Source organism: [Scytonema hofmanni] UTEX 2349 (assembly GCF_000582685.1).
Taxonomy (GTDB): Bacteria; Cyanobacteriota; Cyanobacteriia; order Cyanobacteriales; family Nostocaceae; genus Hassallia; species Hassallia hofmanni.
In genome coordinates this window covers 2648473-2690190 of record NZ_KK073768.1, presented here as the reverse complement: position 1 = coordinate 2690190, position 41718 = coordinate 2648473, and the positions used below count along the sequence as shown (strand labels likewise).

Below are 41718 nucleotides of genomic sequence, written 5' to 3'. Positions count from 1 at the left end.
GGGGGCAGGGGGGGCAGGGGGGGCAGGGGAAGCAGAGGAAGATAGAAAAGCAAATTCCCCCTTGTCCTCCTTGTCCCCTTGTCCCCTTGTCCCCTTGTCCCCTTGTCCCCTTGTCCCCTTGTCCCCTTCTCTCCACTGTTGCCAAAAAAGAAAAATCAAAACAAAGGCTTCAGTACAAAGGGTGAGGCTAAAGAAGTAATGAGTAGCAATACCTAAAGCATTAATTACCACCCAGGAAAGTGCTGTTAAAATTGGTAGTTGCGTGCGGGTTTGGATGTGACGTGTAGCGATTACCAAACAGGCTAAGGAAGCAATTACCCACAAGATAGCTAAAGTGTAGTGACGCGCTTCTTGTGCCAGAAAAATGCCGAAGGGTGATACTGCCATTATCGCCGCTGCTATATGAGCAACCAAGCGGGAGCGAAAAGTCAACCAACTTAAGGCATAGATAGCTGGAATGGATAATGCACCAAAAATAGCCGAAAGCGATCGCGCTCCCCACAACGACACTAAACCATTTTCTGTGGGAAATAACCGCATCCACCAGTGAGCCAACATAAAATAAAGTGGCGGATGGTTACTTTCAGTGCTTAGGTGTGTCCAGACGTCATTGATGCTAGCATTGGCTTGGGGTTGTAGTGGCTGCAACAAAACATCAGGAGCGATCGCTTGATCTAAAGGTACTGGCAAAAAACTATTCCCCAGGCTAAATACCAGGGTAGAAAACTCATCAGTCCAAGGAGGTTTTGCAGTTAAGTTGATTAACCGCAAACCGATACCGATGAATAACCACATCAAAAGCAGTAAGGGGTGAAACCATTGTTTATAAAGGGAAAATTTCATTTTGGTGGCAGCAACCAGTCAATTTGTAAATATAGACTTGGGATTTGATATTTGTGTTCAATCTAAAGTCCCAAGTCTATATCTAATAACAAATTACTTCAAATGTATAATCCACTAAGAGAGGATTCCCCGTCTCCTTCCTATTTTTCCCAGTTCCACACAGTTGTTAAAGCGATCGCAATCAAGTTAGCGATGTAGCGGTTACGCACTCTTCATTTGCACGTAGCATTTGTTACTTTGTATAAACTTTTAATTTACAAGTTAATCTGATTTTTAGTGCGTTTATCAATTTAGGGACTTCCAAGAAATAAATTCAGGACTTACGCACGGACTACGTATTTCCGTCCCTATCGACGCAAGGAAGCACCTATCTAAGTCTTGTTTTCTCGCGACTGAGTGCGTAAGTCCTAAAATTATCCAAAGAAACGAACCACTCCAGACGCAGAGAACACAGAAATAGAGAGGATTTTTGCGTCAGTTTTGGGATATTTTTTTATTTGGAAGTCCCTTATTGCAGAATAAATATGCAATAAGTTAATAGCTTTTTTGGATAAATTAAAATATTTTAGCGTTAAGACCAATGTCCTAACGCTAAAAATAAGCTCTTTAACTGAAATACATTACATAACCTTTCTCTAGGCTAGGCTAATTTAAAGGTAATTTGCGAGTGCGCTCAAGTTAAAATGATTTCTACTCAGCAAATTTGCTTTGTGATTAAATAACTCAGCCATGAAAAAGGTATAACAAATAAATTGAAATCATTTATGGGCTACTTGTGTATTTGAGAAACCCATCAATGTTTTCAATTCCGTTCAAAACTATCGAAGTACGCTTCAATGAACCATCTCTTCTTTTGCAAGTAGCATTGATTCGACGCCCATTGATACCGATTTCAGGGCAAGAGTTTTGATAACTACTCACTTTGTTAGGGTTAGTTACTTTTAGATTACCATCAATATTTTCGATTCCTCTAAGAGTTAATGAAGTTTGGTTTAATGAACCATTCCTGGTTTTGCAAATAGCTGATAGCTGATTTCCCGCAATAGAAATTTGAGAACAAGTCTTTTGGTAACTACTAGGTGCAGCATCAGCACGAGGAATAATTCCCAGGCTTGTGCATGTGAATAAAAGACCGATTATCCCTACAAAGTTGGTTTTCATGAGTTTTATTTCGTTGTTTATGAAATGAATTTGCCAGTGAAAAAATTACCCCAAATGTATAATTTTGATTTTGGGAGTCAAATACCTGATTGAGTTTATGAAAGTTGATTTAAAAGAACCTACATTCTATATTGAAATAGGTAGAAGCAAATTTACTTATGCAGTTCGAGGATAAACAATATATTTATTGTCAAAATAAGAAATGTATTGTGCTTGTGAGAAATTGTGACTAGTGTAACTTTTGATGCTATTTTAGACCGCGCCGGCAGCGGGTATGATTTATCTCCTGAAGAAGGAGTAGTTTTGTTAAAACAAACAGATGCAAGTGCGATCGCCTCTATTCGCTCGACAGCTGATAAACTGCGCTATACTCAAGCTGGCGATACTGTCACCTACGTAATTAATCGCAATATTAACTTTACTAACATCTGTGAACAACACTGTAGTTTTTGCGCTTTCCGGCGCGATGATGGTGACGCGGGTGCTTATTGGTTAGATTGGGGGCAAATTTTGCCAAAATTGACAGATGCGGTGCAGCGTGGTGCAACGGAAATTTGTATGCAGGGAGGATTAAATCTACAAGCAAAGGTGAATGGCAAGTCTTTACCCTATTACCTCAAACTAGTAGAAAGCATTAAGCAAGAATTTCCCCATTTGCATTTACACGCATTCTCTCCCCAGGAAGTCCAATTTATTGCCAGGGAAGACAACCTGAAATATGTTGATGTAATTACTGCTTTCCGAGATGCTGGTGTTGGTTCAATGCCAGGAACAGCAGCGGAAGTTTTAAATGATGATGTGCGACGGATATTGTGTCCAGAAAAGATTGACACAGCTACTTGGTTAGAAATTGTCAGTACAGCGCACAAATTAGGTTTGCCTACCACTTGCACTATGCTGTCAGGACATATTGAAACCCCAGAACAGCAAATAGAGCATTTAGAAAAATTGCGTGAGCTTCAAAAAAGCGCCATTAATCAAGACTACCCAGCTCGCATTACTGAATTTATTTTACTACCCTTTGTCGGACAAGAAGCGCCCAAATCTTTACGCCGCCGTGTCGGACGCGATCAACCAGTTTTGGCTGATGCATTACTACTTACCGCTGTAGCGCGAATTTACTTAGGAAATTGGATTTCTAACCATCAGCCAAGCTGGGTAAAACTGGGACTAGCGGGTGCCACAGAAGCTTTAGTTTCCGGTTGCAACGATATCGGCGGCACATTAATGGAGGAACATATTACCACAATGGCAGGTGCTTTGGGTGGCACTTGTATGGAAGTTGATACCTTGCAAGCTGCCGTTACTTCTTTAGGAAGACCTTATCAACAAAGGGATACTCTTTATCAAAAAGTTGGTGGATAGTGGTTAGTGGTTGGTGGTTAGTTGCTAGTTGCTAGTTGACGGATAACCACTAACCACTATCCACTATCAGTAGATCGCAATATATTTTTTTGAATCAATGAGAGTGACCTTTACGCAATCCTCCAATGAAGGTGTTTTCAGAGGATGGATTTTGCTTCGCATAGAAGCCAATGATATTTGCACCCAAATTTGGACATCATCTGTATTCGATCCTTATAAAGAACTGTATATCTGGCTGGGGCAAATTCGAGACTCCCAACTACCCGCAAAAATGATAATAGATGAGGAAGGTCATCAAGTAGAGCTTATAGCTGAGTATTTGAGCGATCTACTTGTGCAATTCCGTATTGAGCCGTGGCTGTGCGGTAATGATACTACAACACGTCTCAAGATTACTACTGAGCGTTGTGAATTGATCGAGGCTTTTCATGATGGAGTCATCAAATTTCTTAAGGATGAGTATCAACCATCACAATGGTCGTATATTGATGATCTGAGCAATACAAATTGGGGATCTCTACTCAAGCCATCTAATATATCTGGTGAAAATTGGCGAACACGTTTAGCAATGTACTGGGGAGGACGTGGCAGGGTTCCCGAAACGGGACGTGAAACCGTATGGAAGCAACTGACCCTAGAACAACAATGGCTAGTAATCCTACATGATGTATTGCTATGGACTACACAATTAACAGCTAACGGTCAAATGACAGAAGCCTACGCACTGGTCAGCTTATACAAAAATCTACCAATCGATCTTGCTTTAGGTGAATTTGATCCAAGTTGGTATGAGAAGCGAAGAATTGAGTTAAACAAAAAATATGGACTGCGTGAGAACTTGATAGTAAGACGAACATCTAATAATCGGAGTGCTTCAGCAAAAGCGAGGTTGAAAACGCTTAAGCTTGGTCAACTTGTAGATGGCACTATTTGTCGAATTAGATCGTATGGTGTCTTCGTTGATATTGGGGGATATTATGTGCTATTACATATCAATGCAATTTCTCAACAACCTGTTGAGCATCTAGAGAAGGTCTTTCAAGTCGGTGACTGGGTTAGAGCAATGATTGTCTGGATTGATGTTGAAAAAGGGCGAGTGTCACTTTCAACTAGCGATCTAGAAACTGAGCCGGGTGATATGTTAACACACCCGTTACTTGTCTATGAAAAAGCAGAAGAAATGGCAGCTAGGTACTATCAGAACGTCTTGTCACGGATGGAGAATGAATAAGTGGTTAGGCAAAATTATTTATGTCATTGCGAGCGAAATGAAATGTAGCGAAGCAATCGCAACGGTTTGGGATTGCTTCATTCCGCTTCGCTCCACTCGCAATGACAAATATATATTTAATTTTGCACAACTACTTAGCATAGCCTAATCAGATAATTTTTTGTAAAACTTAGGTGTATTTGATTTTACCTGCTAATACGTAGCTATTGAATGGTGTTCTCATAAGTTGAAAAAGTTGGCGATCTACTGACTAACCACTATCAACGAACCACTAACACTATCGGATGATCCCCAGGATACCAATACAGGATAGGATAGACGTTGATTTATGCGTTATTTCACTCTTTGACTTATGAAGCGCTATTGGTCACGTCTGCTTGCCCTGGTTTTTGTTTTAGCGATCGCCTTGATGGGCTGTGGTAGTCCGGATAGTTTGACCGGCAATTATAGCCAAGACACTTTGGCTGTAGTCGATATCATGAAAAATGTGTTGGAACTTCCCAACGATGCACCAGATAAAGCAGCAATTCAAGCAGAAGCGCGTCAAAAAATTAATGACTTTTCAGCTCGCTATCAGCGGGTTAGCTCTGTTTCTACTCTAAACTCGTTTACAACCATGCGGACGGCTTTAAATTCTCTAGCTGGACACTACAGTTCTTACCCAAATCGTCCCCTGCCAGAAAAGTTGAAAAAACGCCTACAAATTGAACTTAAACAGGTAGAATTGGCTTTAAAGCGTGGCGGTTAACTATCTGCTGCTGCTTACAGCAATTGAGAGTCAAAAGTTGAAAGTTCAAATTTTTAACTTTTGAACAAACACTTGATTGTGGTCAAAACCATTTTTATTAGTGTTATACTTTTGACTCTTGACTAGGTTATTAGTTTGTGATATAAAATTGAAGTTTTAAATAGACTTGGTGCTATAAATGCCTGTGGATATCACGGTATTTTTCTTGGCAAAAGAATAAACTATGAACGCATATAAACGCGGCAAAAATTATAGTAAATTAACTCAATAACAAAATGCGGCAACAGAAATATGGTTTAGAGAGTCTTTGAAAAGTAAGGTTTAAAACCCCCTATAAATTAACCAGAAAATTTAGCTATATACTGCCCCAAGCTATCTTGTGTTGGGGCTGATAATTCTTGTCTTTCGATGATTAGCACTCCACGAACTGCCTACACCAGCACTCATAAAAATCTCTCTTACCCAGTCCCCAATCAGGTATGTCTAACCGTTCCTTGAATCTTGCAAAACCAATATTATCTTGGCGTCGCTTGTTCGCTGTTATGTTCAGCACTAGTTTGCTGATTCCCTTGGATGTTTTCAGTCAACCAGCACAAGCGCAAGTAAACGACCATTGCCAGTTATCAGCAACGGCAACCCAAGAAAAAGACAATTTACGCGCTTTGGCACAAAAAGGCAATGAAGATGCCCAGAACAACTATCGACAGTTGTTGCAACAACATGCACAAGCTTTGCGAGAATGCCGCAGTCGTACTTGGCCCCAAGTTCAAGCAATTTGGTTGCGCTTGTATCCTTGTGACATTCAACCGGGAGCGATCGATCAAATTATGGATCGAATTGTTAGCCGGGGCTATAACCAAGTTTATTTGGAAGCGTTTTACGATGGGCAAGTGTTGTTGCCAGCAGGATCTAACCCGACAGTTTGGCCCTCTGTGATTCGCACACCAGGGTCAGAAAAAGTTGATTTGTTAGCCCAAGCAATTCAAAAAGGACGAGAACGCGGTTTGAAGGTTTACGCCTGGATGTTTACAACCAATTTTGGTTATACTTACGCCCAGCGTCAAGATCGGCAAGGTGCGATCGCTCGCAATGGCAAAGGTCAAACTAGCTTATATGTTGTAGACAACGGCAGTCAAGTGTTTGTTGACCCCTACAACTTACAGGCAAAACGCGACTACTATCAACTACAGCAAGAAATAATCCGTCGTCGTCCAGATGGAGTACTGTTTGACTATATACGCTATCCGCGACAGGCAGGAAGTGATTCTATCGCCACTAAAGTTACAGATTTATGGCTATTTACCGAAGCCACTCAACAAGCTTTATTTCAACGCGCACAGAATTATAAAGGGTTGGACTTGATTCGGCGCTTTTTGACTAAGGGATACGTCACAGCCGGAGATGTCGCTGATGTCGATAAAGTGTATCCTACTGAAGGTGAACCACTTTGGCAAGGTCGCACTCCCCAAGCAGTAACAGCAGAAAAATCCCTGATGACTGCAAACGAAAGGCAACCCCTTTTGCAAGTCGAATTATGGCAGCTTGCAGTTGCCCACGCCATGCAAGGTATCCTAGATTTTGTCACTTTAGCTAGTTACCCCGCACAGCAACTAGGTATTCCCGCAGGGGTGGTGTTTTTCCCGGAAGGAAATCAATCGTTAGGACAAGGTTATGATTCTCGCTTGCAACCTTGGGATAGATTTCCCAGTAATCTTGAGTGGCATCCGATGTTGTATGCTAATTGCGCTGACACCGGTTGTATTGTTTCTCAAGCACAGCGGGTTTTAAGTGTGGCAAAACCAGGGACGCAGGTGATTCCCGCTTTAGCCGGCAAATGGGGTGAATCTATTAGTAATCGTCCGCCATTAGAAGTGCAAATGCAAGCACTGCGCCAATTAGCCCCGCAACTTAAAGGTATAAGCCATTTTGCCTATTCTTGGCAATATCCTCAAGATGATAACGATCGCAAGTTCTGTCGTGTTAAGTAATGGGACAAGGGGGATAAGGGAGATAAGGAAGATAAGGGAGATAAGGGAGATAAGGGGGACAAGGGAGACAAGGGAGATAAGGGGGACAAGGGAGACAAGGGAGCAATATCTTCCTCATCTTCCTCATCCCCCTCATCTTCCTCATCCTCCTCATCCCCCCCTCCCCCCTCCCCTCCTCTCCCAACCTACACTTTTGGTTGCAACTTGAGGTAATCAATAAAATCTAGAAGTTCTGCATCTGTTAATTGAGTACGCGATCGCTTACCATACCTTTGGTGCAAAAACTGTCGTCCTACTTCTTGCGTCCAATTCAATTGTGCTAAATATGTGTCTGTTTGAGCTATCAAAGTTTCATGTAATTCTGCCGTTGTCACACTTGCCGGGATTTTTACGCGATCGTGAATACAATGATTACTTTGGTTAACCTTTTCACTTACTTTTTGTCCTAAAGCTTGCCAGTTAAGTTCTCTATGTCCATCCCAACTAACACCTATAGACTTATAAGTTACTGGGTCGTAAATTGTACAAAATACAATTGTTCTATCTCCTGGGCTAACTGTAATAGTTACTGGTTGATGTAGTTGCTCACAAGTCAAAATATCTAAAGATAGCAGCAACCCTTTAGAAAAATAAGATTCATTTCCTGAACGTATAATATAAGGTTTGTCTGCCAAAATATACAAATCAGTTTTGAATGTCAATCCAAAAGAAGTTTCTACCTTTTTCTCGACTTCTATGCCTGTTATCACCCCGGTCAAAGCTTTATCATAAATTGGAATTTGTCTTCTGTCTTCGGAAAGCATATACCAACAGTAATCCGATTCTCTGCTGACAAAGATATATTGTGGTCTTGGGATTGCTCCAAATCCTAATTTTACTTCCATATTGTATATTGCGGGTTTGGTAAACTAATTGATTGGCATTCATTGCCTTATACATATATTTCCCAAGAAAGAGTGCGATCAGACTTTTATCATGATAAATAATTTAAAACTTTAATGAACTTATATGAAACTTTGATGAAAAAAATGTTGTCCAAACATTGAGAACGTGTAATTTTTTAGCAAAATAAATTCTAAGCTATGAGTATGCTATTCAATCAAAAAGTTCGTCTTACAGTCGGTTTTGCCACTTTATTAATTACCAGCTTCGCTAGTAGCTATCTATATACTCAGTCAAAAACTAAACAGCTAGCTCAAGAAAATCCGGTTACAGAAAACTTAGCCTTTAATCAGCAGCAGATTTTCCTAACATCAAATATTCAAAATCCTTTTAAGGAGAATATAAGCAAACAAAATACCTCTTCATCAAAGCAAGAATTAGCACAAGCTTCAAAAGCGTATTCTGTCATTGATGAAGCACAAAAACCTAAGTTTAAGGTTAATAGCAACAAAGTTTTTAATTCCGGAAAGCTACCAAAAAATAAAGTTAATTTCAATCAAGCTGACTTATTAGTAACTCTCTCCAATACCAGAAAGTATTTTCAAGACTATGGTTCGTTAGATCCAGATGTTCAACGTACAGGATTGCTTGGTGCTGAAGGAGTTACTGTAAAAGATATCCTCAAGACTTTGGATTTTATGATTGCTGTCTTACAAGAGGATATTGGCAATCGTCGCACTACGCGTTTACAAGATCCTAATTTTATCAATTCTAATTTTCGCGTTATCAAATGGTCTGCTTATAACCCCGAAAAATCTCAGCAAGAAAGACTGCGAATTACAAAATATGCTGTCTTTACTCATGCAGGGTCACGCAAGAAAACCTCTACATTTAATATACCAATTTACAGTTTAAAAGATGATTTAGCGGCTAGTAAGTTCTATACCAGATATACAAAACAGGATGTTTTATCAGGTATTTACGAACCAGGTGGGAGAGAGTATGGCAAAGTTGAACCTTTGGCTTATCTAACGCGAAAAGGTTTAGAAGAAGCTTTAATGCAAGGAACAATTCTGGTTAATTTTCCTGATGGTTCTAAGACATACTTTAATGTTGATAGAAACAACGAAATTGCTTATGTCCGAGGATTAGCCGCAACTGCACAAAAGCGTTATTGGTATTTTCGGGAGGTTGATGCTATCAAAGGTTATGGATATAAGATAGATGCAAAAATTTCTATCAAACCAGGGGTGACTTTTGCTGGCGATGTGCTGAATATTGGTTTAGGGAAAATTATTGTACTTGAGTATAATAAGAGCGGGCGAAAAAATCTGCAAATGGGAATTATAGCCGATACAGGTGGCGCGTTTTTACCGAATCTGCATCAACTTGATTTTTTAGCAGGTATTTTTAAGAATAATAAAGATTTTGGGCAACATATTCAAGAATTGCCTGATTATGCTCAGGCGTATATCTTGGTGAAGAAGTAAGTTGGTGTTAAGAATTGGTATGTATCTAGAGACGTAGCACTGCTACGTCTTTACCCGGATTTGGGTAATATCGCGGTTCTCGGATAAAATCTCACTCCGTCCGTTCCGGACACCCCTCTCCTTATAAAGGAGAGGGGAAGGGGAGCCGCTTTCTCCGTGCGGGGGTTCCCCCCCGTTAAGGGGACTGGCGTGGTGAGGTTTTGTTACCTAAAATACTTGAAATTCGTCGAACCTGTGTAACCAGAATTTGTTGCTAGTTCCTGCAAGTTTTGGACTCCGCTATAGCTTTTACCATTGATAATCCAAGTAGGGAAGCCTTCAATTTTAGCGGCTTTACACAATTCGGGTTTACCTTTTGGGCTATCATCGGCACACTCAACTTTGACATTATCGTCGATTATCTGTTCGGCTTCTTTACCGAAAAGTAGCTTCTGTTCGTGGCAGTGAGGACACCAATAAGCACTGTATTCTTTCGCGCCGATTTTCACAAGATGGCGTGCTAGCGCTAATTCTGATTCACCAGATTTGGTGGTAATTTCCCAACCGAATTGGGAATTTGGCGCTACTGATGGTGTAAAGCTAATTTGTACAGGTTTGCCAGAAGTTGATTCAGCGATCGCACCTGATGAATTGACACCAGCATAAACGCCTAAAGTGCCAATTAGCGTCACCATGCCGACAATAATTGCCGTAAAAAATATTTGTCCCAAATCTTCCCAAACATGACCGATAAGTGTCAGCACCAAAAGACTCAGAGAAAATAAAGCTGAACCAATACAGTAAAGACAAACGGCTTTGAGTTGGAAGAAAAGCACGTACATCAAGTAGCTGCTGAAAACTGTCATAGCGATCGCTCCTGCCAACAGCAGCAACCATGTAACATTTTCTAGCTTTTGACGCTGGTCTTTATTTTCGGCTCCTTTAATTGCCAAAGGAGCCAAAGCAAATATCAACATGCTAGTGTATGCCAAAAATCCAAACAAGGCTAATGGCTGACCAAAAACTGTTCCCCAAGGACTAGAAAGAACATCGTTACAGCCTTTGACACCAGCCTGTGCTACACAAGCGGCTTTGCCTCCTGTTAACTTTTCAAACGTGAGATAAGCTGTGGTTAAGGCACCACATGCTGCGATCGCGGCAATTAAAATACGCGACCATCTTTGAATCCAAGGCGTAGAACGACGGCGAATCATAACCTAAAAAACGGTGAATGGGCAATGGGCAATGGGCAATGGGCAATGGGCAATTTCAGGAGGGGGAAAGGGGAAAGGGGAAAGGGGGAAAAAAATATTCCCGGAGTAATTTAAATAACTTTTTATTTCCATACCTTTACCCCTCCTCAAATTGCCCCAGTCCCCAGTCCCCAGTCCCCAGTCCCTATTACCCAATTAAAATTGATTTTTTTTCAGCCTTAGAGTTCCAACTCCGATGTGCGGCTTCGACAAATTGACTCACGCGAATCGGGTCAATTGGTTGCTCGATACGACCGTGGCGTTTTAGAGAACTGGAAACAATCACACCATCTGCTGCCTGCAACAGTGTAGCAATATTTTCCCAACTCGCCCCACTACCGACAAATACAGGTGTACCATTTGCTGCACCCGAAGCTAATTCTAAATCTTCTTCGTTCGGTGGACTACCAGTAGCCCAACCAGACAAAATCACGGCATCTGCTAAACCCCTCTCAATTGTATCTTTCACGGCGACGGTGAGATTTGGCGAACTTAAAGGACGGGCATGTTTGACCAACACATCAGCAAAAATTTTTACATCGCTGCCTAACTCTCGTCGATAGCGCAATAATTCATGTGCTTCACCTTCAATTAATCCTTGATCGGTTGCCATGACGCCTGTGAGGACGTTGACACGGATAAATTGCGCTCGGACACAGGTGGCGATCGCCATCGCACTTAATCCATCATTCCGCAAAACATTTAAGCCGATAGGCAGTGTCACCAAATTCTGTATCCGCTGCACCACTATAGTCATGGCACTCACAACCGCAGGATCTACTTTATTTTTGGTAAACGGCGCATCGAAAAAGTTTTCCACAATAATCCCGTCAACACCTCCACTCGCTAGGGCTGTTGCTTCTTGTTCGGCGCGGTCGATTACCGCCTTTAAGCTACCTCCCCAACGGGGGGAAGTCAGCAGGGGTAGTAAATGAACTACGCCAATAATCGGTGTTTTGGTTTTAAATAGCTGATATAAGTCCACGTCTTTAACCCGCTTTGCGGAGTCCAAAGTCTAAAGTAAATCAAAAATAGGGTATGGGGAATGGGGCATAGGGCATGGAAAAAATCTCCCATTGCCCAATTCCCATTGCCCATTGCCCATTGCCCATTGCCCATTAACTCATTACCAATGACTGATGACAAATTTGTTTAAAACAGTTTGTTTTACTGCCTCCCCCTTCAGATGGAAATTGCCGCAAAACATTCCATAAGATATGTTAAGATAAAAACTGGCTACAAGAGGAGTTTGCCACTCACAAAACGCGAGGCACTTTCTTTGTAGTTTAGGTGTTTTGCTGACCCATCCGAGTAGGAACGCAATACCTGAGTGCAAGGTCAGCTTACCGTTTTACAGGCGTAGTCGCGAGTTCGATTTACCAAAGGGCGAGCGACTTCTCACAAACAGCCCTTAGGGCGGCTTCCCGATGGGTAAATTAACAACCCACACCCTGCGGTAGTGTAAAATACAACAGGCTATTTGTTAAAATATATTACAAAGTGTTTTATTTATCCGAAAACACTTTAGTTTGACCCTGGGAAACAGATCAATAAGAATATCATAGCATGAGCTCTATTTAGTAATTAGAGTCATAAGATTGTGGGCAATTGAGTGCCTCAATCGCCTTTACAAATGTTGCTAAGAGAGGGTGTATATGACTAAAAACTCACAAAACAGGATCTAGTAGTTTAGTCTTGAACAAACAAAGAAGATTTTTTATAATATGGGTGATAAGCCAACAATTGCAATTTCTCACCTGGGCTGCGAGAAAAATCGAATTGATACAGAGCACATGTTAGGACTGCTAGTAGAAGCAGGCTATGGTGTAGATAGTAATGAAGATTTAGCAGATTATGTTATTGTCAATACTTGTAGTTTTATTGAAGCAGCAAGAGAAGAATCGGTAAAAACGTTAGTAGAACTAGCGGAAGCGAATAAAAAAATCGTGATCGCAGGTTGTATGGCGCAGCATTTCCAATCGCAGTTATTGGAAGAGTTGCCAGAAGCAGTAGCGGTGGTAGGTACTGGCGATTATCACAAAATAGTTGATGTAATTAAGCGGGTAGAAGAAGGAGAACGAGTTAAACTTGTTAGTGCCGAACCGACCTATATTGCTGATGAAAACACACCACGTTATCGGACGACAAGCGAGGGTGTAGCCTATTTGCGGGTAGCCGAAGGATGTGATTATCGTTGTGCTTTTTGTATCATTCCTTATCTACGCGGAAATCAGCGATCGCGTACTATTGAATCGATTGTCAAAGAAGCGCAACAGCTAGCGAGTGAAGGTGTAAAAGAAATAATTTTAATTTCCCAAATCACCACCAATTATGGATTAGACATTTACGGCGAGCCAAAATTAGCAGAATTACTTCGCGCTTTGGCAAAAGTAGATGTACCGTGGATAAGGATGCACTACGCTTATCCAACGGGATTGACTCCATCTGCTCTTAAGGCAATAAAAGAAACACCTAACGTATTACCTTATTTAGATTTGCCCTTGCAACATTCCCATCCAGAAGTTCTGCGTGCCATGAACCGTCCTTGGCAAGGACGGGTAAATGATGGGATCATTGAGCGCATTAAAACCGCGCTACCAGAAGCAGTACTGCGGACAACATTTATAGTTGGCTATCCTGGGGAAACACAAGAGCATTTCGAGCATCTGCTACAGTTCGTCCAGCGACATGAATTCGATCACGTTGGTGTTTTTACGTTTTCCCCAGAGGAAGGAACTCCTGCTCATAACTTACCAAATCAGTTGCCCCAAGAATTGATGGAAGAACGCCGTTCAGCATTGATGGAACTTCAACAACCGATTTCTTGGAAGAAAAATCAACAGGAAGTGGGGAAAGTTGTTGATGTGCTGATTGAGCAACAAAATCCGGAAACTGGAGAATTAATCGGTCGTTCTGGGAGATTTTCTCCAGAAGTCGATGGACAGGTATATGTAAAAGGCGAAGCGAAGCTAGGAGAGATTTTCCCAGTCGCGATCCACAGCGCTGATACATATGACCTTTATGGTCAAGTTGTCAATAGTAACAAGTGAAGTGTCGGTTAAAGAGTCTAAATCAAAATAAGTCTTAGGAGAATTAATGAATCTTTTTGTAGAATTAGGTATTTCTGTTGAACGCTCGGAACAACTAGAAAAACTAGGTTTCACTACACCAACCAATATTCAAGAGCAAGCAATTCCTCAACTATTAGCCGGTCGTGATGTCGTTGGTCAATCTCAAACAGGAACAGGCAAAACCGCAGCATTTTCACTGCCGATTTTAGAACAGCTAGATGTTAATCACAGAGCTGTGCAAGCCATAGTTTTGACTCCAACTCGTGAATTGGCAATGCAAGTTCACGACGCCATTGAGCAATTTATTGGTAATGATGGATTGCGCGTGTTGGCAATTTATGGAGGTCAATCAATTGAGCGCCAAATGTCCCAACTCAAGCGCGGCGTTCACATGGTCGTGGGTACACCAGGACGTGTCATAGACTTGCTCGATCGCGGCTGTTTAAAGCTCGATAATGTCAAGTGGTTTGTGTTAGATGAAGCCGATGAAATGTTGAGCATGGGCTTTATTGATGATGTAGAGAAAATTCTCGCACAAGCACCCAAAGAACGGCAAACAGCTTTATTTTCGGCAACAATGCCGCCTTCGATTCGCTCGTTGGTCAACAGATTTTTGCGATCGCCTGCCACAGTCACAGTCGAACAGCCAAAAGCCGCACCAAATAAAATCAATCAAGTAGCATACTTGATTCCCCGTCACTGGACAAAAGCTAAAGCTTTACAACCAATTCTGGAAATGGAAGATCCAGAAACAGCTTTAATCTTTGTTCGCACCCGACGCACAGCTGCCGAACTTACCAGTCAATTGCAGTCTGCCGGTCATAGTGTCGATGAATACCACGGTGACTTGTCGCAACAAGCGCGTGAACGGTTATTAAGCAGGTTCCGTAATCGTCAAGTGCGCTGGGTGGTAGCAACTGATATAGCAGCTCGCGGTTTGGATGTCGATCAACTATCCCACGTCATCAACTTCGACTTACCCGATAGCCCAGAAACCTACGTTCACCGAATTGGTCGGACAGGTCGTGCTGGTAAAGAAGGAACCGCAATATCTTTAGTGCAGCCGTTTGAAAGACGCAAGCAGCAAGGTTTTGAGCGTCATGTACGCCAAAGCTGGCATGTATTAACCATTCCCACACGCGCTCAAATTGAAGCGCGACACATCGACAAATTGCAAGATCAAGTGCGGGAAGCCTTAACTGGCGAACGTCTGGCTTCATTTTTGCCGATTATCAGCGAACTAATTGAAAAATACGATCCCCAAGCGATCGCAGCTGCTGCATTGCAAATCGCTTACGATGAAACTCGTCCTGCTTGGCTGCAACAATCAGATGCTGACATTCCAAGTGAGGATATGTCGGGTCCCAAGCCGAAGTTGGTTAAGCGTCGTGAAGGTTCAAGCGATCGCCCACGTACTTCTTGGAATAAATCTGATGGTAATTCTGAAGAAGAAAGACGTGGTACTCCCAAACCCAAACCTCGCACAACCCGTCGCGATGTTTCCATGACACCGAAAAAGCTTGGTTCACCTGCTAGAGAATCTGCTTCTTAATTAGTCGTAGAGACGTAAAGATGTCCCAGCGGAACGTCTCTACAATAATATGTATCCCGAAACCCTTGTAGAGACGTTCCAGCGTAACGTCTCTACAAGGGTTTCGGGCAACGCATAGAACAAGCTGATAAATTAAAGAGAAACTTACGCGCTCCGGATGTATCTTTTGTTCGTGCCGATCGCCTGAAAAGAACTAAGCGCGATTTTGTGGAATTAGTACCAGATTTAATAGTTGAAGTCAAATCCAAAAGCGAGAGTCCTTCTCCTTACGGAGACGCTGCGCGAACGGACACGCTTTGCGAACGCATCAAAACGCTACAAGAAAAGATTCAACTATTTCTGCAACTTGGATCGAGTGTGGGTATCTTAATTGACCCTGACGAATTGACGTTAACAGTTTACCGACTCAACCAAGAACCGATAGTTTTCCAAGATAACGACAAGCTAACATTACCAGATTTATTACCGGGTTGGGAGCTAACAGTATCAGAACTGTGGCCCCCTGTGTTTGAATAATTAAGAATTTAAACGCAGAGGGACGCTGAGGTAAACGCGGAGGTTCGCGGAGTTTTATCTGTAATTAATGCAGCCAAGGACGGCTAACTTCATCTAACTCGGCAACTTCATCATCAGTCAATTGCCAACCTAAAGCGCCGGCGTTTTGTCGTACTTGTTGAGCGGTTTTTACTCCAGCAATGGGGATTGTGTTTCCCTGAGCAATTAACCAATTGAGAGCAACTTGAGCGGGAGTAAGATTGTATTTATCGCCAATATTGCGTAGCAAGGAAATCACGGGTGCAATTTTTTGCAAGCCCTCTTTACTAAATCGCGAGTCCATTTTCCTAGCACCGTTGGGAGTTTCTGTGCTATCAGGTGTGTATTTACCTGTAAGTAATCCCTGGGCTAAAGGACTGTATGCCAAGATTGTTACACCCAACTCACGGGCAGCGGCAAAAATGCCATTACTTTCGATTTGCCGCGTCAGTAAAGAGTAGCGTACCTGATTCACTGCTAAAGGTACACCCCGTTTAGCCAAGATATCATGCGCCTCTCGCATTTGTTCTGCCGAGTAATTACTGACACCAACTGTAGCGATTCTGCCCCGTTTTACTTCATCTGCAAGGGCATTCATGAGAGTTTGTTGACTCATAAAAAAGGCGAAAGACCAATGTACTTGATACAAAGCAACTTGCTCGACTCGTAAGCGTTTGAGGCTGGCTGTTAAGGCATCGGCAACTGATTGAGATGTAAATCGCCAAGGTGCGGGACCATATTTGGTAGCAATTTGCACTTGTTGGGAAGTCTGTTGCATGAATTGCCCCAAGAATTCTTCACTCATTCCCAAGCCGTAAACTTCGGCAGTATCAAAGAAAGTGATACCAGCATCTATTGCTGCAATAAAAGCTTCTTTGAGTTGTTCGGAATTGTAGCCATTGCCATAATTCCAAAAAAGTTTATCACCCCAAGCCCAAGTGCCGATACAAAGAGGTGTTACAGCCGGTCCGTTTTGTCCTAATGTGATAGTTGTCACTTTTTTTAGAAGGTAGAGTTTAGTAAGAATAAAGATCAGTTTTAAGAGTTGCTAGTCTCGCGATTTCAAAAGAGTGAAGATCCCCCCTTCCCCCTTAAAAAGGCTACCTGTGTACACGCATCTCTGTACAAAACCATAGTCCTCGGAGATCCCCCTAAATCCCCCTTAAAAAAGCAGGGCTGTTTCATTCCCTAAAAGCCTTTAAAGATCAAGGGTTCAGGAGATGAAAAATAAGCAAGGCATTCAATATTAGGCTTCAATTTGGTCAACAATTCATGACTAAAGCCCAAATATTTATCGCCAATGGTCTTGACAAAATACATACCTTGTCGAATGAAACAGCCCTGCTTTTGAAGGGGGGTTGAGGGGATTATATACTCAATCTTCTGACACACTCCCTCAAAATTATTGAACACGGCATCATTTGTAAATCTTAAAACACTCAATCCATATCCCTCAAGAATTTCCGTTCTCTGTTGGTCATATACTTGCCCGTCTTGGGTAAAATGACTTTCCCCATCAATTTCAATTACCAGTTTGAGTGCAGCACAGTAAAAGTCAACGATGAAGTGATTGATCGGTCTTTGACGCAAAACACGAAATCGAAATGTTCTTAGATAGTCTTGCCAAAGCTTTTTCTCAGCAGGAGTGGGGTTTTGACCAAGTTGTTTTGCTCTGGATAATAATTGAGGATTATAAGGCAGATGAAAATCTGAATTGTTAAGGTTTCCTTTATTGAAAATTGGCATAAGTTATTTCTAGATTATAATCCCTCCGCCAGCGGCGACCTCCTTAAAAAAAGGGTGAAAAAGAAAATTTATATAGCTTCAGCGCTTACTACCTCACCTATAAAGTTTATCCTGGAAAATAGATAAAAAAATCCGATTAATCTCGAAAAAAATATGGCAAGCGGTGATTTATCTGATTCTCGGTCAGCTTTTGTGAGTACCCCCCGAATCAAAGTTTTGACGATGTTTCGGCTGGGATTATTTCAGATGGGGTTGGGTATTATGTCGATTCTCACTTTGGGAGTGCTGAATCGAGTTATGATTGAAGAGTTGAAAGTACCGGCGTTAATTGCAGCTGGTACGATCGCTATGCATCAATTTGTTTCACCGACACGAGTCTGGTTTGGACAAATGTCAGATTCTAAATTGCTGTTTGGCTATCACCGCACTGGTTATATCTGGTTGGGTGCGGTTTTGTTTGCGATCGCTTCGTTTTTAGCGGTACAAGTGGTTTGGCAACTCGGTTTGAGTTTGCAAGGGGGAATTTGGACAACTCAAACTACAATTTGGGCAATATTTCTCGCTTTGATCTTCGCACTCTACGGCTTGGCGATCGGCTTGAGTGCCACACCTTTCGCAGCGTTGTTAGTTGATGTTTCTGATGAAGACAACCGCTCAAAATTAGTCGGGGTTGTTTGGTCAATGCTGATGGTGGGGATCATTGTCGGGGCAATTATTAGCAGCGGCTTACTCAAGCAAATTGCTTTAAATGCACCGTTAGATGTACTGCGATCGCAAATTAATCGTTTGTTTTTAATCGTACCGGCAATTGTCGTCGGTTTATGCTTTCTCGCGACAGTTGGCGTAGAAAAAAAATATTCTCTATATACTACTCGTTCGACGGCGGTTGAGCGCGAAGATAAAATTACTTTGGGTAGAGCGCTGCGAGTGCTAACAGCGAGTCGGCAAACGGGGATATTTTTCAGCTTTTTGCTACTAATGACCATCAGCTTGTTTTTGCAAGATGCAGTTTTGGAACCTTACGGTGGTCAAGTGTTTAATATGACGATCGCTGAAACAACTAAGCTGAATGCTTTCTTTGGTACGGGGACGCTAGTTGGTTTGAGTGTCACCGGCTTTTTGATTGCCCCACGCATCGGAAAGAAAAACACCACCAAGCTAGGATGTGTGGGGGTAGCGATATGTTCGCTCTTGATTATTTTGGCGGGAACAACTCAAGAACCAAAGCTGTTGCAATTAAGTTTAATTTTGTTTGGTTTTGCTTCTGGTGTAACGACAACCGGAGCCTTAAGTTTGATGTTGGATCTTACTGCCGTGGAAACTGCGGGGACATTTATCGGTGCTTGGGGATTAGCACAAGCAATGGCAAGAGCATTATCTACAGTATTTGGTGGTGCGCTGTTGAATTTGGGGAAAGCTTTTTTGACAACGCCACTTCAAGCCTACGGTTTAGTGTTTGCCATGCAAGCTGTAGGTATTTTGGTGGCGCTGTGGTTTTTAAGTCAAGTCAATGTTACAGAATTTCAGAATAACGCCAAGCTTGCGATCGCCTCTATTTTAGAAAGCGATTTAGATTAGGGAATGGGGCATGGGGCATAGGGCATGGAAAGAGTGCTATTAGATATAAAACGCGCATAAAAAATCGAGCGTCTTTAATTCGAGTGTGCCCATTACCCATTCCCATTCCCATTCCCCAATGCCCAATGCCCCAATTCCCATTTTTTCTATGAGTGATTTTTGGACAACTATTCTCGAATTTGCCCAAACCACTACCACCAGGGTAGGTCAGCAGCTAATGCTAGATTTTGGGCAAGTGCAAGCTTCGCAAAAAGCTGATGGATCTTTGGTTACACAAGCTGATAAATGGGCAGATCAGACAATTTGTGATGCGATCGCTTCCACTTTTGCCGGTTATGGCATCCTCAGCGAAGAAGCTGATAAGGTGTTTCCCGGTACAGAGTGGTGCTGGGTAATTGACCCTCTTGATGGCACAACTAACTTTACACGGGGTATTCCTATTTGGACAATTTCCCTCGGTTTACTGTATCGAGGTGTACCCGTTTTTGGCTATGTATATGTGCCACCAACAAACCAAGCTTTTCACGGCTTTTGGCAAGGAACATCTGAGTTAGCAACACCTACAGGGGCATTTCTCAATCTTCATCCCATCCACAGCAGTGCTGATGATCCGAGCAACAACCACTTTTTTAACCTTTGTTCTCGCAGTACAACAGCCATCCAAAAAGGTTTTCCCTGCAAAATTCGCATGTTAGGCGTTGCTAGCTATAATTTTCTCACAGTGGCGACAGGGGCTGTATTGGGTGGTATGGAAGCAACACCAAAAGTTTGGGATCTTGCTGCCGCTTGGGTAATTGTTCAGGCAGCAGGGGGAAGTTGGGTATCTTTGAAGACAGAGCCATTTCCTTTATTATCGGGAGAAGATTATAGCGATCGCTCTTTCCCCACTCTTGTTGTCAGTCGTGCAGAGTTACAACCTGTATTTCAGCCCTTTGTAAATCAGGTGACAATTTAAACTCTTAAGTAGTAAGCGCTTTAGCGCTTTAAATTGAGCGATAAATCGCTCACTACGAATAAGAGCAAGAAAAAAGTTCACGGCTGAGGATATAATTTTTTCGGAGTTTCCTGTTTTAAACAGAAAGTTTCTTGTTCTAAACAGGAAGCTTCTTGTTTGAAGTAGGAAGATTCTTGTTTGAAGTAGGAAGCTTCTTGTTTGAAGTAGGAAAATTCTTGTTTGAAGTAGGAAGATTCTTGTTTGAAGTAGGAAGATTCTTGTTTGAAGTAGGAAAATTCCTGTTTGAAGTAGGAAAATTCCTGTTTGAAGTAGGAAGATTCTTGTTTGAAGTAGGAAAATTCCTGTTTGAAGTAGGAAAATTCCTGTTCAGAAGCTCAAATAAGGAAAACTGCGTCTTTCGCACGAGGTTGCCGTCAGAGTGCTACAGATTATTTTTCGCTTCGGATGAATCAAAATGTATTACACTCACTGATCATTAGTAGATAGTGGGATATTGCAGGCTAATAATTTTCAGCACAAGTCTATACGTCTTATCGTAAAGACAGAGGTAAAAGATATGAAAATCGAACAGACAGAGGTGATGATTTCCACCCCCGATGGAGAGATGCCGGCTTTCTTGTGTACACCTACTGAACCTGACCGCAAACCAGCCGTCCTACTTTTGATGGAAGCTTTTGGCTTAACGCAGCACATTCGAGACGTAGCAGCGCGGATTGCCAAGGTCGGGTACGTAGTTATCGCGCCGGATTTATACTATCGCGAGTTGCCAAATAACAAATTTGGATATGATGAGGTTGAGCAAGCGAGAGCGATGATGTGGCGTCTCGATTTTGGCAAACCCATAGAAGAGGATATTCGGGCAGCACTGGTTTATGTGAAGTCACGAAGCGATGTGAACCCAGATAAAATAGGCGTTACAGGGTTTTGCTTGGGTGGTGGATTGACCTTTCTCACTGCTTGCAAAATGTCGGACGCGATCGCTGCGGCAGCTCCCTTTTATGGTGTTGTTTTAGATGAGTGGATCGAGGCAGTAACAAATATTACTGTACCCGTATACTTTTTCTTCGGTGGTGTCGATCCATTTATTCCTCAAGAACGTGTTACAGAAATTGAATCCCGATTCAAAGAACTCGGTAAAGAATACACCTTGAAGGTTTACAGTGATGCCGACCACGGGTTTTTCTGCAACGAGCGTTCTAACTATAACCCCTTGGCAGCGGAAGATTCTTGGCGAGAACTTAGAATGTTCTTCGATAAACATTTGAAGTAATATGAATACTGTAATTACAGCAGAAAAAATTGAATTGCCTCCTGGTGCTGTGTTGAAACTTCTGGGAAACTGGCAAGAATACCAAAGGATGCTTTTGCAATTAGGCGATCGCTCCCTCCCCCGGATCAAATACCGACCAGGAGAAATTTGGTTGATGGCGCCTTTACCTGAACATGGAAGAGATGTAAGCTTGCTGGCAGATATTGCGAAAGTTTTTCTAGATCGTTTAGAGCAAAGATACGACTCGTTTACTCCCATAACCATGAGTTTGCCAGAAATAAGTGGTATAGAACCAGACTATTGCTTTTACATTGAAAATTGGAGAGCAGTAGTAGGTAAGAAGCGTATCGACTGGGAAAATGACCCCCCACCAGATTTAGTAATTGAAATAGACGTTACTAGTTATAGCGATATTAATGATTATCTGGTTTACAAAGTGCCAGAGGTTTGGCTGTTAAAGAATAAGCAATTGTTGGTTTATAAATTGCAGGGTGAAAGTTATGTGCTTGGAGAAAGCAGTTATTTTCCTAATGTGAGAGAAATTGTCCAGCAGTGTTTGCAAATTGCGAGTCAGCAAACAACAAGTGAGGCGATTAGGTGGTTAAGGAACTTTTTGCGGTAAACACGCCTGTTGAGCATCTGTTGCCCTACTCAGCATCACCTGCATTGAATTATTCCCTCCGTGCGACAGTATGATTAATTAATAGTTATAGTTAATGCGATCGCTCTTTCCTCCAAGGATAGAGAAAAAATCGCTAAAATTAAAAGCTTCACACCTTAAACTTGGTGTATATCAACTTTTATATATAACAAATAACAATGAAAGGACTCTGGCTAGAGAACAAGCAACTACAACTCCGCACAGATATCCCCATTCCTCAACCACCACCAGGAGAAGCACTAGTGCGCGTTTTGCGTGCGGGTATCTGTAACACTGACTTAGAATTGCTTAGAGGCTACTATCCCTACAGTGGCATTTTAGGACACGAATTTGTCGGTGTCGTCGCCCAAGGAGCTGAAAACTTACTTAATAAGCGGGTAGTCGGAGAAATCAACGCAGTCTGCGGAAAATGTCGCTTTTGTCGCAGCGGACAACCAACGCACTGTGAAAACCGCACCGTCTTGGGTATTGTTAACCGCAACGGTGCTTTTGCTGATTATCTCTGTTTGCCGATAGAAAATCTACATCCTGTACCCGATAATGTGCCTACAGAAGTAGCAACATTTACCGAACCTATAGCCGCAGCCTTGGAAATTCAGCAGCAGATATCGTTAAGTGTAAACGATCGCGTGCTAGTGGTGGGAGATGGTAAATTGGGACAACTTGTAGCCCAAACACTCGCTTTAACAGGCTGCGATTTGTTAGCTGTGGGGCGTCATCGTGATAAACTCGCTAATTTAGAAGCACGAGGTATCAAAACTGGATTCGCAGAAGCTGTTACAGAGAGAGCTTTTGATGTTTCAGTAGAGTGTACTGGTAATCCCGAAGGATTTGCGATCGCTCGTCATGCTTTACGTCCCCGTGGTACATTAATCCTTAAAAGCACCTACGCAGGCAACCTCAGCCTTGATGCTTCCTCTTTAGTAGTAGACGAAATTACCCTCATCGGTTCCCGTTGTGGTCCCTTTCCTGCGGCACTCGACTTGCTAGCAGCCGAAAAAGTAGACGTACAACCCTTAATTCACGCTACCTATCCCCTCTCTGACGCGCTTGCCGCTTTTGAACAAGCTCAACGTAAAGGTGTTATGAAAGTCTTGTTAGAAATTGGATAGTGGGAATTGGACATGGGGCATGGGGCATGGGGCATGAAAAGAATCGTATTTATTCACGCACCCGCTTTCTTGAACTTCAGGACTTACGCAACTGGCACATTTATTTGAGAACTGTCACATTGAATTAATTTGGCTCTAGCGTTTATAAATCAATACTTACAAGCATTAACCTCAAATTTCAATATCTGTGCCAGTTGACATTATTTTGTGACGCTTGCGTAAGTCCTGAACTTCTTTAATTCCCGTTGCCCATTGCCCAATGCCCATTGCCCAATGCCCAACACCCCCTAATAAAGCATCGGATTGGTTTTCGGTTGATAATCAAGACAATTTATTGCATCTTCTGTATTCGCAACAGTGGGATGTACAGTACATTTGAGACGATAATCGTCGGTAAAAAATTGGCAGCCAGTACAAGGGATTTGATGCATTTGCTTGGCTACACTGACGCTATCTCGCGCTGTCGTCCAAAGACTCCAAACTACAAGAATAATTAATGTCCAAGCAGTAACAAAACACACTGGCACAAGAAACGGTTGAATAGTATGAATTAGGAAATAAGCTACTTTTAACACAAGCAATTCCAATTAAATCTATAAATTAAGAGTGAAAAGTTTTAAAGTTATGTTAACTACTTACTCTTCACTCTTATCTCCTACTTAGTACAGCGATCGCATTAATTCATGACGAAAATCTATCACAAAAACTCTGCGTTAAAAAACGCGCTCGTTCTTACGCAAAACTGTACTAAGTAAGTATAAATCAAATCGCCCCATGATGACCGAGTGCGATACCGGTTACAAGCATTCCCAAAACGAGAAACGGTTGAGCGCTTGCTTGGTATTTGACGTCATTGTTCACCGGGTCGCGGAGGAAATACATATCCTGGAGGGTGATTTGGGGGATGATTAGCAGTACGAGAATTGCTGCGTATAAATTTTCATGAATGCTGACAAGATAAGCTGCAATCAATCCTTGAAATAAATCAATCATCACCACACAAATCAAAGCAGCATTGGTGACACCAAACATTACAGGTAGTGATTGTAATCCCAATTGGCGATCGCCTTCGACACTCTTAAAATCATTGACAATGGCAATGCCTAATCCAGCTAAACTATAGAACATTGTCAAAATGACAATAGTTAAATTTAGGTCTCCAAACAAAGCATGACCAGTACACCAAGGAAAAGTGATATAACTTGCACCCAAAGCATAACTACCTAACCAGCCGTTTTGTTTTAACTTTAAAGGTGGGGCAGAGTAGATATAGCCGATGAAAGAACCGATAATAGCGATTGATGTAATTGTGGGAAATTCATTACCAGCCCATTTATCTAGAGCAAAAGCGATCGCTAACCCGGCAATAAGTAATACCCATATCTGCGTAATTACCTGGGGTAGAGGAATTGCACCAGAAGGAATTGGACGATAGGGTTCGTTAATGGCATCGATTTCGCGATCGTAATAATCGTTGGTAATTTGTACGTAACCTGCCATCAAAGGTCCTGATAGCAACATACAAAGTCCAGCCTTCAAGACATTTTCCAGCGTCCAGGTATAGTTTCCACTTGAAGCGGCACCACAAACTACACCCCAAATTAAGGGAATCCAGGTAATCGGCTTCATCAGTTGTAAGCGGATTTTCCATACCGAGGTTTCCCCTGCTGCGGCGCCTTTCATCCCCAGGAGTTGCCTAGTTTTAGAACTGCGATCGGTAGATGCGTTCGCTTGCTCGTTGGGATTATTTACCACTGAGTCTAGCGCATCAGATGGGTTAGGCTCTGGGGTAATGGGAGTTGACTCTGACATAAGATTTACTGATTAATAGGGTATTGGGCATTGGTGATTAGTGATTAAATTTCCCGCATCCCGTGTATTCCTATAAAATATTGTCAACCTTAATGTCATTGTGTGACATGGTATTGGAGCCAGTTCATTGTCCCAATTGTGATGTGACAGCATCGCAGTGATTAAACCTGGCACAATTGCCAAAGACAAACAGGGCGATCGCTGCTATTTGAGGCATTCGTCAAAAGTAATAATTATTACAAATATTTTAAGTTATAATACTTATAATTTTACTAAAAATAAGTTCAATTCATAATTTCATGCTGCGTAAAGTTAAATGTAATTATTTGTAAAAATCAGAATTTCTCAGAGTTTTTACTGACAATGCCTGTTTATAATGTACTTATTCTTTGTCTGTATACTTTCTTTTTGGAGAGAAACACGATGTCTTCTGAGTTTGATCCGTTAGCTACGTCTTCTCGTGATGTGCTGTCTACAACCAGCCTTGTGCCTGTCTTTGTACAAGACAGTTTGACGACTTCTTCAACGGGACTGGGACAATCTAGCCAATCTCTCTTGTTTGTCGATAGATCGGTAGCAGACTATGAGCAGTTGGTGGCGGGGGTGACACCAGGCACGGAGATTCATGTGCTTGACCCGCTGCAAGATGCTGTTACCCAGATTACCAACACCCTGCTGGGACGGCAAAACATCGCTAGTTTGCACATCGTTTCCCACGGGGAAGCCGGCGGACTGGACTTTAGCAGTAGTCAGCTGAACTTGGGCAACCTGTCAGAGTATGCGTCACAGTTGCAGAGTTGGCGCAACGCACTGAGCAACGATGCCGATATTTTACTCTATGGATGTAACGTTGCCCAAGGCGAACTCGGTCAGGCGTTTATCCAAAGCATCAGCCAGTTAACTGGAGCCGATGTTGCTGCCTCCAATAACCTGACTGGTTACGATGGCGACTGGAATTTGGAAGTAACCATTGGCAACATTGAGTCACCCCTCGTCTTTGACTCTAAAGTTACCTCTGCCTATGCTTACAATCTGAATAATATTCTGACAGAAACCTTCACGGGCAATGATATTACGAACCCCTCCTGGATCTACAATACAACAGGCACAGGCACAGCACCGCTACTGACCGCCCGTTCTACAATAGGAGCATCCACCGGCGGCATACCCGGTGGTGGCTTCGATGCGGTTGGGTCAGGCGCATTGCGGTTAACCTCTGCTGCCGAAAATCAGGCATCCTTTGTCATCTACAACCGCCCCATTAACGAGAACAGTGGTCTCTCCATTACGTTTGACATTCACTCTTATGGTGGCGATGGTGCCGATGGCATCAGCTTCTTCCTCATTGATGGCAATGCGAACCCGACTCAGGCAGGTGCATTTGGAGGATCGCTCGGCTATTCCAGTGACGGCATCAACCCTGGTCTTGTAGGCGGCTACCTCGGCATTGGCTTTGACGAGTTTGGCAACTTCTCTAACCCCGTATATGGTGCAGATGGTCCAGGTCAAACACCTGATTCTATTGCGGTTCATGGCAGTGAAGCAAATGCCTATAACTATCTGGTAGGAACGGGAACGCTCACACCTGGTATTGACGATGACAATACACCTGGCACCCGAACGAGTGCCCAGAAGAAGGTGCAGATTGATTTGACACCAGCTGGACTGTTATCCGTCCAAATTGATTTAAACAATGACGGCGTTTTCTCCGGTGCTGACGAAATTCCATCCGCACTGCAAAATTACAATGTTGTTGCTAATAATGGCGCACTGCCATCCACATTCAAATTCGGTTTCTCCGCGTCCACTGGCGATTCTACCAACATCCATGAAATTACTGGGCTGAATGTTGATACATTTGGTGGTATAGCGTATACCCCGTTGGTTAACTTTACCAGCAGCAGTGCCTCAGTCAGTGAAGGAGCAGCTAGTGTAAACCTCACTGCCCAGATTGATGTGGCAACTTCAAATACCGTTACAGTGCCAGTAACGCTGTCGGGAACAGCGACGAATGGGACGGACTACACACTCTCTAACAGTACCATCACGATTCTGCCAGGACAACTGACTGGTAGCATCACCCTGAATCCGATTAATAACTCAATAGTCGGGTCTAATACTGTTGTGGTGACACTGGGAACACCAACAAATGCTGAACTGAGTCCTCAGAATAATGTCCTCACAGCAACGATCGTAGACAACGATGGTGTGACACAGAGCTTGCCCAATCTGCTGTGGCGCAACAGTGGCACCGGGCAGAATGCTGTTTGGCAATTGAATAACTTCACCCTGCAAAGCGACTACTTTTTACCCACGGTGACTGATCCGAACTGGCAGATTGTTAGCACAGCCGACTTCAACGGTGATAGCATTGCTGATATCCTTTGGCGCAACCAGGGAAGCGGGCAGAACGTCATTTGGCAGATGAATAGCACTGGACTTGAAACCGACTACTTCATTACCCAGGTGCCTGATGCGAACTGGCAGATTGTGGGTACTGATAACTTCAACAGTGACGGTACACCTGATATCCTGTGGCGCAATAGGGCAACCGGCGAGAACGTGATTTGGCAGATGAATAGCAACTTCACCGTGCAATCCGACTACTTTATTCCCCAGGTGCCTGATGCGAACTGGCAGATTGCGGGTACTGATGACTTCAACCGCGACGGTACACCTGATATCCTCTGGCGCAATAAGCAGACAGCGAAGGAGGATATCTGGCAAATGAGTGGTTTCAGTTTTGTACAAAGCTATCAACTCGTTGATGTGATCGATCCCAATTGGAGCGTGAGACCTTTTGTGGCAGCTTAGATACTTCTGACAGATCCAACTAAGTACAGCGATCGCATTAATTCATGACGAAAATTTATCACAAAAACTCTGCGTTACTTTGCGCTTACCTCCTTTGCTGCCTTCTTTTCTCCTGTCGGAGACGCTGCGCGAACGGGTTCATCAGTACGAATAGACGGCATAGGCTTCCGCCGACTGATTCACCTCTGCGTTAAAAAACGCGCTCGTTCTTACGCGATCGCTGTACTAAGTCTAGTTACTAAGTAAAGCGGGAGCTGCGATCGCGGCTCCCGCTTTGCCTCATAAGTTCAATACAAGGGTTAACTTCATACCTTCATTCTGCCTAAACTTAAATGTAATTACTTTGAAAAAAAATAATCTTATCTGGGTTTTCACTGATGGGAACAGTGTATTTAGGCGCTTATTATTTCATAGTATACTTTCTTGTTTTAGAGAAATACGATGTCCTTTGAGCTTCCTGGGTTGGGTACGTCTTCTGGTGATCTGCTGTCTACAGCCATCCTACCGCCTGTCTTTGCCCAAAACACTTTGACGACTCCTTTAACGGGACTGGGAGGAGCCAGCCAATCTCTTTTGTTTGTTGATAGATCGGTGACGGACTATCAGCAGTTGGTAGCGGGAGTGACACAAGGCACGGAAATACATGTGCTTGACCCGGTGCTGGATGCTGTTACCCAGATTACTAACACCCTACTGGGGCGGCAAAACATCGGCAGCTTGCACATCGTTTCCCACGGGGAAGCCGGAGGACTGGATTTTGGCAACAGTAAGCTGAACTTGGGTGACTTGCCAGGATATGCGTCACAGTTACAGAGTTGGGGCAACGCACTGACCAACGATGCGGATATTTTGCTATATGGCTGTAATGTGGCGCAGGGGGAATTGGGTCAGACATTTGTTCAAAACATCAGTCAGTTGACTAGGGCAGATGTTGCAGCATCCAGTAATCTGACGGGCAATAGTGCTCTTGGCGGCGACTGGAATTTGGAAGTTAGCACAGGGCAGATCGAGACCGCATACGCATTTCTAGCTGCTTCTCTGCAGAGTTATCAAGGCGTGCTGCAGATTGTCAATGGTAGCTTTGAGACAGGCGATTTTACTGGATGGACAAAGGTCTTAGAAAGCGGTTCTAGTGGAGATGTATTCGTCACAAACTCCACAACCTCCCCTAGAAGTGGTTCAACACTTCCCACAGCTCCCAACGGCTCATTCTTTGCTGTGACTGATCAGAGTGGTGCGGGGGCATATGTCTTGTATCAGGATATAGCCTTAGAGGCTAATGCTTCTCATACCCTCACCTTTCAAGAGTTTATCGGTAATCGGGCAGGAAGCTTTTCTACTCCTAATAGTATGTCTTTCAGTACCAACCCGAACCAGCAGGTTCGGGTTGATATATTAAGTACTAGTACGACGAATTTCTTTACAGGACCTGCCACGAGTGGAGTCTTAGCAAATATTTTTCAGACAGCCGTAGGTTCTACCGCTGTTTTCCCGAACTATCAAACCGTTTCTTTTAACTTAGATAGTTTTGCTGGTCAAACAATTCGTCTCGCTTTTAGGCAAACCGATAATCAGAATATTTTTCAGTTCGGGATTGATGATGTGAAGCTAACTTCAACTCCACTGAATGCTCCTCCCACAATCACCTTGACTGGAACGGTCTCTACCTATGCAGAAAATGCCCAACCTCTTTTGCTTGATGGTAGTGCTACCGTCACTGATTCCGACTCCGCTAACTTCAACACAGGTACGCTGACAGTTAACTTCAGCGTCAATGGCACTGTAGACGATCGCCTTTTAATCAACAACCAGGGCACGGCTGCTGGTCAGATTGGCGTTTCGGGTAGCAATGTCACGTTCGGTGGCACCCAAATTGGCACCTTTACGGGTGGTGTGGGTACGACACCGTTAGTCATCACATTTAACAGTAGCTCTAGCCCCACCGCTGCTCAGGCATTACTCCGCAACCTTGGCTACAGCAACGTGTCTGATGCACCTACAACTTCAGCCCGCACTATTAGTGTGGTGCTCACGGATGGTGATGGTGGTACTAGCACGGCTGCGACCAAGACGATCAACGTCACTGCTGTGGATGATCCCTCGGTGCTCACTGTTTCTGACACCAGCAGCTATACAGCGAATGCTGCCGCTGGCTTGGTTGCCCCTAACTTGACTCTGACTGACCCTGACGGTCTCGACGGAGCCAGAGTCTCGATCGGCAATAACTTCGATGTCAATGATCGACTTGGCATTGCAGGAGAAAGCGGCATCAGTGGTACGATCAACGGCTTGACCTGGAGTTACGACACCACTAAGGGCATTCTGTCCTTGACAGGTGTGGCATCGGCTACGGCTTATCAGGACACACTGCGGCAAGTAACCTACAGCAATATCAGTGAAAATCCCATAGCGGGCGATCGTGCCATCCAGTTTGCCTTGGGCGCAAACCTGGCAAACCCCGATAATGGTCACTTCTACGAATTCGTCGATGCAGGTGATGCCATTTCCTGGACAGATGCTCGCGATGCAGCAACGGCTCGCAACTACTTTGGACTCCAGGGCTATTTAGTGACTGTCACATCTGCGGCTGAAAGCAGCTTTGTCTCCAGCAAGCTTCAAGGACAGGGCTGGTTGGGAGCCAGCGACGAGGTGGTAGAAAATGAATGGCGCTGGGTTACGGGTCCTGAAGCGGGTCAGCAATTTTGGCAGGGACTCGGCAACACTGGTTCTCCAGTGGGTGGACTGTATAACAACTGGAATTCTGGAGAGCCAAACAATCAAGGGGATGAAGATTATGGTCAATTTCTGGTGGATGGAAAGTGGAATGACCTACCGAACAGCATTGCTTCCATTTCCGGTTATGTCGTGGAATATGGTGGGCTTGCAGGTGATCCAACCCTGCAACTGACTGGCAATGCCACTGTCACCGTTACCCCCGTCAACCATGCTTATACAGGTGGCGTTGCCGTTGTCGGTACAGTCTCCGAAAACCAGGTATTGACTGCTGTTAGCACCATCAGTGACCCAGATGGTAATGGCACGCTAACGTACCAGTGGGAGCAATCTGTAAACGGTACGACCTGGGTTGATGTCAATGGGGCAACTAATGCTACCTTCGCTCCAAATGACGCTCAGGTGGGACAGTTCTTGCGCGTTCGGGGTTCCTTTGTGGATGGGGGCGGTAGCACCGAAACCTTCACCAGCACAGCAACAGCCTCTCGCATTACCAATGTGAACGATGCTCCCACAGGCAGTGTCTCAATCTCCGGTATAGTACAGGAGAATGCCATCCTCACCGCCAGCAACACCTTAGTTGATGCCGATGGTCTCGGACCAGTGACTTATCAGTGGCAGGAATCCACCGATGGCAGCAACTGGAACAACATTACCGGAGCCATCAACGCGACGTTGACCCTTGATGATGCTCAGAATGGCAAGTTTGTTCGCACACAAGCATCCTACACTGACCTTCAAGGAACGGTTGAAACCGTTGATAGTGCGGCAACAGCCTCTCGCATTACGAATGTGAATGATGCACCCACAGGCAGTGTGTCAATCTCCGGTACGGTACAGGAGAATGCCATCCTCACCGCCAGCAACACCCTAGTCGATGCCGATGGTCTCGGACTAGTGACTTATCAATGGCAGGAATCCACCGATGGCACCAATTGGAACAACATTACCGGAGCCATCAACGCGACGTTGACCCTTGATGATGCTCAGAGTGGCAAGTTTGTTCGCACACAAGCGTCCTACACTGACCTTCAAGGAACGGCTGAAACCGTTGATAGTGCGGCAACAGTAACAACCGTTACGAATGTGAATGATGCTCCCACAGGCAGTGTGTCAATCTCCGGTACGGTACAGGAGAATGACATCCTCACCGCCAGCAACACCCTAGTCGATGCCGATGGTCTCGGACTAGTGACTTATCAGTGGCAGGAATCCACCGATGGCACCAACTGGAGCAACATCACTGGCGCCATCAACGCGACGTTGACCCTTGGTGATGCTCAGAGTGGCAAGTTTGTTCGCACACAAGCGTCCTACACTGACCTTCAAGGAACGGTTGAAACCGTTGCCAGCCCAGCAACAGCCTCTCGCATTACCAATGTGAATGATGCACCCACAGGCAGTGTCTCGATTGCTGGCATGGTAGAGGAGAATGCCATCCTCACCGCCAGCAACACCTTAGTTGATGCCGATGGTCTCGGACCAGTGACTTATCAGTGGCAGGAATCCACCGATGGCACCAATTGGAACAACATCACCGGCGCCATCAACTCGACGTTGACCCTTAATAATGCTCAGAGTGGCAAGTTTGTTCGCACGCAAGCGTCCTACACTGACCTTCAAGGAACGGTTGAAACCGTTGATAGTGCGTCAACAGTCTCTCGCATCACCAATGTGAATGATGCGCCAACCTTGACGGGCAATGCCACGCTAACAGCCGTGACACAAAATACCACCAATCCCAGCGGTAGTACCCTCACTAGCTTATTTGCTAGTTTGTTTAGTGACATTGATACGGGTGCAAGTCTGAGTGGGTTGGCGATCGTTAGCAACACTGCCACTACCCAAGGTCGATGGGAATACTCGACTGACGGCACTAACTGGGCAAGCGTCGGTGCAGTTGCCGATGATGCCACCGCCCTAGCGCTCTCTGCTACCACATTGGTGCGCTTTGTACCGGTGACTGGCTATAACGGCACACCCCCTGGCTTAACAGTACGCGCCCTTGATAACTCCTATAGCAATGGGTTTACGAATGGCACCACACGAGTTACGGTCAACACTACGAGCAACGGTGGCACAACGGCAATTTCAAGTGGCACACCTGCTGCCCTCGACACCAGCGTGACGCAGAGCTTGCCCAATCTGGTGTGGCGCAACAGTGGCACCGGGGAAAATGCTGTTTGGCAACTGAATAACTTCACCCTGCAAAGCGCCTACTTTTTACCCACAGTGGCTGATCCGAACTGGCAGATTGCCAGCACAGCCGACTTCAACAGTGATGGCATTGCTGATCTCTTGTGGCGCAACAAGGCAAGCGGCGAGAACGTGATTTGGCAGATGAATAGCACTGGCGTTCAAACCGACCACTTCATTACCAAAGTGCCTGATGCAAGCTGGGAGATTGCCAGCACAGCCGACTTCAACAGTGATGGCATTGCTGATATCCTTTGGCGCAGTAAGGCAAGCGGTCAGAACGTGATTTGGCGGATGAATAGCAACTTCACCCTGCAATCTGACCACTTCATTACCCAGGTGCCTGATACGAACTGGCAGATTGTCGGTACTGATGACTTCAACGGCGATGGCATTGTTGATATCCTCTGGCGCAGTAAGGCAAGCGGTCAGAACGTGATTTGGCAGATGAATAGCAACTTCACCCTGCAATCCGATCACTTTATTACCCAGGTGTCTGATATAAACTGGCAGATTGCGGGTACTGATGACTTCAACGGCGATGGCATTGCTGATATCCTCTGGCGCAATAAGCTGACGGGGAAGGAAGATATCTGGGAAATGAATGGCTTCAGTCTTGTAAAAAGCTATCAACTCGCTGACGTAATCGATCCCAATTGGAGCGTGAGACCTTTTGTGGTAGGTTAGATACTTCTGACAGATCCAACTAAGTCTGGTTACTAAGTAAAGCGGGAACTGCACGATCGCAGTTCCCGCTTTCCCTATGTCCTCATTCCCTTAACTTAAAACGAAATTATCAAATAATTATTCGCAAACTTCGCTCCAGCAACAGATTTGCCACTTAAAGCCGGAGGTAGTACAAGATTCCGTCGTTGATCTCCGGCTTCTATGGTGACTTCCGGACCGAATTGAGTCAGCTTGACCTGTTTTTTATCGAATCCAGGCAAAAATAAGCGTACCTGACGACTTGGGACATCAATTTCAATTGGTTTGGGAGCCTGTACTGCTTGTGCTGCAAAGTCGGGTAGGGCGTTTATTACTGGTTGCCAATCCCCTGCTTTGAAGTCAGGAACAACACTAATTGGCAGGGGGGCAAATTCCGGCGACAAATTGGCGGCTGTGTCGGAATTAACCAACAGGACACCACCAACAGTTAACCCAACTTGTTGAGCGCTACCCCACAAATAGCGGGCAGTGGCAACTTCTATGGGATCTTGTGTTGTCACCAAAAAAGCCGCCATCCGCTTGGGGTCTGCAAGAGCGGCTTTACCCTTTTCCAGTAAATTATTCGCGGTGTTGGTGGGTTGGGCGAAATTATCTGCTGTCCAGTTGATGTTAAAAAAGGTACTAACTAGGGGTTGAATAAAAGGTGATTCGGAGATTGCTTTTCCTAAATCGGAGTTGACAAATAATTGCCGAAATCGCCGTAAATACCAACTTAGAGACTCTGGCAAACCGAGCGATCGCAAAGTAGAAGAATCGCCAGTGCCGTTGTATACTATGGTGTCATATTTGCCGCTTTCGTCATACTGACGAATAGCATTCAAAGCAAGGGCGCTGTCCATACCTGGTAAAACTGCCAGTTCTTGACCAAAAACCTCTTTGAGGATGGGCGTGCGGAGGTATTGAGCCTCAAGTTTTTTCACTTCTTCCCAACTGCGTTCTAACAGTACAGATGTTTGAAACTGCACGACTTGTAAATTGGGAGCGATTTCTTGGGGGTCTGCGGCTAAAGTCGTACCGAGGAGAATTGCTAATTCTGGTTCTGCTAGTCCTGCTAGGAGTACCCGCTTTCCTTGGCTTGCTAATAACTTGGCGGTGGCGATCGCGCATTTAGTACGAGCAGTACCGCCTTTGCCCAAAAATGTCAATATCTGGGTCATTACTTGATTCTCTTTTCGGTGCCGGTTGTGTCAACTCCAACTTAGCATTCTTGGCATTTCATCCAACTTCTGCTTTGGACTTCAAAGCAGAAGCTTCCGGACGAACTTTCTAGCAGAAGAATTCTACCTTTAGACTTTGGAGTGCTGGAAGTTCCTTTTATTGTTCAACTCTAAGTTCATCTTCAAAAAACCAAGTCGAAAAATTATCTTCAAACTTAACCACCACACCGACACCGCTAGCATCAGTCATTCTGAAGCCTTGGATGACACCAATTTGTCCGAGTCTTTTGACTACGGGGGGAGAGACGCGATCGCGCAAACGACAGACTTTAACCTTTTGTCCGATTTCCATGCCTATTTACAATGCAATAAACCACTGATCAGTGTAGCTGAATCCGTGACTCCAAAGGGAGTAGTTAGCAAGCGCTTCTGTAAACCTATGAATTTGAAGGTTTTCGCTTGGTAGGTAGCGAATACCAAGCGATCGCACCTGAAGAAAAAGGTTGGCGTTGGAGTCAAGAATTAAGTTTATATTTAGGAATTTGGGAGGGAAGATTACGTTATTTTAATCAGGATGCTGAGTTGATACCAACTCCTGAAGAAGCTGCTTTGCAAGAACATCAACGAGCGGAAACTGAACATCAACGAGCGGAAGAAGCTGAAGCAAAAGCTGCTATACTCACCGAGAGGTTAAGGGAGTTAGGAATTGATCCGGATAATTTGCCTTGACATAACATATGTTAGTAAAATTCAAGTTGTATTGAGCCAGATAGTTTGACTTAAACAAATACGAGCGGTTAAATATTAAAAATCCCTATGGCAATAAAAGTGGGATTTTTGTCAAAATCCACTTGATCGAATCGATTCATTGTATAATTGCCAAGATAATTCTGGTGTAATTTTTTGCTAACTCATTAATGTATTGCAAAAAAAATAAAACGGGAACTTTAATAGCAAGCTTGGCTTCATTGAGAAAAATTGGGTGTGTACGTAGTGACAAAGGGAACAGAAATTGTTGCAAACTATGCGAGGGGTTGTCCGTAAAGCTCTTAAACCGAGGCGCTGGCTGCCAGTTAATCAGCGGTGGTGGGCAAAGTTTGATTTACTCAGAACTTTAGTTAGGCGTGACTTAGAAGCGCGTTACAAAGGTTCTGTTTTAGGAAATTTATGGCCTTTGCTAAATCAACTGTCGCAGTTGCTGATATATACTTATGTTTTCTCGGTAGTGCTGAAAGTTAAGCTGAGTCTGAAAACTTTACCAGACAATAATTTTACATTTGGTTTGTGGCTCTTTGCTGGGTTACTGCCCTGGATTGCCTTTAGTAGCGGTTTAACTCAAGCGGCAAATTCGGTGGTAGGACAGCCCAATTTAGTCAAGAAAGTGGTCTTTCCTTTGGGATTGTTACCATTAGTGCCAATTTTATCAACGTTAATTGAAAGTTCTTTTGGTTTAATGGCGTTGATTTTTTTTGTAGCTGTGACTTCCCATACTTTACATACCACCTTAGCCCTGTTACCCTTAGTCTGGCTACCCCAGTTATTGTTAACAGCAGGTTTAGGCTATTTTACCGCAGCAATTACCGTATTTTTACGAGATATACCGCAGACATTAGGAGTAATTTTAAACATTTGGATGTATTTAACACCAATTATCTATCCAGCAAGTGCAATTCCAGAGCAATGGCGGGGTTGGGTATTTTGGTTAAATCCCATGACAGCGATCGCAGAAGTCTATCGTGATTTAATATTAGTTGGAGAGGTTAAACACTGGGGCGAGTTGGGAGTTTCCTCACTAATTGCTTTAGTAATTTTTTGTGGTGGATTGTGGTGTTATCGGCGTCTGCGTCCTGCATTTGCAGATGTGTTGTAAGCATTACAAGTATTTAGCTGGGAGTGCAATCAAATTTTAGCTTTAGTGTGTGAGTTTTGAAAATTGACAGCAAAAGTATGGGTGAAGAAATTGCTATTTCCCTTAAAAATGTCTCGAAGTGTTTCAAACGCTACAGCCGCCCTGTAGATAAGCTCAAAGAAGTTTTGCTACCTGGTAAGAGTAGAGCAGATGAATTTTGGGCACTTCGGGATATCAACATTGAGATTCCCAAAGGGCAGACAGTTGGAATCGTTGGACGCAACGGTTGTGGAAAAAGTACATTGCTACAAATTATAGCAGGAACCCTCACACCATCCAGTGGTGATGTGCGAGTCGAGGGTCGAATTTCTGCTTTATTAGAATTAGGAAGTGGTTTTAACCCAGAGTTTACTGGAAGACAAAATGTCTTTTTTAACGGACGATTGTTAGGATTGAGTCAAAAACAAATTGAAGACAGATTTGATGATATTGCTGCTTTTGCCGATATCGGCGATTTCATTGAGCAACCTGTTAAAACTTATTCTAGTGGTATGTATGTCCGCTTGGCATTTGCTGTTGCAGTCAATGTCGATCCTGAGATTTTAATTGTTGACGAAGCACTCGCTGTTGGAGATATTGTATTTCAACATCGCTGTATGCGACGGATGCGTGCAATGATGGATTCTGGAGTGACAACATTATTTGTTTCCCATGATGCCGGCGCAATCAAAACATTGTGCAATTCAGCGATTATGATTCATGACGGAAAAATACATACGACAGGATTGCCAAATGCCGTTGTAATTGAATATTTAAAATTAGTTACAGAACTTGAATTAGGTTTAGCACAAGAGATTGAGGTTAACTCCCAACAGCAAGTAAATACAGTTGTAGATAACGGAATACAGGCTTCAAATTCTGCAAATCATGATACTATTGAATCTCTAAGTTCAAATTTAAGCAAGGCAACACGCAGAGGAAGCGGAAAAGCTAGAATCGAAAGCGTAAAGCTCCTGAATCAATTAGGTGATTATGCTGGCGAAACTCCTATATTTGCATTTAATGAAGAAGTAACATTAGTTGTGAATGTAAAAGTTTATTCTGTTATAAAAAGTTGCATATTAGGCTTTTATGTGTGCGATAAAAATGGGACTGAAGTAATTGGTAGCAATACTTTAGAAGAAAATATCAAAATAGATAAATTATATCCAGGAGAAGAAATAGAAATTCAGTTTGAATTTAATTTACCTCTTCGACCTAGTTCTTATAGCTTAACAGTTGCTGGTTCTGAAAGCTATGAAGCTCTTAGCTTTGACTGGATTGATAATATAATGGTTTTTCAAATTTTGCCACCAGACAATGGAAAGCGCATTCATGCTTTAGTCGATCAACCGATGGTCGTTAAAGTAAATAAGCAAGTTTTACCAACAGCAGTAACACAAGTTTAGTTAATATATACTAAAGGTACTATAATTATGGCTAAAGATTGGTCAAAAGATTATCCATCGGCTGAACACCTGACACAAGAAGGTTTGGATGAAAACACCAGTTTAAGGAAAATGTTCTACCTTATTGGAGATAATCAGCGAGTAGTAGACTTTGGGTGCGCGACTGGTTACTTTGCTCAGTTACTTAAGAAGAAAGGGTGTATTGTCACAGGAGTAGATATAAACTCAGATGCTCTCAAAGTTGCCGAACAGTACTGTACAGAGGTAATAGTTGCCGATTTGGATTTTGTTTCTGTTACAGAAATATTACCTCGTCAGGAGTTCGATGTAGCAGTGTTTGGAGATGTTTTGGAACATCTGCGAAACCCTTGGAAAATTTTGGAAGAAACCAAGCAGATATTAAAAAAAGATGGATATATAGTTGCTTCTATTCCAAATATTGCTCACGGTGCAATTCGCTTGTCTTTGCTAGAAGGTAGATTTGAATATACAGAATTAGGTATTTTAGATAATACTCACCTGAGGTTTTTTACCAGAAAAACGGTTGAGGAGTTATTTGAGAGACCAGGATATTTAGTAAATATTGCTGATCGGACAAAAATAGAAATTTTTTCAGAAAATTCTTTGATACCTCAAAATAAGAGGGAACAATTCAACAGTGATACTATTAAACAAATTGAAGAAGATGAAGATGCCGACACTTTACAGTTTATTATTCGGGCAGATCCTTGGACTATAGAAGGAGAATATGCTGCAATCAGCGATCGCGACTCTAAGCTATTAGAAGAATCGCAGCACTCGCAATCTCAATTGCAAGATACTCAAGCTCAATTTTGGGAGCGCTCGCAATCTCAACTGCAAGTTACTCAGATTGAATTAGAGCGCTCGCAATCTCAACTGCAAGAGACTCAGATTGAATTAGAGCGATCGCAATCGCAACTGCAAGTTACTCAGATTGAATTAGAGCGATCGCAATCGCAACTGCAAGTTACTCAGATTGAATTAGAGCGATCGCAATCTCAACTGCAAGAGACTCAGACAGAATTAGAGCGCTCGCAATCGCAACTGCAAGAGACTCAGATTGAATTAGAGCGCTCGCAATCGCAACTGCAAGAGACTCAGATTGAATTAGAGCGCTCGCAATCGCAACTGCAAGAGACTCAGATTGAATTAGAGCGATCGCAATCGCAACAGCAAGAGACTCAGATTGAATTAGAGCGATCGCAATCGCAACTGCAACAAACTCAGTTAGAATTGGAGCGATCGCAGTCTCAATTTCAACAAACTCAGATAAAATTAGAATCACCCTATCGGGAATGGCAGGAAACTCAAAGACTTCTCCAACAAGCTCAAAGTGAATGGCAACAAGCTCAAAATATTATTCAAGCAATGGAAACTAGCAAATTTTGGAAAATGCGTAAATTCTGGTTTCAACTCAAACAAATTTTTAGATTGCGCTCTTGATAAATATTGGTTAATTTTAACTTTCTTTAATTAAAGGAGCTTATTAAAGTAATGAATCAAGAGTATTTGTATAAATTATTAGGCAAACAAAAAGAATTGGAAGAAATTCAAGCTTTACTATTACAAGTTCAGCTTGAATTAAAGGAAAAGATTATGATTCCTGACAACAACAAAAAAATTAATTTTCAGAGAGAATGGATTGTTTTTAAAAAAGAGGGGTTGAGAGGTTATTTACAAAAAGTAATTACTAAAATTAAACCAAATCTGAATAAATCACAATATGGGGTTATTAATAATTTAGAAAATATCCAAAAATATACAGTAATTGATACTCCCAAAAAAATAAAATTTAATTTTCCTAATTGTCCAAATCCGCAAGTATCAGTTATTATACCTGTTTACAATAAATTTACTTATACTTTTAATTGTTTAATTTCTTTACAAAGTCAATTATCAAACTCAATTAACTTTGAAATTATTGTCGTTGATGATAATTCTAGCGATGAAACTCAAGAGTATCTAAGTTATTCTTCAACTATTCAACTTTTAGTTAATGAGCAAAATCTTGGTTTTATTCGTTCTTGTAATCGAGGTGCAGCAAGAGCAAAAGGTGAATTTTTGTGTTTTTTAAATAATGATACTCAAGTGTTGCCTGGATGGTTAGAAAATTTAGTTGAAGTAATTACACAAGATAATGAAGTTGGTGCAGTTGGTTCAAAGTTAATTTATCCAGATGGCAGACTTCAAGAAGCGGGAGGAATTATTTGGCAAGATGCTTCTGGCTGGAATTATGGGAGATTAGAACATCCCGATCAGCCTGAGTATAATTATGTAAGACAGGTTGATTATTGTTCAGCAGCAAGTTTACTAGTTAGAACCGAAATCTTCAACAATTTGGGTGGTTTTTCCGAGGAGTTTATACCTGCATATTATGAAGATACTGATTTATGTTTTGCTATTCGACAATTGGGATACAAGGTTATATACCAACCTAAATCCCAATTGATTCATTATGAAGGAATTAGTTCTGGTACTAGCTTAGAAACTGGTGTTAAGAGCTATCAAAAAGTTAATCGTTATAAATTTTTGCTTAAATGGCAAGAGCAATTAAAGCGTCACCTTACTCCTAAAGCAGAAAACGCAGAGTTGGCAGCTAGAAGATTACAAGGAAACAAAACTATTTTAATAATAGATACTTATGTTCCTTTGCACGATCAGGAGTCAGGTTCTTATAGGCTTTATAATATAATTAAGATTTTTCTTACACTAGGATATTTTGTAATTTTTCTACCAGATAATGGTCTTCCTCAAGAACCCTACACATCGGAATTCCAAAATCTTGGTATTGAAGTGCTTTACTGTACGTATCAGCAACCTAGTTTACAAGATCAGCTAATTAAACGACTAGAACTAATTGACATTGCTTGGGTATGCCGACCTGACTTATGTAGTAAGTATATAAATATAATCAGGATAAATCCCAAAATAAGTGTTATTTATGATACGGTTGATTTGCATTTTTTACGGTTACAACGACAACAAGAGTTAATACCACCTGAGAGCAATAATAATCCTAGTTTACCATCTTGGCGAAAAGTGCGAGACATGGAATTAAATATGGCTAGGATAGCTAACTCAACAGTTGTTGTTACAGATGTAGAGAAAAAGATTTTAGAGGATTTCCATATTAGTAATGTTCTCGTTGTACCGAATATACATCACCAATATGAAGGAGAGTTACCAGATTTTGAACAGAGGAATGGCTTATTGTTTATTGGTGGCTACAACCATACGCCCAATGTAGATGCAGTAATTTGGATGTGTAAGGAAATTATGCCTTTAATTTGGCAAGAACAACCTAAGATCAAGATTACTTTATTGGGTAGTAATCCACCAGCAGAGGTGAAAGATTTAGCAAGCGATCGCCGAATTGAAGTTACTGGATATATTCAAGACGTAGAACCATATTTTCTGAAGAGTCGCGTTTTTGTTGCACCTTTAAGATATGGTGCTGGTATGAAAGGTAAAATTGGTCATAGTCTTTCCTATGGTTTGCCAACAGTGACAACATCTATTGGTGCAGAAGGAATGGGATTAACT

General features: G+C 42.9%; 31 protein-coding genes and 1 pseudogene (1 of these 32 only partly in view). 20 read left to right on the top strand and 12 right to left on the bottom strand.

What is annotated here, in order from left to right; genetic code table 11:
- Both TOL9009_RS49420 and TOL9009_RS0116945 read right to left on the bottom strand, forming a co-directional pair.
- Nucleotides 1–843 (bottom strand): glycosyltransferase family 39 protein (locus tag TOL9009_RS49420; protein WP_038296399.1); only part of this gene is annotated, 843 nt, incomplete at its 3' end.
- 762 nt (nucleotides 844–1605) lie between these two features.
- Complete coding sequence (locus TOL9009_RS0116945; RefSeq protein WP_029633845.1) at nucleotides 1606–2004, bottom strand: mannose-binding lectin; 399 nt, start codon at nucleotides 2002–2004, stop codon at nucleotides 1606–1608.
- Nucleotides 2005–2229: 225 nt separating this feature from the next.
- Here TOL9009_RS0116945 and cofH point away from each other — a divergent pair, with 225 nt between their 5' ends.
- The 4 genes from cofH (at nucleotide 2230) to TOL9009_RS0116920 (ending at nucleotide 7336) form a co-directional block, all read left to right on the top strand.
- A complete protein-coding gene (gene cofH, locus TOL9009_RS0116940) occupies nucleotides 2230–3369 on the top strand; it encodes a 7,8-didemethyl-8-hydroxy-5-deazariboflavin synthase subunit CofH (protein ID WP_029633844.1) in 1140 nt (379 codons plus the stop codon).
- Nucleotides 3370–3520: 151 nt separating this feature from the next.
- The gene (locus TOL9009_RS0116935) at nucleotides 3521–4600 is read left to right on the top strand and encodes a S1 RNA-binding domain-containing protein (RefSeq protein ID WP_242055230.1); all 1080 of its coding nucleotides are present in this window, start codon (nucleotides 3521–3523) and stop codon (nucleotides 4598–4600) included.
- 352 nt (nucleotides 4601–4952) lie between these two features.
- Nucleotides 4953–5348 (top strand): photosystem II protein Psb27, encoded by a 396-nt coding sequence (gene psb27 / locus TOL9009_RS0116925; protein WP_029633842.1) that lies wholly within the window; start codon nucleotides 4953–4955, stop codon nucleotides 5346–5348.
- Nucleotides 5349–5827: 479 nt separating this feature from the next.
- Entirely contained in the window at nucleotides 5828–7336 is a 1509-nt protein-coding gene (locus TOL9009_RS0116920) for a family 10 glycosylhydrolase (protein ID WP_029633841.1), read from the top strand.
- Between the two features lie 185 nt (nucleotides 7337–7521).
- On the opposite strand, the gene TOL9009_RS0116915 is transcribed toward TOL9009_RS0116920, so the two are convergent.
- The gene (locus tag TOL9009_RS0116915; protein ID WP_029633840.1) at nucleotides 7522–8220 is read right to left on the bottom strand and encodes a hypothetical protein; all 699 of its coding nucleotides are present in this window, start codon (nucleotides 8218–8220) and stop codon (nucleotides 7522–7524) included.
- A gap of 198 nt (nucleotides 8221–8418) precedes the next feature.
- Between TOL9009_RS0116915 and TOL9009_RS0116910 the strand changes: the two genes are divergently transcribed.
- Nucleotides 8419–9708, top strand: coding sequence for a hypothetical protein (locus tag TOL9009_RS0116910; protein ID WP_029633839.1), 1290 nt, complete (start codon nucleotides 8419–8421; stop codon nucleotides 9706–9708).
- A gap of 203 nt (nucleotides 9709–9911) precedes the next feature.
- Here the strand turns inward: TOL9009_RS0116910 and TOL9009_RS0116905 are convergent, their stop codons facing one another.
- From TOL9009_RS0116905 to TOL9009_RS48445, 3 genes are all read right to left on the bottom strand, one after another.
- Nucleotides 9912–10901 carry a vitamin K epoxide reductase family protein gene (locus TOL9009_RS0116905; protein WP_029633838.1) on the bottom strand — a complete coding sequence of 330 codons (990 nt, stop codon included), beginning with the start codon at nucleotides 10899–10901 and terminating at the stop codon, nucleotides 9912–9914.
- 187 nt (nucleotides 10902–11088) lie between these two features.
- Entirely contained in the window at nucleotides 11089–11925 is an 837-nt protein-coding gene (gene btpA, locus TOL9009_RS0116895) for a photosystem I biogenesis protein BtpA (protein WP_029633837.1), read from the bottom strand.
- A complete protein-coding gene (locus TOL9009_RS48445) occupies nucleotides 11877–12059 on the bottom strand; it encodes a hypothetical protein (RefSeq protein WP_144238259.1) in 183 nt (60 codons plus the stop codon). The genes btpA and TOL9009_RS48445 overlap by 49 nt, the downstream gene beginning before the upstream one ends.
- 605 nt (nucleotides 12060–12664) lie before the next feature.
- Here TOL9009_RS48445 and rimO point away from each other — a divergent pair.
- The 3 genes and pseudogenes from rimO to TOL9009_RS39495 all read left to right on the top strand — a co-directional run.
- Nucleotides 12665–13990 carry a 30S ribosomal protein S12 methylthiotransferase RimO gene (gene rimO / locus TOL9009_RS0116890; RefSeq protein WP_029633836.1) on the top strand — a complete coding sequence of 442 codons (1326 nt, stop codon included), beginning with the start codon at nucleotides 12665–12667 and terminating at the stop codon, nucleotides 13988–13990.
- A gap of 46 nt (nucleotides 13991–14036) precedes the next feature.
- A complete protein-coding gene (locus TOL9009_RS0116885) occupies nucleotides 14037–15563 on the top strand; it encodes a DEAD/DEAH box helicase (protein WP_029633835.1) in 1527 nt (508 codons plus the stop codon).
- Between the two features lie 135 nt (nucleotides 15564–15698).
- A pseudogene (locus TOL9009_RS39495) lies at nucleotides 15699–16079 on the top strand (Uma2 family endonuclease); the annotation flags it as partial.
- Nucleotides 16080–16143: 64 nt separating this feature from the next.
- Here TOL9009_RS39495 and TOL9009_RS0116875 read toward each other — a convergent pair.
- Nucleotides 16144–17094, bottom strand: coding sequence for an aldo/keto reductase (locus TOL9009_RS0116875; RefSeq protein WP_029633834.1), 951 nt, complete (start codon nucleotides 17092–17094; stop codon nucleotides 16144–16146).
- 191 nt (nucleotides 17095–17285) lie between these two features.
- Entirely contained in the window at nucleotides 17286–17843 is a 558-nt protein-coding gene (locus TOL9009_RS39490) for an endonuclease domain-containing protein (protein WP_084763233.1), read from the bottom strand.
- A 153-nt stretch (nucleotides 17844–17996) separates the two neighbouring features.
- Here TOL9009_RS39490 and TOL9009_RS0116865 point away from each other — a divergent pair, with 153 nt between their 5' ends.
- The 5 genes from TOL9009_RS0116865 to TOL9009_RS0116840 all read left to right on the top strand — a co-directional run bounded on the left by TOL9009_RS0116865 (nucleotide 17997) and on the right by TOL9009_RS0116840 (nucleotide 23419).
- Entirely contained in the window at nucleotides 17997–19421 is a 1425-nt protein-coding gene (locus tag TOL9009_RS0116865) for a BCD family MFS transporter (RefSeq protein ID WP_029633833.1), read from the top strand.
- Nucleotides 19422–19569: 148 nt separating this feature from the next.
- Nucleotides 19570–20376: an inositol monophosphatase family protein gene (locus tag TOL9009_RS0116860; protein ID WP_029633832.1), complete on the top strand. Its 807-nt coding sequence runs from the start codon at nucleotides 19570–19572 to the stop codon at nucleotides 20374–20376.
- Between the two features lie 556 nt (nucleotides 20377–20932).
- Entirely contained in the window at nucleotides 20933–21646 is a 714-nt protein-coding gene (locus TOL9009_RS0116850; protein ID WP_029633830.1) for a dienelactone hydrolase family protein, read from the top strand.
- Between the two features lies 1 nt (nucleotide 21647).
- Nucleotides 21648–22268 carry a Uma2 family endonuclease gene (locus TOL9009_RS0116845; protein ID WP_029633829.1) on the top strand — a complete coding sequence of 207 codons (621 nt, stop codon included), beginning with the start codon at nucleotides 21648–21650 and terminating at the stop codon, nucleotides 22266–22268.
- A gap of 197 nt (nucleotides 22269–22465) precedes the next feature.
- On the top strand, nucleotides 22466–23419 hold the full coding sequence (locus TOL9009_RS0116840; protein WP_029633828.1) for an MDR/zinc-dependent alcohol dehydrogenase-like family protein: 954 nt from the start codon (nucleotides 22466–22468) through the stop codon (nucleotides 23417–23419).
- A gap of 287 nt (nucleotides 23420–23706) precedes the next feature.
- On the opposite strand, the gene TOL9009_RS0116835 is transcribed toward TOL9009_RS0116840, so the two are convergent.
- Together TOL9009_RS0116835 and chlG are read right to left on the bottom strand one after the other, a co-directional pair.
- Nucleotides 23707–23994 carry a hypothetical protein gene (locus TOL9009_RS0116835; protein ID WP_029633827.1) on the bottom strand — a complete coding sequence of 96 codons (288 nt, stop codon included), beginning with the start codon at nucleotides 23992–23994 and terminating at the stop codon, nucleotides 23707–23709.
- Between the two features lie 187 nt (nucleotides 23995–24181).
- Nucleotides 24182–25231 carry a chlorophyll synthase ChlG gene (gene chlG / locus TOL9009_RS0116830; protein ID WP_029633826.1) on the bottom strand — a complete coding sequence of 350 codons (1050 nt, stop codon included), beginning with the start codon at nucleotides 25229–25231 and terminating at the stop codon, nucleotides 24182–24184.
- A 363-nt stretch (nucleotides 25232–25594) separates the two neighbouring features.
- Between chlG and TOL9009_RS0116825 the strand changes: the two genes are divergently transcribed.
- A complete protein-coding gene (locus TOL9009_RS0116825; RefSeq protein WP_084763231.1) occupies nucleotides 25595–28045 on the top strand; it encodes a DUF4347 domain-containing protein in 2451 nt (816 codons plus the stop codon).
- A gap of 528 nt (nucleotides 28046–28573) precedes the next feature.
- Nucleotides 28574–33661, top strand: coding sequence for a DUF4347 domain-containing protein (locus tag TOL9009_RS0116820; RefSeq protein ID WP_186227581.1), 5088 nt, complete (start codon nucleotides 28574–28576; stop codon nucleotides 33659–33661).
- A gap of 95 nt (nucleotides 33662–33756) precedes the next feature.
- On the opposite strand, the gene TOL9009_RS0116815 is transcribed toward TOL9009_RS0116820, so the two are convergent.
- Nucleotides 33757–34857 carry a Get3/ArsA fold putative tail anchor-mediating ATPase NosAFP gene (locus TOL9009_RS0116815; RefSeq protein WP_029633823.1) on the bottom strand — a complete coding sequence of 367 codons (1101 nt, stop codon included), beginning with the start codon at nucleotides 34855–34857 and terminating at the stop codon, nucleotides 33757–33759.
- Nucleotides 34858–35014: 157 nt separating this feature from the next.
- Nucleotides 35015–35209, bottom strand: coding sequence for a cytochrome b6f subunit PetP (gene petP, locus TOL9009_RS0116810; protein ID WP_029633822.1), 195 nt, complete (start codon nucleotides 35207–35209; stop codon nucleotides 35015–35017).
- A 107-nt stretch (nucleotides 35210–35316) separates the two neighbouring features.
- Here petP and TOL9009_RS0116805 point away from each other — a divergent pair, with 107 nt between their 5' ends.
- The 5 genes from TOL9009_RS0116805 to TOL9009_RS0116785 form a co-directional block, all read left to right on the top strand.
- Nucleotides 35317–35586, top strand: coding sequence for a hypothetical protein (locus TOL9009_RS0116805; RefSeq protein ID WP_029633821.1), 270 nt, complete (start codon nucleotides 35317–35319; stop codon nucleotides 35584–35586).
- Nucleotides 35587–35881: 295 nt separating this feature from the next.
- Nucleotides 35882–36727, top strand: coding sequence for an ABC transporter permease (locus tag TOL9009_RS0116800; protein WP_029633820.1), 846 nt, complete (start codon nucleotides 35882–35884; stop codon nucleotides 36725–36727).
- 77 nt (nucleotides 36728–36804) lie between these two features.
- On the top strand, nucleotides 36805–38154 hold the full coding sequence (locus TOL9009_RS0116795; protein WP_038296395.1) for an ABC transporter ATP-binding protein: 1350 nt from the start codon (nucleotides 36805–36807) through the stop codon (nucleotides 38152–38154).
- A gap of 27 nt (nucleotides 38155–38181) precedes the next feature.
- Complete coding sequence (locus tag TOL9009_RS0116790) at nucleotides 38182–39618, top strand: class I SAM-dependent methyltransferase (RefSeq protein WP_029633818.1); 1437 nt, start codon at nucleotides 38182–38184, stop codon at nucleotides 39616–39618.
- 51 nt (nucleotides 39619–39669) lie between these two features.
- On the top strand, nucleotides 39670–41718 hold the 5' portion of the coding sequence (locus TOL9009_RS0116785; RefSeq protein ID WP_199341318.1) for a glycosyltransferase. Its footprint extends 189 nt past the window's final position; the window shows 2049 of its 2238 coding nt (coding positions 1–2049); the start codon lies at nucleotides 39670–39672; the stop codon falls past the right edge of the window.

Coding starts and splice junctions, on each gene's coding strand:
- TOL9009_RS0116945 (WP_029633845.1), bottom strand. CDS start 2,004: ATGAAAACCAACTTTGTAGGGATAATCGGTCTTTTATTCACATGCACA.
- psb27 (WP_029633842.1), top strand. CDS start 4,953: ATGAAGCGCTATTGGTCACGTCTGCTTGCCCTGGTTTTTGTTTTAGCG.
- TOL9009_RS0116920 (WP_029633841.1), top strand. CDS start 5,828: ATGTCTAACCGTTCCTTGAATCTTGCAAAACCAATATTATCTTGGCGT.
- TOL9009_RS0116915 (WP_029633840.1), bottom strand. CDS start 8,220: ATGGAAGTAAAATTAGGATTTGGAGCAATCCCAAGACCACAATATATC.
- TOL9009_RS0116910 (WP_029633839.1), top strand. CDS start 8,419: ATGAGTATGCTATTCAATCAAAAAGTTCGTCTTACAGTCGGTTTTGCC.
- TOL9009_RS0116905 (WP_029633838.1), bottom strand. CDS start 10,901: ATGATTCGCCGTCGTTCTACGCCTTGGATTCAAAGATGGTCGCGTATT.
- TOL9009_RS48445 (WP_144238259.1), bottom strand. CDS start 12,059: ATGGGCAATGGGCAATGGGCAATGGGCAATGGGAATTGGGCAATGGGA.
- rimO (WP_029633836.1), top strand. CDS start 12,665: ATGGGTGATAAGCCAACAATTGCAATTTCTCACCTGGGCTGCGAGAAA.
- TOL9009_RS0116885 (WP_029633835.1), top strand. CDS start 14,037: ATGAATCTTTTTGTAGAATTAGGTATTTCTGTTGAACGCTCGGAACAA.
- TOL9009_RS39490 (WP_084763233.1), bottom strand. CDS start 17,843: ATGCCAATTTTCAATAAAGGAAACCTTAACAATTCAGATTTTCATCTG.
- TOL9009_RS0116865 (WP_029633833.1), top strand. CDS start 17,997: ATGGCAAGCGGTGATTTATCTGATTCTCGGTCAGCTTTTGTGAGTACC.
- TOL9009_RS0116860 (WP_029633832.1), top strand. CDS start 19,570: ATGAGTGATTTTTGGACAACTATTCTCGAATTTGCCCAAACCACTACC.
- TOL9009_RS0116850 (WP_029633830.1), top strand. CDS start 20,933: ATGAAAATCGAACAGACAGAGGTGATGATTTCCACCCCCGATGGAGAG.
- TOL9009_RS0116845 (WP_029633829.1), top strand. CDS start 21,648: ATGAATACTGTAATTACAGCAGAAAAAATTGAATTGCCTCCTGGTGCT.
- TOL9009_RS0116840 (WP_029633828.1), top strand. CDS start 22,466: ATGAAAGGACTCTGGCTAGAGAACAAGCAACTACAACTCCGCACAGAT.
- chlG (WP_029633826.1), bottom strand. CDS start 25,231: ATGTCAGAGTCAACTCCCATTACCCCAGAGCCTAACCCATCTGATGCG.
- TOL9009_RS0116825 (WP_084763231.1), top strand. CDS start 25,595: ATGCCTGTTTATAATGTACTTATTCTTTGTCTGTATACTTTCTTTTTG.
- TOL9009_RS0116815 (WP_029633823.1), bottom strand. CDS start 34,857: ATGACCCAGATATTGACATTTTTGGGCAAAGGCGGTACTGCTCGTACT.
- petP (WP_029633822.1), bottom strand. CDS start 35,209: ATGGAAATCGGACAAAAGGTTAAAGTCTGTCGTTTGCGCGATCGCGTC.
- TOL9009_RS0116800 (WP_029633820.1), top strand. CDS start 35,882: ATGCGAGGGGTTGTCCGTAAAGCTCTTAAACCGAGGCGCTGGCTGCCA.
- TOL9009_RS0116795 (WP_038296395.1), top strand. CDS start 36,805: ATGGGTGAAGAAATTGCTATTTCCCTTAAAAATGTCTCGAAGTGTTTC.
- TOL9009_RS0116790 (WP_029633818.1), top strand. CDS start 38,182: ATGGCTAAAGATTGGTCAAAAGATTATCCATCGGCTGAACACCTGACA.